This window comes from Providencia sp. AGC89, assembly GCF_053543535.1.
In genome coordinates, this window is sequence record NZ_JBIXLP010000006.1 from 1 (window position 1) to 57,671 (window position 57,671).

Annotated in this window: 49 protein-coding genes, 1 rRNA gene, 1 pseudogene and 1 riboswitch (1 of these 52 running past the window's edge); of the genes and pseudogenes, 20 read left to right on the forward strand and 31 right to left on the reverse strand. The window is 42.3% G+C overall.

Features of this window, described 5'->3' with window-relative positions; translation table 11 throughout:
• Nucleotides 1-43: 43 nt before the first annotated feature.
• A 16S ribosomal RNA gene (locus tag ACIPUA_RS01855) occupies nt 44-1,583 on the reverse strand.
• A gap of 828 nt (nt 1,584-2,411) precedes the next feature.
• Here ACIPUA_RS01855 and purH point away from each other — a divergent pair.
• Together purH and purD are read left to right on the forward strand one after the other, a co-directional pair.
• A complete protein-coding gene (gene purH / locus ACIPUA_RS01860) occupies nt 2,412-4,001 on the forward strand; it encodes a bifunctional phosphoribosylaminoimidazolecarboxamide formyltransferase/IMP cyclohydrolase (RefSeq protein WP_449059227.1) in 1,590 nt (529 codons plus the stop codon).
• A 17-nt stretch (nt 4,002-4,018) separates the two neighbouring features.
• On the forward strand, nt 4,019-5,302 hold the full coding sequence (gene purD, locus ACIPUA_RS01865; protein ID WP_042849014.1) for a phosphoribosylamine--glycine ligase: 1,284 nt from the start codon (nt 4,019-4,021) through the stop codon (nt 5,300-5,302).
• A gap of 260 nt (nt 5,303-5,562) precedes the next feature.
• Here the strand turns inward: purD and ACIPUA_RS01870 are convergent, their stop codons facing one another.
• From ACIPUA_RS01870 to nudC, 6 genes are all read right to left on the reverse strand, one after another.
• A complete protein-coding gene (locus tag ACIPUA_RS01870) occupies nt 5,563-6,204 on the reverse strand; it encodes a DUF1481 domain-containing protein (protein ID WP_306804129.1) in 642 nt (213 codons plus the stop codon).
• Nucleotides 6,205-6,278: 74 nt separating this feature from the next.
• Nucleotides 6,279-6,551 (reverse strand): HU family DNA-binding protein, encoded by a 273-nt coding sequence (locus ACIPUA_RS01875; protein WP_004264522.1) that lies wholly within the window; start codon nt 6,549-6,551, stop codon nt 6,279-6,281.
• Between the two features lie 199 nt (nt 6,552-6,750).
• Nucleotides 6,751-7,338: a YjaG family protein gene (locus ACIPUA_RS01880; RefSeq protein ID WP_042849016.1), complete on the reverse strand. Its 588-nt coding sequence runs from the start codon at nt 7,336-7,338 to the stop codon at nt 6,751-6,753.
• 74 nt (nt 7,339-7,412) lie between these two features.
• The gene (nfi, locus tag ACIPUA_RS01885; RefSeq protein ID WP_048605386.1) at nt 7,413-8,084 is read right to left on the reverse strand and encodes a deoxyribonuclease V; all 672 of its coding nucleotides are present in this window, start codon (nt 8,082-8,084) and stop codon (nt 7,413-7,415) included.
• Nucleotides 8,085-8,193: 109 nt separating this feature from the next.
• Complete coding sequence (gene hemE, locus ACIPUA_RS01890) at nt 8,194-9,258, reverse strand: uroporphyrinogen decarboxylase (protein WP_042849018.1); 1,065 nt, start codon at nt 9,256-9,258, stop codon at nt 8,194-8,196.
• 92 nt (nt 9,259-9,350) lie between these two features.
• Nucleotides 9,351-10,142: an NAD(+) diphosphatase gene (gene nudC, locus ACIPUA_RS01895; RefSeq protein ID WP_042849020.1), complete on the reverse strand. Its 792-nt coding sequence runs from the start codon at nt 10,140-10,142 to the stop codon at nt 9,351-9,353.
• A 243-nt stretch (nt 10,143-10,385) separates the two neighbouring features.
• Between nudC and ACIPUA_RS01900 the strand changes: the two genes are divergently transcribed.
• The 14 genes from ACIPUA_RS01900 to thiH all read left to right on the forward strand — a co-directional run bounded on the left by ACIPUA_RS01900 (nt 10,386) and on the right by thiH (nt 25,197).
• Nucleotides 10,386-11,438, forward strand: a complete 1,053-nt coding sequence (locus ACIPUA_RS01900) for an ABC transporter substrate-binding protein (protein WP_042849021.1) — start codon at nt 10,386-10,388, stop codon at nt 11,436-11,438.
• 32 nt (nt 11,439-11,470) lie between these two features.
• Nucleotides 11,471-12,292 (forward strand): alkaline phosphatase family protein, encoded by an 822-nt coding sequence (locus ACIPUA_RS01905; protein ID WP_042849022.1) that lies wholly within the window; start codon nt 11,471-11,473, stop codon nt 12,290-12,292.
• Nucleotides 12,285-13,187, forward strand: coding sequence for an ABC transporter permease (locus tag ACIPUA_RS01910; RefSeq protein ID WP_042849023.1), 903 nt, complete (start codon nt 12,285-12,287; stop codon nt 13,185-13,187). Before ACIPUA_RS01905 ends, ACIPUA_RS01910 begins: the two co-directional genes overlap by 8 nt.
• Before the next feature lie 43 nt (nt 13,188-13,230).
• Nucleotides 13,231-14,004 carry an ABC transporter permease gene (locus ACIPUA_RS01915; RefSeq protein WP_094301225.1) on the forward strand — a complete coding sequence of 258 codons (774 nt, stop codon included), beginning with the start codon at nt 13,231-13,233 and terminating at the stop codon, nt 14,002-14,004.
• Nucleotides 14,004-15,020, forward strand: a complete 1,017-nt coding sequence (locus ACIPUA_RS01920; protein WP_042849026.1) for an ABC transporter ATP-binding protein — start codon at nt 14,004-14,006, stop codon at nt 15,018-15,020. The genes ACIPUA_RS01915 and ACIPUA_RS01920 overlap by 1 nt, the downstream gene beginning before the upstream one ends.
• 18 nt (nt 15,021-15,038) lie before the next feature.
• Complete coding sequence (locus tag ACIPUA_RS01925) at nt 15,039-15,701, forward strand: HAD family hydrolase (protein ID WP_042849027.1); 663 nt, start codon at nt 15,039-15,041, stop codon at nt 15,699-15,701.
• Between the two features lie 209 nt (nt 15,702-15,910).
• Nucleotides 15,911-17,950, forward strand: coding sequence for a hypothetical protein (locus ACIPUA_RS01930; RefSeq protein ID WP_129467286.1), 2,040 nt, complete (start codon nt 15,911-15,913; stop codon nt 17,948-17,950).
• 53 nt (nt 17,951-18,003) lie between these two features.
• Nucleotides 18,004-19,230 carry a hypothetical protein gene (locus ACIPUA_RS01935; protein WP_181469022.1) on the forward strand — a complete coding sequence of 409 codons (1,227 nt, stop codon included), beginning with the start codon at nt 18,004-18,006 and terminating at the stop codon, nt 19,228-19,230.
• A gap of 182 nt (nt 19,231-19,412) precedes the next feature.
• A riboswitch (TPP riboswitch) is annotated at nt 19,413-19,525 on the forward strand.
• Between the two features lie 141 nt (nt 19,526-19,666).
• Entirely contained in the window at nt 19,667-21,640 is a 1,974-nt protein-coding gene (gene thiC / locus ACIPUA_RS01940; protein ID WP_048605394.1) for a phosphomethylpyrimidine synthase ThiC, read from the forward strand.
• Nucleotides 21,624-22,289, forward strand: coding sequence for a thiamine phosphate synthase (thiE, locus tag ACIPUA_RS01945; protein ID WP_042849031.1), 666 nt, complete (start codon nt 21,624-21,626; stop codon nt 22,287-22,289). The genes thiC and thiE overlap by 17 nt, the downstream gene beginning before the upstream one ends.
• A gap of 70 nt (nt 22,290-22,359) precedes the next feature.
• Complete coding sequence (locus tag ACIPUA_RS01950; protein WP_042849032.1) at nt 22,360-23,118, forward strand: HesA/MoeB/ThiF family protein; 759 nt, start codon at nt 22,360-22,362, stop codon at nt 23,116-23,118.
• Nucleotides 23,106-23,306, forward strand: coding sequence for a sulfur carrier protein ThiS (thiS, locus tag ACIPUA_RS01955; protein WP_048605395.1), 201 nt, complete (start codon nt 23,106-23,108; stop codon nt 23,304-23,306). Before ACIPUA_RS01950 ends, thiS begins: the two co-directional genes overlap by 13 nt.
• A 2-nt stretch (nt 23,307-23,308) precedes the next feature.
• Entirely contained in the window at nt 23,309-24,079 is a 771-nt protein-coding gene (locus ACIPUA_RS01960; RefSeq protein WP_042849034.1) for a thiazole synthase, read from the forward strand.
• Nucleotides 24,076-25,197 (forward strand): 2-iminoacetate synthase ThiH, encoded by a 1,122-nt coding sequence (gene thiH / locus ACIPUA_RS01965; protein WP_048605397.1) that lies wholly within the window; start codon nt 24,076-24,078, stop codon nt 25,195-25,197. Before ACIPUA_RS01960 ends, thiH begins: the two co-directional genes overlap by 4 nt.
• 58 nt (nt 25,198-25,255) lie before the next feature.
• Here the strand turns inward: thiH and ACIPUA_RS01970 are convergent, their stop codons facing one another.
• Complete coding sequence (locus tag ACIPUA_RS01970) at nt 25,256-26,557, reverse strand: uracil/xanthine transporter (protein ID WP_449059228.1); 1,302 nt, start codon at nt 26,555-26,557, stop codon at nt 25,256-25,258.
• Nucleotides 26,558-27,424: 867 nt separating this feature from the next.
• Between ACIPUA_RS01970 and pepT the strand changes: the two genes are divergently transcribed.
• Both pepT and dcuC read left to right on the forward strand, forming a co-directional pair.
• A complete protein-coding gene (gene pepT, locus ACIPUA_RS01975; protein ID WP_042849037.1) occupies nt 27,425-28,678 on the forward strand; it encodes a peptidase T in 1,254 nt (417 codons plus the stop codon).
• Complete coding sequence (gene dcuC, locus ACIPUA_RS01980) at nt 28,675-30,048, forward strand: C4-dicarboxylate transporter DcuC (RefSeq protein WP_042849038.1); 1,374 nt, start codon at nt 28,675-28,677, stop codon at nt 30,046-30,048. The genes pepT and dcuC overlap by 4 nt, the downstream gene beginning before the upstream one ends.
• 70 nt (nt 30,049-30,118) lie before the next feature.
• On the opposite strand, the gene ACIPUA_RS01985 is transcribed toward dcuC, so the two are convergent.
• The 19 genes from ACIPUA_RS01985 to fkpA all read right to left on the reverse strand — a co-directional run bounded on the left by ACIPUA_RS01985 (nt 30,119) and on the right by fkpA (nt 52,422).
• The gene (locus ACIPUA_RS01985) at nt 30,119-30,991 is read right to left on the reverse strand and encodes a VWA domain-containing protein (RefSeq protein ID WP_449059242.1); all 873 of its coding nucleotides are present in this window, start codon (nt 30,989-30,991) and stop codon (nt 30,119-30,121) included.
• Between the two features lie 423 nt (nt 30,992-31,414).
• Entirely contained in the window at nt 31,415-35,635 is a 4,221-nt protein-coding gene (gene rpoC, locus ACIPUA_RS01990) for a DNA-directed RNA polymerase subunit beta' (protein ID WP_042849041.1), read from the reverse strand.
• A 109-nt stretch (nt 35,636-35,744) separates the two neighbouring features.
• A complete protein-coding gene (rpoB, locus tag ACIPUA_RS01995; RefSeq protein WP_042849042.1) occupies nt 35,745-39,773 on the reverse strand; it encodes a DNA-directed RNA polymerase subunit beta in 4,029 nt (1,342 codons plus the stop codon).
• Between the two features lie 358 nt (nt 39,774-40,131).
• Complete coding sequence (rplL, locus tag ACIPUA_RS02000; RefSeq protein ID WP_042849043.1) at nt 40,132-40,500, reverse strand: 50S ribosomal protein L7/L12; 369 nt, start codon at nt 40,498-40,500, stop codon at nt 40,132-40,134.
• A gap of 60 nt (nt 40,501-40,560) precedes the next feature.
• Complete coding sequence (gene rplJ, locus ACIPUA_RS02005; RefSeq protein ID WP_042849044.1) at nt 40,561-41,058, reverse strand: 50S ribosomal protein L10; 498 nt, start codon at nt 41,056-41,058, stop codon at nt 40,561-40,563.
• A 329-nt stretch (nt 41,059-41,387) separates the two neighbouring features.
• Entirely contained in the window at nt 41,388-42,089 is a 702-nt protein-coding gene (rplA, locus tag ACIPUA_RS02010) for a 50S ribosomal protein L1 (protein WP_042849045.1), read from the reverse strand.
• A 4-nt stretch (nt 42,090-42,093) separates the two neighbouring features.
• The gene (rplK, locus tag ACIPUA_RS02015) at nt 42,094-42,522 is read right to left on the reverse strand and encodes a 50S ribosomal protein L11 (protein WP_042849046.1); all 429 of its coding nucleotides are present in this window, start codon (nt 42,520-42,522) and stop codon (nt 42,094-42,096) included.
• A 177-nt stretch (nt 42,523-42,699) separates the two neighbouring features.
• Complete coding sequence (gene nusG, locus ACIPUA_RS02020; protein WP_004264378.1) at nt 42,700-43,245, reverse strand: transcription termination/antitermination protein NusG; 546 nt, start codon at nt 43,243-43,245, stop codon at nt 42,700-42,702.
• Entirely contained in the window at nt 43,246-43,632 is a 387-nt protein-coding gene (gene secE, locus ACIPUA_RS02025) for a preprotein translocase subunit SecE (RefSeq protein ID WP_042849047.1), read from the reverse strand. It lies immediately after the preceding gene.
• A gap of 247 nt (nt 43,633-43,879) precedes the next feature.
• Entirely contained in the window at nt 43,880-44,065 is a 186-nt protein-coding gene (locus tag ACIPUA_RS02030) for a hypothetical protein (protein WP_129467292.1), read from the reverse strand.
• 167 nt (nt 44,066-44,232) lie between these two features.
• A complete protein-coding gene (tuf, locus tag ACIPUA_RS02035; RefSeq protein ID WP_042847578.1) occupies nt 44,233-45,417 on the reverse strand; it encodes an elongation factor Tu in 1,185 nt (394 codons plus the stop codon).
• A gap of 78 nt (nt 45,418-45,495) precedes the next feature.
• Nucleotides 45,496-47,622: an elongation factor G gene (fusA, locus tag ACIPUA_RS02040; protein ID WP_042847580.1), complete on the reverse strand. Its 2,127-nt coding sequence runs from the start codon at nt 47,620-47,622 to the stop codon at nt 45,496-45,498.
• Nucleotides 47,623-47,707: 85 nt separating this feature from the next.
• The gene (rpsG, locus tag ACIPUA_RS02045; RefSeq protein ID WP_004262486.1) at nt 47,708-48,178 is read right to left on the reverse strand and encodes a 30S ribosomal protein S7; all 471 of its coding nucleotides are present in this window, start codon (nt 48,176-48,178) and stop codon (nt 47,708-47,710) included.
• Between the two features lie 98 nt (nt 48,179-48,276).
• Nucleotides 48,277-48,651 (reverse strand): 30S ribosomal protein S12, encoded by a 375-nt coding sequence (rpsL, locus tag ACIPUA_RS02050; protein ID WP_004923923.1) that lies wholly within the window; start codon nt 48,649-48,651, stop codon nt 48,277-48,279.
• Nucleotides 48,652-48,787: 136 nt separating this feature from the next.
• Entirely contained in the window at nt 48,788-49,075 is a 288-nt protein-coding gene (gene tusB / locus ACIPUA_RS02055) for a sulfurtransferase complex subunit TusB (RefSeq protein WP_042847582.1), read from the reverse strand.
• 39 nt (nt 49,076-49,114) lie between these two features.
• On the reverse strand, nt 49,115-49,444 hold the full coding sequence (tusC, locus tag ACIPUA_RS02060) for a sulfurtransferase complex subunit TusC (protein WP_449059243.1): 330 nt from the start codon (nt 49,442-49,444) through the stop codon (nt 49,115-49,117).
• Nucleotides 49,445-49,499: 55 nt separating this feature from the next.
• Nucleotides 49,500-49,904, reverse strand: coding sequence for a sulfurtransferase complex subunit TusD (gene tusD, locus ACIPUA_RS02065; protein ID WP_042847585.1), 405 nt, complete (start codon nt 49,902-49,904; stop codon nt 49,500-49,502).
• Nucleotides 49,901-50,605, reverse strand: a complete 705-nt coding sequence (locus ACIPUA_RS02070) for a helix-turn-helix transcriptional regulator (protein WP_042847586.1) — start codon at nt 50,603-50,605, stop codon at nt 49,901-49,903. The genes tusD and ACIPUA_RS02070 overlap by 4 nt, the downstream gene beginning before the upstream one ends.
• A gap of 1,073 nt (nt 50,606-51,678) precedes the next feature.
• Complete coding sequence (fkpA, locus tag ACIPUA_RS02075; RefSeq protein WP_042847796.1) at nt 51,679-52,422, reverse strand: FKBP-type peptidyl-prolyl cis-trans isomerase; 744 nt, start codon at nt 52,420-52,422, stop codon at nt 51,679-51,681.
• A gap of 252 nt (nt 52,423-52,674) precedes the next feature.
• Between fkpA and ACIPUA_RS02080 the strand changes: the two genes are divergently transcribed.
• The gene (locus ACIPUA_RS02080; protein ID WP_042847589.1) at nt 52,675-52,896 is read left to right on the forward strand and encodes a SlyX family protein; all 222 of its coding nucleotides are present in this window, start codon (nt 52,675-52,677) and stop codon (nt 52,894-52,896) included.
• 57 nt (nt 52,897-52,953) lie between these two features.
• Here ACIPUA_RS02080 and slyD read toward each other — a convergent pair whose 3' ends face one another.
• The 4 genes and pseudogenes from slyD to kefG all read right to left on the reverse strand — a co-directional run bounded on the left by slyD (nt 52,954) and on the right by kefG (nt 56,215).
• A complete protein-coding gene (gene slyD / locus ACIPUA_RS02085; RefSeq protein ID WP_042847590.1) occupies nt 52,954-53,553 on the reverse strand; it encodes a peptidylprolyl isomerase in 600 nt (199 codons plus the stop codon).
• Between the two features lie 88 nt (nt 53,554-53,641).
• The gene (locus ACIPUA_RS02090) at nt 53,642-53,845 is read right to left on the reverse strand and encodes a YheV family putative zinc ribbon protein (RefSeq protein ID WP_042847592.1); all 204 of its coding nucleotides are present in this window, start codon (nt 53,843-53,845) and stop codon (nt 53,642-53,644) included.
• A gap of 11 nt (nt 53,846-53,856) precedes the next feature.
• Nucleotides 53,857-55,661: pseudogene (gene kefB, locus ACIPUA_RS02095) on the reverse strand (glutathione-regulated potassium-efflux system protein KefB).
• The gene (kefG, locus tag ACIPUA_RS02100; RefSeq protein ID WP_449059229.1) at nt 55,661-56,215 is read right to left on the reverse strand and encodes a glutathione-regulated potassium-efflux system ancillary protein KefG; all 555 of its coding nucleotides are present in this window, start codon (nt 56,213-56,215) and stop codon (nt 55,661-55,663) included. The pseudogene kefB and the gene kefG overlap by 1 nt, the downstream one beginning before the upstream one ends.
• 222 nt (nt 56,216-56,437) lie before the next feature.
• Here kefG and ACIPUA_RS02105 point away from each other — a divergent pair, with 222 nt between their 5' ends.
• Nucleotides 56,438-57,671, forward strand: the 5' portion of a protein-coding gene (locus ACIPUA_RS02105) for an ABC transporter ATP-binding protein (RefSeq protein WP_042847598.1). 701 nt of this gene lie beyond the right edge of the window; only the first 1,234 of its 1,935 coding nucleotides appear in the window; the start codon lies at nt 56,438-56,440; its stop codon lies off the right edge, out of view.

Sequence of the window (57,671 nt, forward strand, 5' to 3'; positions counted from 1 at the left end):
ATCAGACAATCTGTGTGAGCACTTCACAAAAACACTTCAATGGTAAGGAGGTGATCCAACCGCAGGTTCCCCTACGGTTACCTTGTTACGACTTCACCCCAGTCATGAATCACAAAGTGGTAAGCGCCCTCCCGAAGGTTAAGCTACCTACTTCTTTTGCAACCCACTCCCATGGTGTGACGGGCGGTGTGTACAAGGCCCGGGAACGTATTCACCGTAGCATTCTGATCTACGATTACTAGCGATTCCGACTTCATGGAGTCGAGTTGCAGACTCCAATCCGGACTACGACGTACTTTATGAGTTCCGCTTGCTCTCGCGAGGTCGCTTCTCTTTGTATACGCCATTGTAGCACGTGTGTAGCCCTACTCGTAAGGGCCATGATGACTTGACGTCATCCCCACCTTCCTCCGGTTTATCACCGGCAGTCTCCTTTGAGTTCCCGACCGAATCGCTGGCAACAAAGGATAAGGGTTGCGCTCGTTGCGGGACTTAACCCAACATTTCACAACACGAGCTGACGACAGCCATGCAGCACCTGTCTCAGAGTTCCCGAAGGCACTAAAGCATCTCTGCTAAATTCTCTGGATGTCAAGAGTAGGTAAGGTTCTTCGCGTTGCATCGAATTAAACCACATGCTCCACCGCTTGTGCGGGCCCCCGTCAATTCATTTGAGTTTTAACCTTGCGGCCGTACTCCCCAGGCGGTCGATTTAACGCGTTAGCTCCGAAAGCCACTCCTCAAGGGAACAACCTTCAAATCGACATCGTTTACAGCGTGGACTACCAGGGTATCTAATCCTGTTTGCTCCCCACGCTTTCGCACCTGAGCGTCAGTCTTTGTCCAGGGGGCCGCCTTCGCCACCGGTATTCCTCCACATCTCTACGCATTTCACCGCTACACATGGAATTCTACCCCCCTCTACAAGACTCTAGCTGACCAGTCTTAGATGCCATTCCCAGGTTAAGCCCGGGGATTTCACATCTAACTTAATCAACCGCCTGCGTGCGCTTTACGCCCAGTAATTCCGATTAACGCTTGCACCCTCCGTATTACCGCGGCTGCTGGCACGGAGTTAGCCGGTGCTTCTTCTGTCGGTAACGTCAATCGTTGATGATATTAGCATCAACGCCTTCCTCCCGACTGAAAGTACTTTACAACCCTAGGGCCTTCTTCATACACGCGGCATGGCTGCATCAGGCTTGCGCCCATTGTGCAATATTCCCCACTGCTGCCTCCCGTAGGAGTCTGGGCCGTGTCTCAGTCCCAGTGTGGCTGATCATCCTCTCAGACCAGCTAGGGATCGTCGCCTAGGTGAGCCATTACCCCACCTACTAGCTAATCCCATATGGGTTCATCCGATAGCGCAAGGACCGAAGTTCCCCTGCTTTGCTCCTAAGAGATTATGCGGTATTAGCCACCGTTTCCAGTGGTTATCCCCCTCTATCGGGCAGATCCCCATACATTACTCACCCGTCCGCCGCTCGTCAGCGAGAAGCAAGCTTCCCCTGTTACCGCTCGACTTGCATGTGTTAGGCCTGCCGCCAGCGTTCAATCTGAGCCATGATCAAACTCTTCAATTAAAAGTAGCTTGATGCTCAAAGAATGTCTTACTGACCGTAACGTTCTTTTGTTCGGCTAACGTTGTCGGCTTCACATCGCTTCCCCTCGCCGTACCTAAGTACTGTCTCGGGTTATCTCTGCTTGCCTTCGCGTTATCCTTCCAAAATAAGCGTTACTACCTTATTTCATATATATGAATTAACGTGTTAGTCACTCTTCAAGACTTAAAATCAAATATTTTTTTGATAGTGTCCTGTGAGTGCCCACACAGATTGTCTGATAAATTGTTAAAGAGCGTTGCGACATTTCTTTTGGAAATTCGACTCAGTTTTTATTAACTTAGGTCGTTATCGCGAGGTGGCGTATATTACGCTTTCCTCTGTGAGAGTCAAGCAATTTTTTGCTTTTTCTTTTCAGAATCTCTCGCTGCCGTTTCAGTGTTCATCGCGCTTTGCGTTGTCTTGTTCCCGGTCAGTGGATGCGCATTATAGGGGGTCTCAGAAATCTCGCAACCTTTTTTTTAAGATTTTTTGGCATTTTTAGTTCAACTGCTGCATTCCACAGCAAAACCCCCACTTATACTGAGTTATCCACGAAATTATCCACAGGCTAAAAATAATTTAAAATTTATCGCGCATTACGCAAACGTTTGCGTTACAATTGGCGCGAAATTTCAGCATTGATTTTATTTTTATGTTCTGAAATTGTTAGTGACTTATATATTGCTATTGAAGAAGCTTGCAAATTCCGCACTGCTTTTATAAATAGGTATATAAGAAGAGCACTCTGGCTTTCGCTAATTAGATATTGTTATTGCCTTATTTATTCAAATCCAAGGGATCTATCTCATGCAACTGCTTCGTCCTATTCGTCGTGCCCTGCTTAGTGTGTCTGATAAAACAGGGGTTGTTGAATTCGCTAAGGCGCTATCTCAACGTGGTGTTGAGCTTCTATCTACTGGTGGTACTGCAAAGTTACTAGCTGAATCAGGACTTAAAGTAACTGAAGTGTCAGATTACACAGGGTTCCCTGAAATGATGGATGGTCGGGTAAAAACATTGCACCCAAAAGTGCACGGAGGGATCTTAGGTCGCCGTGGTACTGATGATGCCATCATGCAATCCCATGATATTGCACCTATCGACATGGTAGTTGTGAATTTATATCCTTTTGCTCAAACAGTAGCAAAACCAAACTGCACACTTGAAGATGCTGTTGAGAACATCGATATCGGTGGTCCAACAATGGTACGCTCCGCAGCAAAAAACCATAAAGACGTTGCAATTGTGGTAAATAGTAATGATTACCAAACCATTATTGATGAAATGGATGGTCACGAAAACTCCCTTAATTGGTCAACACGCTTTGACCTTGCTATCAAAGCATTTGAGCATACAGCTGCTTATGACAGTATGATTGCTAATTACTTCGGTGAATTAGTTGCCCCTTATTATGGTGATACCACACAACCTTCTGGCCGTTTCCCTCGCACATTGAATCTAAATTTCATCAAAAAACAAGATATGCGTTATGGGGAAAATAGTCATCAAGATGCGGCGTTCTATATAGAAGAAAGCCCAAAAGAAGCGTCTATCGCGACTGCACAACAAATTCAAGGTAAAGCACTCTCTTATAATAATATTGCTGATACTGATGCAGCCCTTGAGTGCGTTAAGTCATTTGATGAGCCTGCGTGTGTGATCGTTAAGCATGCTAATCCTTGTGGTGTCGCAATTGGCAATAATATTCACACCGCTTATGACAAAGCGTTTAAAACTGACCCAACTTCTGCTTTTGGCGGTATCATCGCTTTTAACCGCCCATTAGATAAAGAAACTGCACAGGCAATTATTGAGCGCCAATTTGTTGAGGTGATTATCGCGCCTTCGATTGCTAAGGATGCACTGCCAATTCTTGAAACCAAACAAAATGTACGCGTACTTGAATGTGGCGAATGGAGTAAACCTGTTGCTGGCTTAAATTTTAAACGTGTCAACGGTGGTTTATTAGTCCAAGACCGCGATTTAGGTAGGGTTGAAGCCGAAGAGTTACGCATAGTCACAAAGCGCCAACCAACTGAGCGTGAATTAAAAGATGCCTTATTCTGCTGGAAAGTCGCTAAGTTTGTGAAATCAAACGCCATCGTTTATGCCAAAAATGACATGACAGTGGGAATCGGTGCTGGTCAAATGAGCCGAGTATACTCAGCAAAAATTGCTGGGATCAAAGCTGCCGATGAAGGCTTAGAAGTTGCAGGTTGTGCAATGGCATCTGACGCATTCTTCCCATTCCGTGATGGTATTGATGCCGCTGCCGCTGTTGGAGTGACTTGTGTGATCCAACCTGGCGGGTCGATTCGCGATAATGAAGTCATTGATGCTGCAAATGAACATGGCATCGCAATGATTTTCACAAATATGCGTCATTTCCGTCACTAGTTATTAGGAGTTTAATCATGAATATATTAATTATTGGTGGCGGTGGTCGTGAACATGCTTTAGCGTGGAAAGCGGCTCAGTCTCCTCTAGCCGATAAAGTCTATGTGGCACCGGGTAATGCAGGTACCGCATTAGAACCAGCTATTGAGAACGTTAATATTTCTGCTACTGATATTGATGGATTACTACAATTTGCGAAAGATAATCAAATCGATTTAACCATTGTAGGTCCTGAGGCTCCTTTAGTTATTGGTGTTGTTGATACATTTACACAAGCTGGGCTAACTATTTTTGGTCCAACTCAAGGTGCTGCCCAACTTGAAGGCTCTAAGGCGTTTACTAAAGACTTTTTAGCTCGTCATCATATTCCAACCGCAGCATATGAGAACTTTACTGAAATAGAACCCGCTTTGGCTTACTTAGATAAAGTTGGTGCGCCAATCGTGATTAAAGCGGATGGGCTTGCGGCAGGCAAAGGCGTTATTGTTGCGATGACTCTGCAAGAAGCTAAAGATGCAGTACATGATATGTTGGCGGGCAATGCGTTTGGTGATGCAGGGCATCGGATCGTAATTGAAGAGTTTCTTGATGGTGAAGAAGCTAGTTTTATCGTGATGGTCGATGGTGAAAATGTCATCCCAATGGCAACAAGCCAAGACCACAAGCGTGTAGGTGACGGCGATACTGGCCCAAATACAGGCGGAATGGGCGCTTATTCCCCGGCTCCTGTTGTTACTGACCAAGTACATCAGCGCGTTATGGAACAAGTTATTTACCCAACAGTTAAAGGTATGGATAAAGAAGGAAACCGCTATCAAGGTTTTCTATACGCAGGTTTAATGATTGATAAAGCAGGAAACCCCAAAGTGATTGAATTTAACTGCCGCTTTGGTGACCCTGAAACTCAACCTATTATGATGCGTTTACAGTCAGACTTAGTCGCTCTATGCTTAGCGGGTGCAAAAGGTGAACTGGCAGGCAAAGATTCATTATGGGATGAGCGCCCGGCTTTAGGTGTTGTGATTGCTGCCGGCGGTTACCCAGGTGATTACCGCAATGGCGATATAATTTCTGGATTGCCAACCAGTGAAGCAGCTGATAGCAAGGTATTCCATGCAGGTACTCGCATGAAAGAAGGCGAAGTGGTTACTGCCGGTGGCCGTGTATTATGTGTTACCGCACTGGGTGATGATATTGAAAAAGCCCAAACAAAAGCATACGAGACAGCTAAAAACATTCACTGGAATGATAGCTTCTATCGTAGCGATATTGGCTACCGCGCTATCGCCCGTATTAAGTAATAGAACAAATAATAGAAATAAAAGACCATAAGCTGATAAGAGGAAACTTTTATCAGCTTTTTTATTGCTTATCTTTCTTTTTATCTTTTTATTTTTTGAACTTGTTTTTGCCTTTTACCTTCACACCGCCAATGGCTCTAAGTATTTCGAATCACAGCAAAGCTGCAAGAGAGAGAATCTCTAGGAGCATACATAAGTATGTGACTAGGGTGAACGAACGTAGCAATGCAGCAGTGGTTCGAAAAACGACGAGCGGTTATTTATAAACTATCTCTAGAAGGTTGCCAGCGGCAAAAATCAGTATCCGCTACCATCAAAAGTTGTGTCCCCTCTGGAGACTCTAACCACGCTAAATTTAATTGTGAGTGCCAAATTTTTGCACGACTTTCTATCCAATTTTGTGCATAGGGTTCGAAAGTTACATCCCGAACCTCCCCTTCACAAGTTGTCACCTTCCCTTGCTGCCAATGCCCTTGATAAAGTTTTACATCGCCAACAATCAAAGCGGTATTAGTTTCAAGAATACGTTCAGCCTCAAAACGCCAACGCGCAATCTCATCTGTTGAAAGTGGGGTTTTACTATTTTGCTGGACACGCTGCATAAAAATAACTTCATCATTTTTATTAAAGCGTAATTGTTCCATGATATCGCCACTTTGTTGGTTTAGAACTTGGCTGCGGATCTGCCAGAGAGCACCTGAGCGATATTCAAAGAAATTAACGGAAGTCCCCGTACCTTTATAAGGACTATAAACGACCATTAAGACAAGAGGTTGGCTTTTTGCATCGTTGAGCCGCCACATACGAATGACGCCATCATCAGCAATAAAACCACTTGCGCTAAATTCAGGGAGTTTTGGCGCATTAGAAGAGCAGGCGCTTAGTATTGAGATGACTCCCAATACCAGCAACCCTTTTTGAATAAGCAAAAGGGGTAGTTGTTTACCCCTTCTGGCAATTCGTCTGTACAATGTACTTATTTTACTGCTTCTTTCAATGCTTTACCGGCAGAGAAAGCAGGTACAGTTGTTGCAGGAATTTGGATTTCTGCTTTAGTTTGTGGGTTGCGACCAGTACGAGCTGCACGATGGCTAACTTTAAAAGTACCGAAACCGACCAGTTGGACTTGCTCGCCTTTTTTCAGCGTTTCTGAAATAGCATTTAAAGTAGATTCTAATGCTGCTTTTGCCTGAACTTTGGTCAGGTCCGCTGATTCTGCGATAGCATCAACTAATTCAGTCTTATTCATAAATTATCCTTACACAGTGTGTTTATCGTTTGCAAAGCATCGAGTGCGTCGGATATGCCAAATTGACAGCCCCTGATACACGCCCCCGATAGCCACTTCTTCTTGCCCCTAAATGTAGACCAGAGTCGGGGCAAATGTGAAGCCTTAGTACTCAGCATTACTGCGCTAAGTCACGTTTTCGATAATGAAAACATGAATATTAGCTTAAAGTAATACCTATATTGCTCACCCCCGCTTCACGGAGGTCAGATTTTAATCCTTTAATTAACTCTAAGTCGCGCTCTTCACAAGCTGCCAGTAAACGGAAAATGTCCCACTGGATATCCCACTCTTCTTCTATAGCAGGTATGTCTTTGAGTTCTTCTTCTGTCATTTCCCGCCCTGCTTGAGTCATTTCGAGCATGGCAACTGTACGAATGGATGCTTCGCTAACCAATATTGCATGTTCGAGTGTTTCACCACTCAATTTTGAGTGAATGATTTCCCCTAATGCAATACAGGCATCAATAGCTGGATATACACCATACATATCGAAATCATCGGCTGTAGGGATAATTTCTTCTAATTTTTCTAACTGATTGTCGAAATTAACTTTGCTATCTTTGATAACCAATGTTTCCCATACTATATCGAGAATAGAGCGGTACACTTTGGCATCTGCAAATTCAGTTTGCTGACAAAACATTTGAAAGTTGGGATACATTCTTTCGCATAAGCTTGCCATAAATGTGACATGCTGCCAGCTTTCTAATTTTTCCAACCTCAAATGAATGGGATTTCTTAACATAATTTCTGACTCATCAATCTTAATACTTCGCAGTTTACCTGAAAATCTGTCAATGCCACATATTTTGCTGATAATTAGCTGATTTTCTCATTCATTCGCTTAAAAAACGTTCGATTTGATGCAATTCCATCAGCAAAACGGGTTGGTTCCGGCAATTTATATCCTCTTAGACACTGCTTAACCCATGTTAATGATGATGAAAAACCTATCTTATGACCTGGCGAAACATACAAGGGTTTGCAGCGTTTCTTGCTACGTAATACCCAACCTAATTGATTTTCACCCATCATTAATGGGCAACAACTTTCAGGCTCTTCACCTAATACAACATCATCACCACATAAACGGCTTTTGGCGACACCAATTGTTGCCACATTTGCTTGTAAGCCAAAGTGACAAGCAACACCAAAACGCCGAGGATGCGCAATCCCTTGGCCGTCAACTAAGACTAATTCAGGTTTGTGCTGTATTTTTCCCCAAGCCGCCATTAAGCCAGGTACTTCCCGAAATGAAAGTAACCCCGGGATATAAGGCAATTGGGTAGGGACTCGCGCTATTTGATACTCAACCAATTCTAATTGTGGCCACGATAAAACAACAATGACGGCTCTCGTGACTGTGCCTTGTTGCTCAAAACCTACATCTGCCCCACCAACCCATTTTGGATGCAACATTTCATCATGCAAAATAATTTGTGAAGCTTGGTCAGTTTGTTGTTGTCGTAATGATTGAGTATCTAGAACCATAATGCGTCCAATGCTTATCGAACTTAATTATTCTTAATCATAGATGATAATGGTGTACTTACAAGGTTCAATAAATACACCACAAATCAAGAACATCAATAAATGATAATTACTGATGGTATTGGCGAGAAAAACGGTGAACTGCGTCCACAAAAGCACCAGCGTGCTCAGGTGGAACATCTTGATGGATGCCATGACCTAAGTTGAATACATGACCCTCACCTTGGCCAAAGCCTGCAAGTATATTTTTCACCTCTTCTTCTATACGAGCAGGGGGAGCATAGAGCATTGATGGGTCCATATTTCCTTGCAGAGCGACCTTATCACCGACACGGCGACGAGCATCGGCAATTTCAGTTGTCCAATCAAGTCCTAAAGCATCGCAGCCTGTTGCCGCCATTTCTTCTAACCATTGACCGCCACCTTTGGTAAATAAAGTAACAGGCACACGGCGACCATCGTTTTCCCTGATCAACCCATCAATAATTTTTTGCATATAGTTTAGGGAGAACTGCAAATAATCACGCTTAGTGAGCACCCCACCCCAAGTATCAAAAATCATGATAGATTGCGCACCAGCTCGAATTTGCGCATTAAGGTATAAAATGACGCTGTCCGCCAGTTTATCCAATAATAAATGTAACGTATTTGGATCTTCATACATCATTTTTTTGATTTTGGTAAAGGCTTTGCTGCTACCACCTTCCACCATATAGGTCGCCAATGTCCAAGGGCTTCCTGAAAAACCAATTAGAGGTACATTACCTTCGAGGGCTTTACGGATGGCACGTACTGCGTCCATCACATAACCTAGTTCCATCTCAGGGTCAGGAATAGGAATATTTTTCACATCTGCCGCACAAGTAATGGGCTTGTGAAAACGAGGGCCTTCGCCAGTTTCAAAATAAAGGCCAAGCCCCATAGCATCGGGGATTGTTAAAATATCAGAAAATAAAATAGCCGCGTCTAATGGAAAACGACGTAATGGTTGTAACGTAACTTCACAAGCCAACTCTGTGTTCTTACACAAAGCAATAAAATCACCAGCTTCAGCACGTGTTGCTTTATATTCAGGCAGGTAACGCCCCGCTTGACGCATCATCCATACAGGGGTTACATCTACAGGCTGACGTAGCAAAGCACGTAGATAGCGGTCATTTTTTAACTCAGTCATTATTTACTCCATTATTATAAGTGGCCGCCGCAAATGGCTAAAAGCGAATATACCTATTGTAACATGTAAAAAGTAACATTATCAGCGCAGTACTATTTACTTATTTCATATTCCTGTTGGCGGCATAGCGCTACTGTGTCTTCAATCAAGCGCCTTGCAATTGTATCCCCCGGAGGGATAAGCGGTAATTCATTGTAATGATACCAATTTGCACTCACTAATTCTTTTGGATCAACTTGGATTTCACCACTTTCATAATCTGCTAAAAACCCCATCATTAATGAATGAGGAAAAGGCCATGGCTGCGAAGATACATAACGAATGTTTTTTATCTTTATATTACTTTCTTCCATGACTTCGCGGGCTACAGCTTCTTCTAATGTTTCTCCCACCTCAACAAAACCAGCAAGTACAGTAAATAATGGGTTTTGTGAGTGTCGTCGGTGCTGGGCTAAGAGAATATGATCATCACGGCGGATCCCGACAATAATGCAAGGCGCAATTTGTGGGTAATATCGCTCATGGCAATGGTCGCATAAGCACGCCCATTCGGTGCTACTATGGCGCATCGCAGTACCACAATATCCACAATAACGATGTGAGCGATAAAATTCAGCGAGTTGCACCCCGCGTCCGGCTAAACGAAATAACCCCTCATCTTGGGAAGCGACTAAGCGTGGAGAGGCCATATCCGATGGCATTTTTTCCGCAATTAACCAAACAATTTCACCTTGCCACTCACCAATTGGTGTCGCTATTTTTCCAATTAATGAATAGTCCTTAGCCGTTCCTCTAGGAATATCCCCACGAGGTAGCCATAAGCGACCAGCGAAACAGACGAACCACCAGCCACTTTCTGTTCCTACTAATGTTAATTTATCCATTTTTAGTATCTTTCGTTAATTTGTATATTGATAAAAACGAGACAATTATTCACACAATACACTTCTTTTAAAGAATGTCATTCAAACGTTTGTTTCATCTTTTTTCATCACTAATTTTGACACTTTTTAGACGAACCATTCCATAAAATGTCTAAAAAGTGTCACAAAAAGGTCAACTGTCTGTCACCTGTTAAAATTAGGATGCTAGGTAACCAATACGGCTCCTCAAGAGTGAGAACAAAGATGAAAGCAATTGTACCGGCAATTTTCCTATCACTAACAACCTCCAGCGTGGCATTTGCCTCAGATGCTAACCTAACAGAATTAATCAATGCCGCGAAAAAAGAAGGCCAAGTTTATAGTGTAGGCATGCCTGATACTTGGGCAAATTGGAAAGGCACTTGGCAGGATTTAGCTTCTCAATATGGTTTAAAACACCAAGATACCGATATGAGCTCGGCGCAAGAAATAGCGAAATTTGCTGCTGAGAAAAATAATGCCACTGCCGATATCGGTGATGTGGGCGCAACTTTTGGGCCAGTTGCGGTGTTAAAAGGGGTCACCCAACCCTATAAACCAACTACTTGGTCACAGATCCCCGATTGGGCAAAAGATAAAGATGGTCATTGGGCGTTGGCCTATACCGGCTCCATCGCTTTTATGATTAACAATGAGTTAGTCAAAGATGCACCAAAGAGCTGGGATGATTTGCTAAAAGGTAAATATAAAGTCACCGTTGGTGATGTCGGGATTGCTGCACAAGCAAATAATGCCGTTCTAGCTGCTGCATTTGCTCGTGGTGGTAACGAAAATAACCTAAAACCTGCCATTGAATTTTTTGCCGAACTGGCAAAACAAAAACGTCTATCCGTTAATGACCCAACCGTAGCTAATATTGAAAAAGGTGAAGTCGAAGTTGGGATCTTGTGGGACTTTAATGCCTTGAATTATCGTGATCAGATCAACCGCGATCGCTTTACTGTCGTGATCCCATCTGATGGTTCTGTGATTTCCGGCTACACCACTATTATTAATAAATACGCGAAAAACCCAAATGCAGCAAAACTAGCCCGTGAGTTTATTTTCAGTGATAAAGGGCAAATTAACCTTGCCGAAGGCTACGCTCGCCCAATTCGCGCACAATATCTAACTTTACCAGCAGATATTCAAGCTAAGTTACTACCAGAAGAACAATACAAAAATGTTCAGCCAATCAAAGATGCTGATGGTTGGGAAAAATCCTCTCGCAATTTACCGAAAATGTGGCAACAGCAAGTGCTAATCCACCAGCAGTAATCTAATCATTTGATTTTAGGAATAAAAGTCTGATGTCTGATAAAGTCATACTTGTTGTCCTAGACGGTTTAAATTATTCAGTAGCCCATCATTGCATGGGCTATCTCAATGGTCTTATCAAAGCCGACAGCGCAACACTATACAAGTTGGAATGCGAACTCCCTTCAATGTCCCGCCCACTGTACGAATGTATTTTAACGGGAGTTCCCCCCGTTAAAAGCGGTATTGTGAATAATGATATCGTACGGTTATCAAATTTCGATAGTATTTTCTCCCTCGCTCGTCTTGCTGGTAAAACTACGGCAGCAGCTGCTTATTACTGGGTTAGTGAACTATATAACCGAGCACCATTCGTTGCTGTTCGTGACCGCTTTACTCAAAATGAATTGCTACCTATTCAATATGGCTGTTTTTACCAAGCAGACCATTACCCTGATGACCATTTATTTATGGATGCCGAGTATCTTCGCAACCAATTTTCCCCTGATTTTTTATTAATTCATCCAATGAATATTGATGATACTGGGCATAAATTTGGTTTTGATTCTTCTCAATATCGCAATGCAGCACGTCATGCGGATATCATCCTGTCAAATTATATTCCCGAGTGGATCAAGCACGGTTATCAAATCCTCATTACTAGCGATCATGGTATGAATAACGACCGCAGCCATGGTGGCACGTTACCAGAAGAATGCTCAGTACCACTGTTTGTTATTGGTTCAAAATTTTCACACCAACCTTGTGATATAGAACAAACTGCCATCTGTGGCACTGTTTGCCGTTTACTTGGCGTGGACCCTATCGATAAATCAGTTTGTGAATCCCTATTACAAGGAGAAAATCATGGCTGATATTATCGCCCCCTGTGAGCAGGCTAACCAACAACAGGGAAAAATAGCCATGTTAAAAAAACGATTATCTCGTTTTCATTGGCATGCCTCACTATTGCTACTGCCATTTATCATACTATTTTGCTTATTCCAGATAGCCCCTATGGTTTGGGTACTAGTGAATAGTTTTATTTATGAAGAAACTTGGTCACTAGGTAACTATCTCGAAGCTTTTAGTAATGACTTTTATCTGCAAGCTTTCGAAAATACCTTATGGCTTTCTGTCATTTGTAGCGTGATAGGCTTATTTATCGCCAGTATAACCGCCTTTTCCATCTATAAAATGCAGGGAAAAGTACGCCGGATTATGATTTCTTTCACCACTATGGCAAGTAACTTTAGTGGTGTCCCACTTGCCTTCGCCTTTATTATTATTCTGGGATTTAATGGCGCTATCACTCTACAACTTAAAGCATGGGGGATTATTGAAGACTTCAATATTTACAGTGCGAGTGGCTTGATGCTGCTGTATATCTATTTCCAAATCCCATTAGGTATTTTATTACTTTATCCTGCATTTGATGCTTTAAAACCTGAATGGGAAGATGCCGCAAAAACGATGGGCGCCAGTAAGCTAACATACTGGCTAAAAGTTGCGATTCCGGTGCTTTCTCCCGCTTTACTTGGCACATTTATTATTTTGATTGCGAACGCGATGGGGGCATATGCCAGTACTTATGCACTGACAAGTGGTAATTACAACCTTGTGACTATTCGTATCGCCAGTTTAGTCTCTGGCGATTTGTTCTTAGAACCCAATATGGCCGCTGCATTATCTATGTTGCTTATTACTATTTTGGGGTTCATTACTGCAATCCATCACTGGTTAATAAAACGGAGCTACCATGCAAAGTAACTCTGCTATTGGCTCTGCTAACATACATAATCCCCATTCCAAAATGTGGGTTCATAAACTGATATTAATTAGTGTTGCTAGTCTACTAGCCCTACCTATATTAGCGACTTTTCTTTACTCAATTGCCAGTTCATGGGGCGCAACGGTGCTACCCGATGCTCTATCCATAAAATGGTATCTGCAATTGTGGCAAGACCCGCGCTTTTTAATGGCGTTTGGTCGCTCACTCATTATTTGTTTTGGCACATTGCTAGTAAGTACGCTAGTCATTTTACCGATGACTTTCGCGGTATTTTATCGTTTTCCAAAACTCAAAGGTTTAATGGATTTATTGGTCATTTTACCTTTTGCTATTCCTCCCGTGGTGTCCTCTGTCGGTTTACTGCAAATTTTTGCAGATGAGCCATTTATGATAGTCGGCACACCGTGGGTCCTCATTGGTACCTATTTCACTATCACTTTACCTTTTATGTATCGGGCACTCGCCAATAGCTTCCAAGGTATTCATTTACATGACTTAATGGATGCGGCTCATTTACTTGGTGCCAGTAGTTTTAAAGCGTTCATGATGATAGTGCTACCTAATATTCGTAAAGGTATGTTGGTTTCATTATTAATTTCATTTTCTTTTTTAATGGGTGAGTTTGTGTTTGCCAATATTTTGGTGGGAACACGCTATGAAACCTTGCAAATCTACCTTTTCAATATGCGCCAAACGAGTGGGCATTTCACTTCTGCACTCGTGATGTCTTATTTTCTGTTTACATTATTGCTGACATGGTTAGCAATGCGGTTAAATCGTTCAGGAGATGAATGATGAGTTATGTTATTGCTGATAATTTAACGAAGTCCTTTGGTTCAAACAATGTATTTTCTGATATCCAATTTACGATTGAAAAAGGCGAGTTTATTACTTTATTAGGGCCTAGTGGCTGCGGGAAGTCGACACTGTTACGTTGCATTGCAGGGCTTGAACAGCTCAACCATGGTGAACTCTACATTAATCGTAAAAATGTTACACAACAAGCTGCACAACAGCGTGGTGTCGGAATGGTATTTCAAAGTTATGCTTTATTCCCCAATATGACTGTGGCTGAAAATATTTCGTTTGGTTTAAAAATGCGTAAGGTCGATAGTAACGATAGAGTCAAAGCCGTTGCTGAGGTAATTGAAATGGTGGAATTACAAGGCAAAGAACAGCAATATCCACATCAATTATCTGGAGGTCAGCGCCAACGCGTTGCCTTAGCGAGAGCCTTGGTCATGAAGCCACAAATTTTGTTACTTGATGAGCCATTATCTGCACTTGATGCACGTATTCGTAAGCGTTTACGCCAACAAATTCGCCATATTCAGCGTGAATTAGGTTTAACCACCATTTTTGTTACCCACGATCAAGATGAAGCCATGATCATGTCAGACCGAATTTTTCTGATGAATAAAGGGCAAATAGTACAAAGTGATAGCGCAGAAAATATTTATACTCAGCCAGCTAACGAGTTTGTTGCGCGCTTTATGGGTCATTACAACCTTGTTGATTCGGAAAAAGCAAATGCAATACTAGGCCTTAACTTGCAAGGGTTACTCGCGATTCGACCTGAGTCGATTTATGTCAAGGAATCGGGTCGTCAATACGGTGAACATATATCGCACCCTGTTGATGCTATTATTGTAGATCACCAATTACTGGGGAATATTATTCGTTATAATGTAAATACGCCTGTCGGGGTCATGACTGTCGATTTACTCAATCGCTCATCAGAGCGTTTATTCGAGCCAGGTACTCACCTTGAATTAATGTTTAATAAAAACGAAATTCGCGCACTTAGCTAATAATTAGATAGGAATATAATGCAAAACCAATTAGCCATTTTCGACTTGGATGATACCTTAATTCAAGGAGATAGCAGCGTACTGTGGACACAATATCTGTGGGATAAGCAAATTATCCGCGACCCACAATTTGTAGAAGCAGATAAAGCTATGATGGCGCAATATAATGCAGGCACATTAGATATGCCAACTTACTTACGCTTTAACCTACAAACTCTCGCCAATGTAAAAGTTGAGCAAGTAGATATCTGGTTGGACGATTTTGTACAAACCGTGATTTTACCGCGGATCTACCCTGAAGCGATTAGAACGATCGCAAATTATCGAGCGAAAGGTTTGCCAATTATTGTGATCTCCGCAACGGTGGCCTTTATCGTGAAAAAAATTGCAGATCAATTAAATGCAGATGTCGCAATGGGGATCGATATCAAACAAAAAGATGGCTGCTACACCAGAGAGATCGACGGCGTTCCAACCTTTAAAGAGGGCAAAGTCAAACGCCTGTTAGCTTGGGTTCGCCACCAGCCAATTACTGATGCCTACATTTATTTCTATACTGACTCAGCTAATGACCTGCCAATGTGCCAATTTGCTGACGAAACCTTTATCGTCAACGGTGACTCTCGTTTGCAACAAGCTGCTACGGAATATAACTGGCCACAATATACTTGGCACTTATGACTTATAAAAATAACCCCTTGGGAATAGTGTTAGAGACTCTAAAATATAACGAGTATGATATGCAGACTGTACAACTTTTATTTTACTCACACTATTTCCTGTATCAGATCAGAATCTGATTACAGAAAATTTGTTCTGCCTTTTCGAAAGAAATAGCTTTTCCGCTAATAGACAATGTCCTCCTATTCACAATACCCATTGAGGACAAAATGCCAAATATTAACAACACTCACTTACTACATGCCAATACTGACTATATTATTACATTAGCGCAGGCAGATACTGATGATGGTATTAAGAATTTTTTTATTGATAACCATACAAATACGGCTTATCAATTAGTTTCATTGAAAAACCGTGAAATCCAGTTTCATCAAACAGCCCCATCAATATTAGATATCTTAAAAAAAAATGGTTCTCTTCTAGCAAACAGGATGGTTCACGTTAACCTTTCAGAATTAATTCAAGGTATTAATTTAACGGGTAATTCAAGCTTAACTACCAACCCAAATTTCACGAAATTAATTCTTAGCCAATATAATACTGTTATTACACAGCCCAATAGATTCAAAGCTATCTCTGAATTAAGTCAAGTTGAAAAAAACCAATACCAACAACTCACAAGATCAACTGATACCGCACAACTCCGAGCCGCTTTACTCTCGCTCATTGATGATGAGGTAAAAGGTGAGCTGAATATAATGGCCAAAGAATGGGGGATGTATGGCATGTCTGCTTGTGAAGTTGATAAGAAAAGCTATGCCCTATTCAAGGAATTCTATGACGAAAAAATGAAGGAACATGCCGTCTGTAAGGATGACTACAAAAAACTCGACTTTGCTACCCAAAACATCAAAACCGCCATTACAGACCCCCGCTGCCTTAATGCTAAATTAACCCCACTTCAAATATTCAAAGCAGCCTATCAGTTAGGTGATATTCCTGCCGTTTCTAACTTTCGTTTTATGTTCAACCCTGCAAGTAAAGACGATGGCAAATACCGCGAGTGGATGTATCACTTTGATAATAGTAATTATGCTGCTGAATTTAAGCTGATCACCACGCGCACTGCAAATAGCCTTGAAGCAAATACCGAACAATGCTTAGCCGCATTTCCATATGATACAGAAAGTACAATCCGCTTTACGAAAAACGAAGCCGCCACCAAATTCCCAACAATGGACAACCTACAGCATGAGTTTAGCCATGTTCCAGGTGCGCACTATACTGTTATTCGCAACCCCAATAATACAACACCGATTGAAACTGGCATTCGCACTGAAATGATTGTCCACCACCGTTCTGCTAGCGGTCAAAATGAAACCCAATCACGAGATGCTGAATTGATGACATTTCATGGTACAGAACGCTGCCAACCTTTTCTTTCAATACAAGAGCTTGCGAGTGCACCACACCTGACATCACTACAACGCTTTGTATTAGGTGGATTCATTGATACTGACCCCAACGAATTTATTGACAAGTTAAGGGAGGAGAAAGAGACCTTAAACGCACAAGTCAAACAAAGCATTCAACATCAGCATTTCGTCCCTTTAGATAACATTACTGTTGCTAAATTCAGTGAACAAGGCATACAAGTCACTAATCAATCATTATTTAATAAACAAGTGTCAACCTATGATAATTTACCCGAAGTATTAGATAAAATTCCCAAACTGAAACTTGACCACCCATTAACTGAGCAACAAAAAACGGTTCTCGCGATAGTCCCTTTGCTAATGAATTACGACCAAAATGCAGAACTGAAACCTGACTGTTCTGAAAATAAAGCGTTTCCCGCAAGAACACAGCTAAGAGAGCGCACTAAAGAAGCTTTTACAAAACCGCTCCTACGTGACCTACCTAATATAACGTTTCACGATCCCGCCGATCACTTAATCGCGAATCAACATATTATTCAGTTGGCCAAAGATATTCAGCAGTTTTACCAAGATGTGGTTCAATCCCTGACGATATCCAATACCGAGCCAAAACAAATTGCCTTATATGAAAGCCGAGCGGCACTAGCGGAAGAATATATCAGCCAGTTTGATAAACGAGCGACATACCCTGAGACTCATCAGGTATTAGCATTATTTACTTATTATATGATTGAAGATTTAAAATCAGACTCTGAGCTTCAACGTAACAACCAAGCGCTATTCCATAAAATTGAAGCCCAACAGCGCCCTTTATTACAACATTTTGCCAGTCACCGCTTACTCAACGACATGCTCTCGGATGGCTAATGCAAGTCAAGCCCTCAGCCGACCCAATGATGTAATATAGGAAATACATTAATATGATGAACCATGATTACCGTACGATGATTGCCCAGTTTACAAGTCTTCCCCCAGATAATACCCAGCCATACACGGCTAGACTCTCCATTGAGAGACCTTCTAGTGAATATATTCAATTAGATGCTGTACCCGGAAGCAGTTCGAGTAGTATAGAAAAAATGACACATCCATTAGCGGGGAGCCATAAATCGACAGAGATGTCCCCCTATATGATATCGTTACTCGGCGACCAAGCAAGCTTACGCTTTGCTGAAAAAGTGTTTCAATCGCCAAAACAGCGCCTGTTCGACCAATGGGGAATAGATAATACATGTCAAAGCTATACTGATAAATGTACTCAGCTAGATACCATTGTTCGTTTTTACTTTCGTGATCAACAGTCACAATTAAAAAAGATTGAGCTAAATGGCCAACCATTTATTGAACAACAGCCAACCAAACCTTATTTTCTTGGTCAGAAAGTTATAACCCCTGATTTTACAATCCATAGAGCACAAGAACAGCAGCAGAAAAACACGTTATTACAGAGTAAAACGCGTGATGATTGTGCCTTATACTTTAATAAACAGCCTATCCTTGACCTGCAAACCTATAATGATCAGGTATACAAGCAAGAATCCCAAATACGTCAGGGTAATAATTTTTTAAATGAAGCTAAGTATTTTATTCCTATGGTGGAATACCTGACTCATTTTGGTCAAATAAAAGATCTCTTAGTACAAAATTCGCTAGAGTGTAGTAGTGACGAAAATACCCCTCATTTTCAATTTATTCCGCATGATGTGAAGTTACCGCTGTTACAGCAAAAAACATTGCCCTCTGACAATGAAAAATATAAATGGGTGGATTGGTTTTTACCAACGCTATGCATTGAAATGGATAGCGCAAAAGTTGACTGGCAGGAACAAACCTTATTAATCCAAGACTTTTGCCAAAAATTATCAGTCGAAAAACATATTAGTACGACATCAGTGTTCCAACATTTGGGGGATAGGCAAGTCAATATGTATTTAATATTCAAAAACGATGAATTTCGACTCACGCCAGAGCAACTTAAGCAATCACCGGGCTGGCTTGAATCCTGTGGGGTATTTATTACGGATACGCCAAAAGCAACATTATTTACTCATCAAGGCGCAGAACAATACTACGCACCTTATGGTGAGCTAGAAATAGATAAGCAACAAATATTGGCTGCCCTTGAACAACATATTAATTATAACTGACCACTTACTTTAGACTTGGTTCCTCTAAACTAATCACTATCCACTTCCTCTAAATTATTCAAGTAAGAAGCAGGCGGCAAGCGAGGGTATTCCAAGGAGCATACATCAGCATGTGACTTGGATAGCCGAGTGCAGCCAACGCACTTATCGCTTGAAGAATGACGAGGAAGGCTTATACTGATTAATTCTTGTCGGAGTGCCTAGTATGTGAAAACATCAGGCTGAGACCGTTAATTCGGGATCCGCGGAACCTGATCGGGTTAATACCCGCGAAGGGAACAAGAGTAATCATTTAGCGCAATTATCACTGCCTTGTAAGGTGATAAATTAGCCGCAATATCTTTTTATTACTCCTCCGAACTCCTGACAAGCAACTTTCTTTCGATAAACCCGCTACACAAAACTGTGATAGCCGAGACAATGTCAGGAAATTGCTATGTCCAATAATACGCAACAAAACGTCATCCCTACTGCAGACTTATCGCCACAAGCGGCACCGGCACGTACACGTAAAGCTCAAAGAGATGCAGCAGAAAACTTTATTAATACAGTTTCTGGCGTATCATTCCCTAACTCTAAACGCATTTATTTACAAGGTTCTAGAGAAGATATCCAAGTCCCTATGAGAGAAATTCAACTCTCTCAAACTTTAATTGGGGGTGATAAAGACAACCCACAATTTGAAGATAACGAACCTGTTCCTATCTATGACACTTCTGGCCCATACGGCGACCCAACTTCTGAGTTAAATGTCCACATAGGCTTAAAAAAAATTCGAGCCCCTTGGATAAACGAGCGAGCAGATACCATTACCGTAGAAAGCTTAAGCTCAGACTTCACACAACAACGCTTAGCAGATGCAGGCCTTGACCATCTCCGCTTTAACAACCGCCCTAAACCATTAAAAGCGCAAAATAATAAATGTGTAACCCAATTACATTATGCGCGCAAAGGGATAATTACCCCAGAAATGGAGTTTATTGCTATTCGTGAAAATATGGGCCGCGAACGTATTCGCGGCGAAGTGTTATTACAACAACACCCTGGACAGGCTTTTGGGGCAAATTTGCCCGAAAATATTACCCCTGAGTTTGTCCGCCAAGAAGTGGCGGCTGGTCGAGCAATTATTCCTGCGAATATTAACCACCCAGAATCTGAACCCATGATAATCGGTCGCAACTTCTTAGTTAAAGTGAATGCGAATATCGGTAACTCATCCGTGACTTCATCTATCGAAGAAGAGGTGGAAAAACTGATTTGGTCAACCCGCTGGGGGGCTGATACCGTTATGGACCTATCAACTGGGCGTTATATTCACGAAACTCGCGAATGGATTTTACGCAATAGCCCTGTGCCTATCGGGACGGTTCCTATTTATCAAGCGCTCGAAAAAGTAAATGGTGTAGCTGAAAACCTAACTTGGGAAATGTTCCGCGATACCCTGCTAGAGCAAGCCGAACAAGGTGTTGACTACTTTACCATCCATGCGGGAGTGCTACTACGTTATGTACCAATGACGGCTAAACGCCTTACGGGAATTGTCTCTCGCGGTGGCTCTATCATGGCAAAATGGTGCTTATCTCATCACCAAGAAAACTTCCTATACGAAAACTTCCGCGAAATCTGTGAAATTTGTGCCGCTTATGACGTTTCCTTGTCATTAGGCGATGGCTTACGTCCAGGATCAATCCAAGATGCGAACGACGAAGCACAATTTGCTGAACTTCATACCCTTGGCGAGCTGACCAAAATTGCATGGGAATATGACGTCCAAGTAATGATCGAAGGCCCAGGTCACGTCCCGATGCAAATGATCCGCCGCAACATGACGGAAGAATTGGAACATTGTCACGAAGCCCCATTCTATACCTTAGGGCCACTCACGACAGATATAGCTCCGGGTTACGACCACTTTACCTCGGGTATTGGTGCAGCAATGATCGGCTGGTTTGGCTGTGCGATGCTTTGTTATGTAACACCTAAAGAACACTTAGGGTTGCCTAATAAAGACGATGTAAAACAAGGGCTAATCACCTATAAAATTGCCGCCCATGCCGCTGACCTTGCCAAAGGCCATCCCGGAGCACAAATTCGAGATAACGCCATGTCTAAAGCGCGTTTCGAATTCCGTTGGGAAGACCAATTCAATTTAGCACTTGACCCTGAAACCGCACGCAAATACCACGATGAAACCTTGCCACAAGCATCTGGAAAAATTGCGCATTTCTGTTCAATGTGTGGGCCGAAATTCTGCTCAATGAAGATTTCCCAAGAGGTCCGCGACTATGCCGCTAAAAAAGAAGCTGGCATGGAACAAATGTCCGAAGCATTTCGCGCACATGGCAGTGAGCTTTACCATGGTGCTGAAATCGTCAATGCAGAGGTGACTAATAATGAAAAAATCGCCTAGCGCTGTCACTATTCCTAGTACACCTTTTCCAGCTACCGAAAAATACCTCGGGCTTTATCCTGTTGTCGATTCGGTTGAATGGATTGAACGCCTGCTCAATGCAGGTGTTTCCACCATCCAATTGCGCATCAAAGATAAAACTGATGAAGAAGTACGCGATGATATTCAACAAGCAATTGCCTTAGGGAAAAAGCATAACGCCCGGTTATTTATCAATGATTACTGGCAATTAGCCGTTGAATTAGGAGCCTACGGCGTACACTTAGGCCAAGAAGACTTAGAAACCACGGACTTATTGGCAATTCATCAAGCAGGCCTTCGATTAGGCATTTCAACCCATGATGAACATGAACTCACCATCGCAAAATCAGTGCGCCCTTCCTATATTGCGATGGGACATATATTTCCAACACAGACCAAAGAGATGCCATCTTCCCCTCAAGGATTGGAAACATTAAGGCAAATGGTTGCTGCAACACCTGACTACCCAACCGTCGCAATCGGGGGAATTTCTATCGACAGAGTTCCTGCAGTGCTTGCGACCGGCGTCGGTAGTGTTGCCCTCGTGAGCGCAATTACGCTGGCTGACGATTGGTTAGCCGCAACACAGACACTGTTAGATTTAGTTGAAAACAAGCGTTTATATTAATACTTGATAATCATGGAGTTATTGCGATTTCTCGTAATTTCTCCATGATGATAACTCGAAAGGATCTATCATGTTGAGTGACCAAGAATTTATGCGTTACAGCCGCCAGCTCTTACTCGAAGATATCAGCCCTGAAGGTCAGCAAAAGCTCAAAAATAGCAAAGTTCTGATTGTTGGATTAGGGGGATTAGGTTCACCTGCCTCTCTCTATTTAACTGGGGCTGGTGTAGGGGAACTATGGCTAGCCGACCATGATGACTTACATGTATCTAATTTACAAAGGCAGGTTTTATACGATAGTGACGATATTTCGCTATCAAAAGCTCAGTTAGCAGCCAATAGACTCAACCAGCTCAATCCGCTGGTAAAAACACATGTCATAGCCCAACAACTTGATGTTAAAAGCTTAATTCCATTAGCTGAGCAAGTCGATCTTGTCCTTGATTGTTGTGACAATATGGCGACCCGCCATGCAGTCAATGCCGCCTGTGTTATGACAAGTACTCCTCTCGTTAGTGGTAGTGCTGTTGGGTTTGGTGGGCAACTGATGGTGCTCGAACCGCCATTTCGTTCAGGCTGTTATGCATGCCTCTACCCTGAACAAAGCGAACCGGAACGTAACTGCCGCACCGCCGGTGTCCTAGGCCCTGTCGTCGGTGTTATTGGCACATTACAAGCATTAGAAGCCATAAAACTCCTTGTCGGCCTTCCTTCCTCTTTGAGCGGTAAGTTGCGGTTATTCGATGGCAAGCAGCAGCTCTGGAACACATTGCAACTTTCTCCATCCTCGCAATGCCCAATCTGTAGGGAGGAAATATGCATATCATAATTAACGACCAACCCATGGATTTTGATGCACCGCTTACTGTCAATCAATTGTTTGCCGCTCTTCAACGACAAACAGCAGGAACCGCACTTGCCATTAACCAAGTGATTATTCCTAAAAGTCAGTGGGATTCTCATGTCATCAATGACCAAGACAATATCTTGTTATTTCAAGCTATCGCTGGGGGCTAATGATGTTAAAAATTGCAGATTTTACTTTTCAATCACGTCTGTTTACTGGAACAGGCAAATTTGCCAGCGCGAGCCTGATGCAAGATGCTATTCAAGCCTCAGGGAGCCAATTAGTGACTATGGCAATGAAACGTATTGATTTACGTGGAAAAAATGATGGTATCTTACAGCCACTTCAAGAACTTGGCGTAAAACTATTACCCAATACCTCTGGAGCAAAAAACGCACAGGAAGCCATTTTTGCCGCACAACTCGCCCGTGAAGCATTAGGCACTAACTGGGTTAAACTCGAAATTCACCCTGATATGCGTTATTTGCTACCAGACCCAATTGAGACCTTATTGGCCGCAGAACAATTAGTTAAAGAAGGCTTCGTCGTTCTACCTTATTGCAGTGCAGATCCCGTACTTTGCCGACGCCTTGAAGAAGTCGGTTGTGCTGCAGTTATGCCGCTAGGTGCACCTATTGGCACCAATAAAGGCTTAGCTACGAAAGAAATGTTACGCATTATTATCGAACAAGCTACTGTGCCTGTTGTAGTAGATGCAGGGATTGGTGCTCCCAGCCATGCGGCAGAAGCTATCGAAATGGGGGCCGACGCGGTCTTAGTCAATACGGCAATTGCTGTCGCTAAACAGCCGGTCTTAATGGCAAAAGCCTTCAAGCTCGCCGTCGAAGCCGCTGAACTTGCTTACCAAAGCGGGTTAGCTGCGCCTCAACAACAGGCTCAAGCATCTAGCCCATTAACCAGTTTCTTGGGAGCATTATCATGATCCCGAGTTTCAAAGAACGCTTAGAAACACTGAATTGGGATGATATTACACTGCGTATTAACAGCAAAACGTCTCATGATGTGGAACGGGCTTTAGCCAATGATATGCTCACACTCGACGACTTTATGGCATTGCTATCGCCTGCTGCGCAGCCTTTCATTGAAACGATGGCGCAAAGAGCACAAATGCTGACTCGTCAACGCTTCGGCCATGCAGTTGGGTTTTACGTCCCACTTTATTTATCGAATTTATGTGCAAATGACTGTACTTATTGTGGTTTTTCAATGAGTAATAAAATAAAGCGTAAAACCTTAAATGATAATGAGATAATTAATGAATGCGAAACCATCCGTAAAATTGGCTTTGATAGCTTATTATTAGTCACAGGTGAGCACCAAAATAAAGTCGGAATGGATTATTTTCGTCATACACTTCCAATTATTCGCCAATACTTTAGCTCGTTAATGATGGAAGTACAGCCATTGCACACTGACGAATATAAGGAATTAAAATCATTGGGGCTTGACGGGGTAATGGTCTACCAAGAAACCTACCATGAACCGACCTACCAATTACATCACCTAAAAGGTAAAAAACAGGATTTTCACTGGCGTTTAGCAACACCTGAGCGCTTAGGGGAAGCGGGTATCGATAAAATTGGCTTGGGCGCTTTGATTGGTTTATCAAATAGTTGGCGTACTGACTGTTATATGGTGGCTGAGCATCTACTGTATTTACAACAATATTACTGGCAGAGCCGCTATTCTATCTCATTTCCACGCTTACGCCCTTGTGCGGGGGGAGTAGTCCCAGCATCGATTATGAATGAAGCGGAACTCGTCCAGCTTATCTGCGCCTTTCGCATCCTTGCACCCAATGTAGAGCTATCACTTTCTACACGTGAATCCCCCTACTTCCGTGACCATGTTGTGCCTCTCGCAATTAATAACATAAGTGCTGGCTCGAAAACCCAGCCGGGTGGATATGCGGATACCAAAGAAGAATTGGAACAATTTTCGCCAAATGATAATCGCAGTGCAGCACAAGTCGCGGACGTACTTGTTAAAGCAGGGTTACAACCTGTTTGGAAAGATTGGGATGGTTATTTAGGACGCTAAGTATCATCAGTATTAATGGAAAGCATCCCATTAATACTGATTAATTTTGTTTTTATTCCTAAGCAATTTTATCCCAGTTAATCGTATTTTCTAAAACCAATGCCAATATGATCCCCATTAATAAACCATTTCCTAACAGAGAGCTGAACATAATGGGTAAGGAATCCAGTACAGCTGCGGGCGCTGACATTAAAAATATGCCAATAAAAATAGGTAAGGCAAGACGATAGATGTTGCGTGCGTTCAGTTTTATATCTGCGAGAAATGAAAACGACGAAAAAAGTAAAGGTAGATAAGTCGCTAACATGACCGCACTTCCGATAGCAAGCGGTAATGAACGAAAAAACTGCGTTAATATGGCAACCCCACCAACACAAAATAAGATCAGACTACCGATACAAAAAGAGAGCCGTGAACTGTCTTTGGTTTGCGTAATTAATCCAATGGAGGAAACAAAAGGAGAATAAGGCACTACCCCTATCGGGGCCGACAACATAGTGACCAAACCTGACATAATAAAACTTCGGCGATATAAGGACTTAGTCGGTAATGAATGAGGATAAAACACATCCGTCCCCCGCATAGCCCCAAACGTGTTTGACGTATTTAATATCCCAGCCAAAATAGCTGTGAGTACAATACTGATACTGATTTGATCAGATTTTCCTAATGGAAATAACATCCATTGGGCAGAAGAAACTGATGACACTGTATTACCAAATAGCCCGCTATATGTAACCCAACCAATAATGGTCCCCATTAATAGTGCATACTTACTGATATTCGGAGGCAAATAAATAATCACCCCAATAACAAGAATAAGTACTGCTAATGCCAGAAAGAAAACTGGGTAGTTAACTGTAACACCGTCCCCTGCTACACCAAAAGGTAAACCTAGCATCCCTTTTAAGAAAATAGTGACTAACTGGGCCCCAAGTAAAAACATAAATACTACAAGTACCCCAGGTTTAAATAATTTAGCTAGCCAACCACCTACCCCACTTAGACCAATTAAAACAGTCAGTAAGCCAGACAAAAAAATACCAATAGCTAAGCTCCACCCCACCGTCTCAAGCGCTGTTCCTTGCATAGATTCTGATAATGTCACCGTTAAAATAGTTGCCCACCATAACCCTGTAGGACCTTCCATTACAGCGCGTTTATGACCTAAAAAAGTTTGAAGTAAACAGGCTAATGCCGTTAAGAGAAAAGCATATTGCGTGATCACAAATGTGGTCTGTGACGATAAATGGAAAGCGGATTGTAATGTAGGGGGAATAACGACCGTGTTACAAAAAATAAAAAAGAACCATTGAAAACCAGAAATAATATTATTTTTTTTAATGAGGGAATATTGCATATTGGTTCCTTGCTTTATCTTACTTAGCGTACTACAGCGTAGTAATATTTAATTTTTGTTCTATCTACTTAAGTATTTTCAATGTTATCTATTTGCATCATGACAAAAAAATAGCGCAAGTACCATTAAAATACATTTTTATCTATATATTGAATTTTATGGTCTCTTTATATTAATTAATCAATTTTATTTATTCATTATTAGGTTATCGATAAATTTACCATAGTATAAATCAAACCACCTTCACGTATTTTTATAATCACATATAAAAACAAGATACTCCTTTTTAGATTACACCTTCTATAATCTTCGTTTTTTTTCGAAAACGAAAATAAGTAATAATACTTAAATACATGATTATTATAAAAATAATCTCAATATAAAAAGACGTTCACGATGTAAGGAATTAGCTTTTTGTACTTAATTATTGTTGTAAATCAGAATTAACATCTACTTAAAGTTGTATTTATATATTGTAAAATTAACATATAAAATTAACTATATTATTTAAAATATTTTTATTCATTAAGAAGGATGTCTTTATTAATATATTTAAGATAAGTGAATAGGAAATAGTTTGTTAAATATAACATACAATAGAAGGATAGTTATTACGCTTTAATATCAATACATTAACAATAAAACATGAGGGTGAAATAAAGTATCTCATTTTAATTCATTACGCAAATAAAGCCACTATTAATTATCAAATTTATATTGTAACTAGCATTTCTTAAAAAAAATGAACAGGTCTGATATTCAAAACCTCTTTCTTCGTGATAAAAGAATGATGTTGTGAAATCAAATTACAACCGCAGAAAAAACTAATGTAAAACACATTCGATAAAATATCGGAGAATTAAAAGAATGAATATTGTTGATCGGTTTATTTCTTATACAAAAATTAACACCACCACTGACAGGGAAAAGGGCGCAGCTGGGATCATGCCATCTTCAGAAGGACAGCGCGTTCTAGCGAAACAACTTGTTCAAGAGTTAGAGGCTCTTGGCGTTGAAGATATTAAATTGCGAGATACGGCTATTGTTACCGCCACTTTACCTTCCAACCTTGATTATGATGTCCCAACAGTCGCTTTCTTCGGCCACTTAGACACCAGTGCAGAACAAACCAATGACACTAAAGCACAGATTTTGCCATACACTGGCGAAGACCTATGCATGAATAAAGAACTCAATATTTATCTACGTAAGAGTGAGTTCCCTGAACTGGTGAATTACATTGGTGATGACATCATCGTCACCGATGGAACCAGCCTATTAGGCGCTGATGATAAAGCGGCAATAGCCTCTATCATGGATATGCTGCAATATTTCAAACAAAACCCAGAAATCAAACATGGCACCATCAAAATTGGCTTTGTTCCAGATGAAGAACAGGGGCTCCGCGGCGCTAAAGCTTTTGATGTGCAAGAATTTGGGGCGGATTTTGCTTATACATTAGACTGCTGCGGGATAGGTGAATTAGTGTATGAAAATTGGAACGCTGGCGATGCCGAAATTATCTTTACCGGTAAATCAGCACACCCAATGTCTGCAAAAGGTAAATTAATCAATTCACTATTAATGGCGCAGAAGTTTATTGCTATGTTACCAGGCGGTGAAGCACCTGAATATACCGATGGCCGTGAAGGTTATTATTGGGTAAAACAAATGTCAGGTAACAGCGCACGTACTGTCCTAAAAATGGATGTGCGTGATTTTACAGAAGAAGGTTACCGCACCCGTATGGCTTTCTTAAAAAAATTAGCAGAAAGCTGTGAAGGTTTATGGGGTAAAGAGAGCGTTGTTTGTAAATTATCAGACCGTTATTCTAACGTTTATAACAGCTTGCAAGGTGAAAACCGCTATCCGATCGATATCGCCGTTGAGGCGTACCAAGCTTGTGGTATCACACCTAAAGTGATCCCAATGCGTGGTGGGTATGATGGCGCAGCATTGTCACAAAATGGCTTGCCTTGCCCAAATATTTTCACTGGTGCACATAATTTCCACTCCATCTATGAATATTTGCCAGTAAAATCACTGTATGCTGCAAGTGACGTATTAAAACAAGTCGTACAAATTACTGCTGAGCGCTTCAAACCAGGAGCTAAAGCATGATCCCAATCCTAACGGTTCTGATTATCGTTGTTTTGGTTGCGCGGTTTATTTTGAAGGGATACAAAGCTGAACCAGTATTATTAATTGCTGGTTTAGTATTGATGATATTCACCCTAGCCCTTGGCTGGGGGCCTATCCTCCCTAAAAATGTCGCCACCACAGGGATAACTTGGCTCGACCCATTTGAGGTCATGCGTGATTTATTCAGTAGTCGCGCTGCTGATCTCGGTTTAATGATCATGGCATTGATGGGCTTTGCGCACTATATGGACCATATCGGTGCCAATGAAGCGGTAGTGCGTGTTGCAACCAAGCCACTGAAAAATATGCGTTCACCTTATGTACTACTATTTTTCTCTTTCTTGTTGGCGAGTATCTTGCAATTAGCCATTCCATCAGCAACAGGCTTGGCCGTATTGTTAATGGGTACCATGTTCCCAATCATGATTGGCTTGGGGTTATCACCGGCATCTGCGGCTGGGGTTATCGCGACATCCCTTGGTGTTGCCTATACACCAACGGCGATTGATGCTATCCGTGGCGCAAAAGCTGTTGATATGTCTGTCGTTGAATATGTACTTTATTACCAAGGCCCTGCCGCATTAGCAACCGTCCTTGTTGTAGGAATTACACATATATTTTGGCAGCGCCATTGTGACCGTAAACAAGGCTTTGTACCAGAGATTGGAAAAGCGGTACAGTCTCACGAAAAAGAAGAAAACAAAAAATCCGTACCCGGATACTATGCATTTCTTCCTATGTTACCTATCGTGATGGCTGTTGGTACTTCAAACTTATTCTTTAATGGTATTCACTTGGATGTCGTCACAATCGTATTGATTGCTATGGCAATCTGTATGGTGATTGAAACTGCACGAGTCCGTAATTTCAAAATAGTTTGTAATGGCTTCCAAACCTTTTTAAATGGAATGGGCCATGCGTTTAGTAATGTCGTCGGGTTATTAGTTGCGGCTGGTGTTTTTGCTCATGGTATTAAAGTCAGTGGTGCTATAGACCAACTTATCCTTGGTGCAGAATCAGTCGGCTTACCGCCATTTGCAATGGCAATTGTGTTTGCCTTAGTCACTCTTGCTGCAGCAATTATTATGGGTTCAGGTAATGCACCATTCTTAGCATTCGTGGAGTTAATCCCACAAATTGCTCACAGTATGGGCGTTAACCCAATCGCTATGATCCTGCCGATGCAACAGGCTTCTCATATGGGGCGTGGTATGTCCCCTGTTGCAGGGGTTATCATTGCGGTTTCCAGTGGAGCTAAACTACAACCTTTCGATGTAGTCAAACGTACTGCTGTACCATTGATGGTCGGGTTTGTTGCCCACTGTGCAATTATAGGTATTTTTTATTAATCACGAAACTTATCAATAATAATGACAAAGCGGGAAAATATTCCCGCTTTTATTTTTTAATAACATAACATTAATGCTGACACTGGCATGGCTCATCATGTTTCGTATCTGAGTCTATTGGGCAACAAGAGTTGATTGTTTTATTGATGATATTGGATAATGTGTTTACCGTATTAATGATTAATGGCAAGTTGTCACACACCGCATCACAATTTAATAAACCTTTATCTGGTTTTACTGGTGGGGTTAAGCTATCGCACAGTATTTCCTGTAAAACCAACGAGAAATTCGCAATTCCTGTGGTGTAAATGTACGCACGTCCGTCGGTTTCTTTGGCGAGTCGTTCATACTCTCTCGTCACGTTATCTCTATCAGCAAGAGTTGGAAAACGATCTAGATTGGTGGGGCTATCGTCTGGTGTACCTTGGTAGGTATATACTTTAATTCCTCTTTCTTGAGCCACAGATATAGCTTCATTATTTTTGGCGATAGCAGCACGAGTGAGAATTCCGCCGCCCCCTTCCATTCCTTCATCACCCAATACAAAGATAGCCCTACGGGCATCATCGCGCCAATCAAAATGTTTACTAATATCAATAACCGCGCGACATAAATCCTCTTTATTTCCAGCGTGATCTCGCCCGTCAGATTCTTTAAACGGCAATCTAGCTTGTAGATCCCTTTCGTTTGCACCTATCTTGATTAAATATTCGCTGGCAGATTGATCAAACTTTGTGTTTGCCCAATTCCCTTCTATGCCTAAAAATGTCGCTCTAAGATGGGATGGACACTTTGCTGATGCCGCTTCAATCGTCGCATCAATCTGTTGACTTAAATCCCCTGCTTCATCAGCCATTGAACCGCTGGTATCAATAATAACGACTAAATCTAAAGCAATAGGGCCGTTACCTGTCACTATTTGTGCTGTATTTTTATTATGCATAATAGATGCTTGGGATGTCTGGATATTCGGAGGGAAAATACTATCTTTACTATTATCTATATTTTTATTCAAAATGATTATCCTATCGTTTATTAATTAATATTTTTATAATTAAAACTTATTAATAATAAATTAAAAGTGAAATTATAAGTTTATCGTCACACATCGGAGATAAACATTATTAATTTATTTTCCTCAATAATCACTTAATTTATAAAATCAGCTTATAGTTAAATTTAACATTCAATATTAAATTTAATTAACGCTATTATTTATAAATAAAAATCAAAATAATAATACAGCAAGTCATATAGCTACCAATTGAATAATTAAAAATACTATCGGTTGATATTTAATTTATATATAAAAAAACCGATGCACATAAGGCATCGGTTTTTTCTAGAAAACTAAGACTAATAGGTCTTAATTTTTGTCGCTAGTAAAGCCAGCGTTTAACAGTTCAGCTAAGTTCGCTGTTGCTTCATCTGCACTCACTTGTGGAGCTTCCACAACATCATTCAGATGACGGCGACGGATACGGTCTTGGTGATACGCAAAACCAGTACCTGCAGGGATCAGACGTCCAACAATAACGTTTTCTTTCAGACCACGCAGTTCGTCACGTTTACCAGCAACCGCTGCTTCAGTCAGTACGCGTGTTGTTTCTTGGAACGATGCTGCCGAGATAAAGGATTCTGTTGCCAGAGATGCTTTAGTAATACCCAACAGGTCACGAGCATAGTTAGCTGGAATTTTACCTTCAACTTCCAGTTTACGGTTAGAAACTTTAACACGTGAGTACTCAACTTGTTCACCTTCGAGGAATTCTGAACTTCCAGCATCCGCGATGGTAACTTTACGCAGCATCTGACGCACGATAACCTCAATGTGTTTATCGTTTATCTTAACGCCTTGTAAGCGGTAAACTTCCTGAACCTCGTTAGTGATATAACGTGTCACTGCATGAACACCACGCAGACGCAGAATATCATGTGGAGATTCTGGACCATCAGAAACAACATCACCGCGTTCGACGATCTCACCTTCAAACACGTTGAGCTGACGCCATTTAGGGATCATCTCTTCGTATGGATCACTACCATCTAATGGTGTGATAACCAAACGACGCTTACCTTTGGTTTCTTTACCAAACGAGATAATACCGCTAATTTCAGCCAAGATAGCTGGTTCTTTCGGACGACGAGCTTCAAACAAGTCAGCTACGCGTGGCAGACCACCCGTGATATCTTTTGTACCCACAGATTCTTGTGGAATACGTGCTAAAGTATCACCCGCGCTGATAGCAACACCATCATCTAACTGAACAATCGCTTTACCCGGTAAGAAATACTGAGTTGGCATATCAGTGTTAGGAATAAGAACATCGTTACCTTTTGCGTCAATAACACGCAAAGCAGGACGTAAATCTTTACCACCACTAGTACGTTCAGCGCTATCCAGTACAACGATTGAAGACAGACCAGTTAATTCATCAGTCTGACGCGTCATCGTTTGACCATCAAGCATGTCAGAGAAGCTGATAAAGCCTGAAACTTCACTGACGACTGGCATCGTATGTGGATCCCAGTTAGCAACAGTTTCGCCACCTGTTACCGCAGCGCCATCGCCTTTCGTCAAGTGCGCACCGTAAGGGACTTTATAGCTTTCTTTCGTACGACCGAACTCATCGATCAGGCGAAGTTCTGTATTACGTGAAGTAATAACCAACTTACCTTCTGAGTTAGTAACATATTTCGCGTTAACTAATTTCAGCGTACCTGTGTTACGAACTTGAATGCTAGATTCAGCTGCCGCACGAGATGCCGCACCACCGATGTGGAACGTACGCATCGTCAACTGTGTACCCGGCTCACCGATTGATTGTGCCGCGATAACACCGATAGCTTCACCTTTGTTAATGATATGACCACGAGCAAGGTCACGACCATAACAGTGAGCACACACACCGAAGTCAGTTTCACAACTTACTACTGAACGAACTTTAACGCTGTCGACTGAGTTAGCTTCTAACAAGTCACACAGTTTTTCGTGCAGTAATGTGTTACGTGGAACTAAAATATCCGCAGTACCTGGAACCAGAATGTCTTCTGCAGTCACACGACCCAGTACACGCTCACGCAGTGGTTCTTTCACGTCACCACCCTCGATAACCGGAGTCATCAGGATACCTTCATGAGTACCACAGTCGTCTTCAGTAACAACCAAGTCCTGTGCAACGTCAACTAAACGACGAGTCAAGTAACCGGAGTTCGCTGTTTTCAATGCAGTATCGGCAAGACCTTTACGCGCACCGTGCGTCGAAATAAAGTACTGGAGAACGTTCAGACCTTCACGGAAGTTTGCCGTGATTGGTGTTTCGATGATTGAGCCATCTGGCTTAGCCATCAGACCACGCATACCCGCTAGCTGACGGATCTGAGCAGCAGAACCACGAGCACCGGAGTCGGCCATCATAAAGATACTGTTGAAAGAAACTTGTTGTTCTTCTTCACCATCACGGTTAATAACCGTTTCAGTTGACAAGTTTTCCATCATTGCTTTTGCAACGCGTTCGTTTGCAGCAGCCCAGATATCGATAACTTTGTTATAACGTTCGCCTGCTGTTACCAAACCAGATTGGAACTGTTCTTGAATTTCAGCAACTTCTGCTTCTGCTTCTGCGATGATCCCAGCTTTTTTCTCTGGAATAACCATATCGTCGATACCAACCGATGCACCAGAACGTGCCGCATAGGCAAAACCGGTGTACATGATTTGGTCAGCAAAAATAACGGTTGGCTTCAGACCCAATACGCGGTAGCAGGTGTTCAGCATTTTGGAAATCGCTTTCTTACCGAGTGCTTGGTTAACCAATGCATAAGGCAGACCTTTCGGTACGATCATCCATAAAATTGCACGACCAATCGTGGTATCAACTAAACCAGTATTAATCGTAATGTTACCTTCCGAATCTTTAACTTCTTCAGTGATACGGACTTTAACACGGGCATGCAGTGATGCATGACCTGAACGGTAAACACGCTCAGCTTCTTTAGGGCCGGCTAACACCATGCCTTCGCCTTTCGCGTTTACACAGTCACGAGTCATGTAGTAAAGACCTAATACAACGTCCTGAGAAGGAACGATGATAGGCTCACCACTTGCAGGTGACAGAATGTTGTTTGTTGACATCATCAACGCACGTGCTTCTAACTGAGCTTCCAGAGTTAGAGGAACGTGTACCGCCATTTGGTCACCATCGAAGTCGGCGTTATATGCCGCACAAACGAGTGGGTGCAATTGGATAGCTTTACCTTCGATCAAGATAGGTTCGAAAGCTTGGATACCCAGACGGTGAAGTGTTGGTGCACGGTTCAGCATAACTGGATGTTCGCGGATAACTTCATCCAAGATATCCCAAACAACAGCTTCTTCGCGCTCAACCATTTTCTTCGCAGCTTTAATGGTTGTTGCCAGACCACGTAATTCTAATTTGCCATAGATAAATGGTTTGAATAACTCAAGTGCCATTTTCTTAGGCAGACCGCACTGATGCAGACGTAGGTATGGACCTACGGTGATAACAGAACGACCTGAGTAGTCAACACGCTTACCAAGTAAGTTCTGACGGAAACGACCTTGTTTACCTTTGATCATATCAGCCAAAGATTTCAGAGGACGTTTGTTAGAACCAGTGATAGCACGACCACGACGACCGTTATCTAACAGAGCATCAACCGCTTCTTGCAACATACGTTTTTCGTTACGTACGATGATGTCTGGCGCAGCCAGATCCAGAAGACGTTTCAGACGGTTATTACGGTTGATTACGCGACGATACAGATCGTTGAGATCGGACGTTGCGAAACGGCCACCATCCAATGGAACTAATGGACGCAGATCAGGTGGTAATACTGGCAGCACATTTAGGATCATCCACTCTGGTTTGTTGCCAGATTGAATAAATGCTTCCAGTAGTTTGATACGCTTAGTCAGCTTTTTACGCTTAGTTTCAGAGTTAGTTTCGTTTAACTCTTCACGCAGCGTTTCACACTCGTTCTCAAGATCGAGGTTTTTCAGCAGGCCTTGGATAGCTTCCGCACCCATTTTCGCATCAAATTCGTCACCGAACTCTTCTAGCGCATCTAAATATTGCTCTTCTGTCAGAATCTGTGCACGCTCAAGGCTAGTCATACCACCTTCAACGACGACATATGATTCAAAGTACAGAACGCGTTCGATATCACGCAGTGGCATATCGAGCAACAAACCGATACGTGATGGCAGTGATTTTAAGAACCAGATATGTGCAGTCGGAGAAGCAAGTTCAATATGACCCATGCGCTCACGACGGACTTTGGTCTGTGTAACTTCAACGCCACACTTCTCACAAATCACACCACGGTGTTTTAAACGTTTGTACTTACCGCACAGACATTCGTAATCTTTTACTGGCCCGAAAATACGTGCACAGAAAAGACCGTCACGCTCAGGTTTGAACGTACGGTAGTTAATGGTTTCTGGCTTTTTCACTTCACCGAATGACCACGAACGGATCATATCAGGTGATGCCAGAGCAATTTTGATCGCATCAAACTCTTCGGTCTTGGTTTGCGCTTTCAGAAACTTTATTAAGTCTTTCACAAAATGGCTCCTGTCGGAGTTAGACCTGTCAGGTGAGTGTTCAAAGCCACTCTCCCCAAATCCCAGTGCTTACATAGGCCGGAAGGCGAGCCCTCCGGCACAAAACGAATTACTCGTCTTCCAGCTCGATGTTGATACCCAGTGAGCGGATTTCTTTCAGCAATACGTTGAAAGATTCCGGCATACCAGGTTCCATCTGATGGCTGCCATCGACGATGTTTTTATACATCTTCGTACGGCCGTTAACGTCATCCGATTTAACTGTAAGCATTTCTTGAAGAGTATAGGCTGCACCGTATGCTTCCAGTGCCCACACTTCCATCTCCCCGAAACGCTGACCACCGAACTGCGCTTTACCACCCAGCGGTTGCTGAGTAACCAAGCTATAAGAACCTGTTGAACGGGCGTGCATCTTATCGTCAACCAAGTGGTTCAGTTTCAGCATGTACATATAACCAACAGTAACTTGACGTTCAAAACGCTCGCCAGTACGACCATCGAATAATGTAATCTGACCTGAAGTTGGTAGACCACCCAATTTCAGTAGTTCTTTGATTTCTTTCTCTTTCGCACCATCAAATACTGGTGTTGCAATTGGCATACCTTTTTTCAGGTTCTCAGCCAAACGCATAACTTCTTCGTCAGAGAAAGTGTTCAAGTCAACTTTCTGGCGCGGGTCATCACCTAAATCGTATGCTTTTTGGATAAACTCACGCAGTTTGGCAACTTCTTCTTGCTGTTTAAGCATAGCATTGATTTTCTCACCAATACCTTTCGCAGCCATCCCTAAGTGGGTTTCCAAAATCTGACCGATGTTCATACGTGATGGTACGCCCAGCGGGTTCAGAACGATATCAACTGGGTTACCGTTTTCATCGTAAGGCATGTCTTCAACTGGGTTGATTTTTGAGATAACACCTTTGTTACCATGGCGACCCGCCATTTTATCACCCGGTTGGATCTGACGTTTAACAGCCAGATAAACCTTAACAATTTTCAGTACACCCGGTGCTAAGTCATCACCTTGAGTAATTTTACGACGTTTCGCATCGAGTTTTTTCTCAAACTCAGATTTCAGTTCATCGTACTGTTCAGCTAACTGTTCTAACTGGTTTTGCTTCTCTTCGTCTGCTAAAGATAGCTCTAACCAACGATCACGAGGCAGTTTATCCAGTTTTTCAGCTTCAATTCCACCGTTAACCAGTACAGAACGGATACGAGCAAACAGACCTGCTTCAAAAATACGCAGTTCTTCTGTTAAGTCTTTCTTCGCATCACGTAACTGAGTTTCTTCGATCTCTAATGCACGTTTATCTTTCTCTACGCCATCACGAGTAAATACTTGTACGTCAATAACCGTACCAGAAACACCGTTAGGAACACGTAAAGAAGAGTCTTTAACGTCTGATGCTTTTTCACCGAAGATAGCACGTAACAGTTTCTCTTCTGGCGTTAATTGTGTTTCACCTTTAGGTGTCACTTTACCGACCAGAATGTCGCCGCCTTTCACTTCTGCACCGATATAAACGATACCGGATTCGTCAAGTTTAGAAAGTGCAGCTTCACCGACGTTTGGAATATCCGCAGTGATTTCTTCAGGCCCTAATTTAGTGTCACGAGACACACAAGAAAGTTCCTGAATGTGAATAGTTGTGAAACGGTCTTCTTGAACAACACGCTCAGAGACTAAGATGGAGTCTTCGAAGTTATAACCATTCCATGGCATGAATGCCACACGCATGTTTTGACCAAGCGCTAATTCACCGAGGTCTGTTGAAGGACCATCAGCTAACACGTCACCACGTTCAACTGGTTCACCTAAAGATACACAAGGCATCTGGCTAATACAGGTATTTTGGTTCGAACGTGTATATTTGGTCAGGTTATAAATATCGATCCCAGCTTCACCCGGATACATCTCATCTTCGTTAACTTTAATCACGATACGAGAAGCATCAACGTACTGAACTGAACCACCACGTCTTGCAACAGCAGTAACCCCTGAGTCAACCGCTACTGCGCGTTCCATACCTGTACCTACCAACGGTTTGTCAGCACGTAAAGTAGGAACCGCTTGACGTTGCATGTTCGCACCCATCAATGCACGGTTAGCATCATCGTGTTCAAGGAATGGGATCAGTGACGCCCCTACAGAAACAACCTGTTGGGTCGAAACGTCCATATATTCAACTTGTTCACGGCTGAATAAGCTTGATTCACCTTTGTTACGACAAGTGATCAGTTCTTCAACAAAGCTACCATCATCACCTAAAACGGTGTTCGCCTGAGCAATGATAAAGTTGCCTTCTTCGATTGCAGACAGATAGTGAATTTCGTCAGTAACTAAGCCATCACGAACTAAACGGTATGGGGTTTCCAAGAAACCGTACTCATTGGTCTGTGCATAAACAGATAATGAGTTAATCAGACCGATGTTCGGGCCTTCAGGCGTTTCGATTGGACATACACGACCGTAGTGAGTTGGGTGAACGTCACGTACTTCGAAGCCCGCACGCTCACGAGTCAGACCACCTGGACCTAACGCAGAGATACGACGTTTGTGCGTAATTTCAGATAGCGGGTTGTTCTGGTCCATAAATTGGGACAGCTGGCTGGAACCAAAGAACTCTTTAACTGCCGCTGAAATTGGTTTCGCGTTGATCATGTCTTGTGGCATTAATGCATCAAGGTCGCCCAGAGAAAGACGCTCTTTCACTGCACGCTCAACACGGACCAGACCTACACGGAACTGGTTTTCTGCCATCTCACCAACAGAACGAATACGACGGTTACCTAAGTGGTCGATATCATCAACTTCGCCTTTACCGTTACGGATATCGATGAGTTTACGCATAACATCAATGATGTCTTCTTCACTCAAGATACCAGAACCTTCGATTTCTTCGCGGTTCAGTGAACGGTTGAACTTCATGCGGCCTACTGCAGACAAGTCGTAACGGTCTTCAGAGAAGAATAAGTTTTCGAACAAGTTCTCAGCAGCTTCACGTGTTGGTGGCTCACCAGGGCGCATCATACGGTAGATTTCTACCAGTGCACTTAAACGATCGTTAGTTGGGTCGACACGAACGGTTTCAGAAATGTAAGCACCGTGGTCTAAGTCATTCGTAAACAATGTTTCGATTGTTTTATGACCTGACTGGCTTAAACGCGCTAACATATCTAAAGAAAGTTCCATGTTCGCTGCACAAATCAGCTCACCAGTACTTTCATCAATGTAGTCTCTTGCAACAACTTTACCTGCAATATATTCAACAGGTACTTCGATGTTACTAACTTCTTCTTTTTCTAACTGACGAATGTGACGTGCTGTGATACGGCGGCCTTTTTCTACATAGACTTTACCGTTCGCTTCGATATCAAAAGAAGCTGTTTCACCACGTAAACGCTCAGGAACTAGCGTCATCATCAGTTTGTTATCGCGGATTTGGAAGACAGTTTTTTCGAAGAACAGATTTAAGATATCTTCAGTACTGTAATCCATTGCACGTAGAATAATGGTCGCTGGTAATTTACGGCGACGGTCAATACGTACAAATAGGTTATCTTTCGGGTCAAATTCGAAATCAAGCCATGAACCACGGTAAGGGATAATACGTGCGTTATATAGCACTTTACCTGAAGAGTGTGTTTTACCTTTATCGCTGTCAAAGAATACACCAGGGCTACGGTGTAACTGAGAAACGATAACACGCTCAGTACCGTTGATAACGAAAGTTCCGTTTTCAGTCATGAGTGGAATTTCACCCATGTAGACTTCTTGTTCTTTGATGTCTTTAACTGTACCTTCTGGCGCTTCACGCTCATAAACGATGAGACGTAATTTCACTCGTAAAGGTGCAGAGTAAGTTACACCGCGAATTTGACATTCTTTAACATCAAAAACAGGCTCGCCTAAACGATAGCTGACATATTGTAGTTCAGCATTACCGCTATAGCTCTGAATTGGAAACACAGAACGGAAAGCTGCTTCTAGCCCATTCTGGCCATCTGGATCTTGCTCGATAAACTTCTGGAACGAGTCAAGTTGGATAGAAAGGAGATATGGTATGTCCAAAACTTGTGGACGTTTACCAAAGTCCTTACGAATACGTTTTTTCTCGGTATAGGAGTAAACCATAGGTTTCCTCAGCTCGTTGATCAGTGACCCAAGTGGTTAGCTCTTTTAGTAAGAGTCTGAACCGCAACGCGTTTTTTATTAGAAACGGAAAATGAATACTTTCCTTAATACTCATTGCTATTACTCTTAAATCATTTCATTGCGTTACATTTGCTACCGAGCTACCCGAGCGGGTCGTAGCTAAGAACACAGTATATTAAGTCGTCAATAGAAAGAAGTATTGGAGGGTTGTTGTTAACATTAAAACTGCGTGAAAAGCTGTTAACACCCATCACGCTTTACAGCGCAAAAAGGCTGGTGATTAAAAAATCACCAGCCGTCAGCCTAAATAAACTAGGCTGCGTTCTTGAAGTTAAACTTATTTAAGTTCAACAGAAGCGCCTGCTTCTTCAAGAGCTTTCTTCAGAGTTTCAGCTTCGTCTTTGCTTGCGCCTTCTTTGATAGTCGCTGGAGCTGATTCTACCATGTCTTTAGCTTCTTTCAGGCCAAGACCAGTTGCGCCACGAACTGCTTTGATGACTGCAACTTTGTTGCCGCCAATACCAGTCAGAACAACATCAAACTCAGTTTTTTCTTCAGCAGCTTCAGCAGCAGCACCTGGTGCAGCAGCAACAGCAGCAGCAGCAGAAACGCCGAATTTTTCTTCCATCATAGTAATCAGTTCAACAACGTCCATTACAGACATTTCTGCAACTGCATCAAGGATTTGGTCTTTAGTGATAGACATAACAAGTGTTCCTAAAATTCAGAAATAGTTTATACGTTAAAAAGCAACGAAGGAAAGGGCTTATGCAGCTTCTTTCTGATCGCGCAGAGCAGCCAGAGTACGAACCAGTTTGCCGGCAGCGGCTTCTTTCATGGTTGCCATCAGGCGTGCGATTGCTTCTTCGTAAGTTGGGAGAGTTGCCAGACGATCGATATCTTTCGCTTGGATTAACTCACCTTCAAAGGCCGCAGCTTTAATCTCAAATGCTGGATTCGCTTTCGCGAACTCTTTGAACAGACGAGCAGCAGCGCCCGGATGTTCGTTAGAGAAAGCAATTAAGGTTGGACCAACAAACGCGTCTTTCAGTACATCATAAGAAGTACCTTCAACAGCACGGCGGATCAGTGTATTACGAACAACACGGATATAAACGCCAGCTTCGCGACCTGCTTTACGCAGTTCAGTCATTTTTGCTACAGTTACGCCGCGTGAATCAGCAACAACTGCAGAAAGCGCGCCTTTGGCTACTTCGCTGACTTCAGCAACAATCGCTTGTTTGTCTTGAAGATTTAGTGCCATTAGCTTCTTGCTCCTGGATTAACCGGGAAACCCCCGGGACTCACATCACTCAGACACAACATGTGTTTGAGCGCTAAAACACGGTGAGCAGAATCCAGAATAAAATTCTAGGTATCTCTGTCACCGTCTACGCAGGCAAATTAAGTAGCTATTAATAACTAATAAACTACACCTGCGGTCTTGGACGGGGTCTGGAAAGGCCAGACTCCATACCGAAATTCGTGGTTTGTTGAGCATATTTCTATACCCAACAAACTCAAGGCGTCAAATTCTATACAAAATTGACGCAAAGGTAAAGCCTAATTACCAATTAGCCAAAGCTATGGAAATTAAACTGTCGCTGATAAACCAGCTTGGTCAACAGCAACACCTGCACCCATCGTCGTAGACAGGCTAACTTTCTTGATGAAAACACCTTTAGCTGAAGCTGGTTTTGCTTTTTTCAGAGCAACCAACAGAGCTTCTAAGTTTTCTTTCAGTTTGTCAGCATCGAAATCAACTTTACCGATAGTGGTGTGGATGATTCCGTTTTTGTCATTACGGTAACGAACCTGACCTGCTTTAGCATTGTTAACTGCTTCAGCAACGTTTGGTGTTACAGTACCAACTTTCGGGTTTGGCATCAGACCACGTGGGCCTAAAACTTGACCTAATTGGCCAACAACGCGCATTGCATCTGGAGATGCGATAACAACGTCGAAGTCCATTTCACCAGCTTTGATTTTATCAGCCAGATCTTCCATACCAACCAGTTCAGCACCTGCAGCTTTAGCAGCTTCAGCGTTTGCGCCCTGTGCAAATACAGCAACGCGAACTGAACGGCCAGTACCGTGTGGCAGTACAGTAGCACCGCGAACGTTTTGGTCAGATTTACGAGCATCGATGCCCAAGTTGATAGCTACGTCAACGCTTTCTACGAATTTAGCAGTTGCTAATTCTTTCAGCAGTGCAACGGCTTCGTTGATGTCGTACTGTTTAGTTGCATCAACTTTCTCACGGATATTGCGCATGCGCTTAGTCAGTTTAGCCATTGTCTTAGTCCTCCACTACCAGGCCCATGGAACGAGCAGTACCTTCGATTGAACGCATCATTGCGTCAATATCAGCACCAGTCATGTCCGCAGCTTTAGTTTCAGCGATTTCGCGAATCTGAGCAGAGGTCACTTTACCAACTTTGTCTTTGTTAGGCTTGCCTGAACCAGACTTAACGCCAGCTGCTTTTTTCAGCAGAACTGCTGCAGGTGGAGTTTTGGTAACGAAAGTGAAAGAACGGTCTGCATAAACAGTAATAACAACAGGAATTGGTAAACCTTTTTCTAGGCTGTCTGTTTTTGCGTTGAACGCTTTACAGAATTCCATGATGTTAACACCTTGTTGACCCAGAGCTGGACCAACTGGTGGACTTGGGTTCGCCATACCAGCTGCAACTTGCAGCTTAACGTAGGCTTGAACTTTCTTAGCCATGATATTTCCTCTAGATGGGTGATAGCGCCTTACGATTTGTAAGGCTCCCCGTTACATTAAACATGCCCCGCCCTATATTAAGCCAGTTAAGAGGCTAAATTGGCAAAGCATAAAAACAAAAGGCGCGAAATTGTAGTCAAATTTCACGCCTTTTGCAAGTCAGTTTTGTCGTTTAGATTAGGCTTTTTCGACTTGGCCAAAATCCAATTCGACTGGAGTTGCACGACCAAAGATAGAAACAGAGACTTTTAAGCGGCTCTTTTCATAATCGATTTCTTCAACAACACCGTTAAAGTCAGCAAATGGACCTTCACTAACGCGAACCATTTCACCAGGTTCAAACAGTGTTTTCGGACGTGGCTTATCACCAACTTGTTGTAAGCGGTTCATGATCGCATCAACTTCTTTATCGCTAATAGGTGCAGGTCGATCTGACGTTCCACCAATGAACCCCATTACACGTGGTACACTACGTACTAAGTGCCAAGAGTCATCGTTCATGACCATTTGGACTAAGACATAGCCTGGGAAGAATTTACGTTCACTCTTACGGCGCTGACCGCTACGGATTTCAACAACCTCTTCTGTTGGAACCATAACTTCGCCAAAAGAATCTTCCATAGCATGTAATTTGATATGTTCACGTAAAGACTGTGCTACGCGACCTTCAAAACCAGAGAATGCCTGAATGACATACCAGCGCTTTTTAGGTGAATCGGACATTTAGAATAACCTCAGGCTTGTAATAAATGAAACTAAACGCACCAGGATACCATCTAATCCCCACAGTATTAATGACATAACCGCCGTTACTGCGGCAACAATCAATGTAGTTTGTAATGTTTCCTGGCGAGTAGGCCAAATGACTTTTCTCATCTCAATGCGAGCTTCGCGCGCAAACGCCAGTGTTGCTTTACCTTTTGCAGTCCATAAAGCGACAGCACCCGCAATAGCGACAACAGCCACGACCGCAAAAGCACGCAGGGCGAGATTATATTGACGGAAGTAATAGTTGCCGACAATAGCAATTATTAATAGGGCACAGACAATTACCCATTTGAAGATGTCTGCACTGCGTCCACTTCCTTGAGCTTCGCTATTCGCACTCATAATTCAACCTGTTACCATGAAGTATGTACAAAGCCAGCTTGTTTACAAAGGTAAAACAAGCAAGCCAAACCAATAGAATATGCCAACATATCCCCCAAATACTACCAACTCAACCTGTAGCACCTGATAAGGATATCAATAACATCACCTGCGAGTTAAAGGCGATTAGCCTTGTTTAATGGAGTTAAATTAGCGCTATTGGTTCTGCAAATACGACTAAATGCAGTCACATTCTATTTCGCAAGTACTATTTGTTGGCCAGTACTATCCATTTCACAAGTGCTATCCATTCCGCAGGAATTTCAGCATGCTCAGCAAATTTTTCAACCACACCAATAGGAAAATAACCTTCTTTTTTGTGGCAGCGGTAAAATATACCATATCTTCTGAGCAAAACCTTAATAAATCTCATATAACTGCGTAAAGTAAACAACGCAGTTACCAATTTATTGTTTCAAATCGTTGTTTCAGAGCCTATCTCACCAATAATTATATAAACGATTGATGAGATAGGTTCTTAATTTTGCAACGTATAAAAAGGACGTCTAATAGACGCCCTTTTTTACTAAAGTAGTTCTTTCTTATTCAGAAAGAGCGGTATTATGCAATGATTTTTGCAACAACACCCGCACCTACAGTACGGCCACCTTCACGGATTGCGAAACGTAAACCGTCGTCCATCGCGATTGGGTGGATCAGGGTAACGATCATGTTGATGTTATCACCTGGCATTACCATTTCTACGCCTTCTGGCAGTTCGATAGTACCTGTTACGTCAGTTGTACGGAAGTAGAACTGTGGACGGTAACCTTTGAAGAATGGAGTGTGACGACCACCTTCATCTTTGCTCAGAATATAAACTTCTGATTCGAACTGAGTATGTGGCTTGATTGAACCTGGTTTAGCCAATACTTGACCACGTTGAATTTCTTCACGTTTTGTACCACGTAACAGAACACCAACGTTCTCACCTGCACGACCTTCGTCAAGCAGTTTACGGAACATTTCAACACCAGTACAGGTAGTTTTTACAGTGTCTTGGATACCAACGATTTCAACTTCTTCACCAACTTTGATTATACCACGCTCAACACGGCCTGTTACTACTGTACCACGACCTGAGATTGAGAATACGTCTTCGATTGGCAGCAGGAATGGCTTGTCAATTGCACGCTCTGGCTCTGGGATGTAAGAATCCAAGTGCTCTGCTAATTCAACAATTTTCGCTTCCCACTCTGGGTTGCCTTCCAGCGCTTTCAGAGCTGAACCACGAACAACTGGAGTATCGTCGCCTGGGAAATCGTATTGAGACAGAAGTTCACGAACTTCCATTTCAACTAATTCTAACAGCTCTTCGTCGTCTACCATGTCACATTTGTTCAGGAAAACGATGATGTATGGAACACCAACCTGACGACCTAACAGGATGTGCTCACGAGTTTGTGGCATTGGGCCATCTGTCGCAGCAACAACCAGGATTGCACCGTCCATCTGAGCAGCACCAGTGATCATGTTTTTAACATAGTCGGCGTGTCCTGGGCAGTCTACGTGTGCGTAGTGGCGAGTTGGAGTATCGTACTCTACGTGAGAAGTAGAGATGGTGATACCACGCGCTTTTTCTTCTGGTGCGTTATCGATTTGATCGAATGCACGCGCTGCGCCGCCGTAAGTTTTAGCCAGAACAGTAGTGATAGCTGCTGTCAGAGTAGTTTTACCATGGTCAACGTGGCCGATAGTACCAACGTTAACGTGCGGTTTTGAACGTTCAAATTTTTCTTTAGACACGACTCTATTCCTTATGGAGTTCCCTCTTCACTATAAAGAAGGAACTTAAATTAAAGTAGTTAATCGATAAAAAACCGATTATTTAGCGTTACGAGCTTCGATAACAGCTTGTGCAACGTTGTTTGGTGCTTCATTGTACTTCAGGAACTCCATAGAGTATGAAGCACGACCTTGTGTCTGAGAACGCAGGTCAGTAGCATAACCGAACATTTCCGACAATGGTACTTGTGCACGAACGACTTTACCAGTAGGTAGGTCATCCATACCTTCAATCATACCACGACGACGGTTCAGGTCACCAATAACATCACCCATGTAGTCTTCTGGTGTTTCCACTTCGACTTTCATGATTGGCTCAAGCAGAACTGGTTTAGCTTTTTTGAAGCCATCTTTAAACGCGATTGATGCCGCAAGTTTAAACGCCAATTCAGAGGAGTCAACATCATGGTAAGAACCGAAATGTAGACGAACACCCATGTTAACCACAGGATAACCCGCTAATGGGCCAGATTTCAGCTGCTCTTGAATACCTTTGTCAACCGCAGGGATGTATTCAGTAGGAATTACACCACCTTTGATTTCGTTGACAAATTCGTAGTCCATTGGAGCACCGTCTTTATCGTTTTTGTCCAGTGGGAACATATCGATAACGACATGACCATACTGACCACGACCACCAGACTGTTTAGCGTGTTTACCTTCGATATCAGTCACTTTAGCAGTGATTGCTTCGCGGTAAGCTACTTGAGGTTTACCAACGTTCGCTTCAACTTTAAATTCGCGACGCATACGGTCAACCAGAACGTCCAAGTGCAATTCACCCATACCAGCGATGATAGTCTGATTCGTCTCTTCATCACTTGATACGCGGAAAGATGGATCTTCTTGCGCCAAACGGCCCAATGCGATACCCATTTTTTCTTGGTCAGCTTTAGTTTTTGGTTCGATTGCAACAGAGATTACTGGCTCTGGGAATTCCATACGCTCTAGGATGATTGGTGCATCAATCGCACATAAAGTATCACCTGTAGTAACGTCTTTCAGACCGATAGCTGCCGCGATGTCACCAGCGCGAACTTCTTTAATCTCTTCACGTTTATTAGCGTGCATCTGTACGATACGGCCAAAACGCTCTTTTTTCGCTTTAACTGCGTTCAGTACTGTGTCACCTGAGTTAACAACACCAGAGTAAACACGGAAGAACGTCAAGTTACCCACGAATGGGTCAGTTGCAATTTTAAATGCTAATGATGAGAATGGCTCATCATCACTTGCGTGACGCTCAGCTGGAGTGTCTTTACCGTCGTCCAGAATACCATTGATCGCAGGTACATCTGTTGGCGCAGGTAAGTAATCGATAACTGCATCCAGCATCGCCTGAACACCTTTGTTCTTAAATGCAGAACCACAGGTAACCAGGATAATTTCACTTGCAAGAACACGTTGACGTAATGCAGCTTTAATTTCTGCTTCAGTCAGTTCTTCACCGCCCAGATATTTCTCCATCAGTTCTTCTGATGCTTCTGCTGCGGTTTCGATTAGGTTGTTGTGCCACTCTTCAGCTGCTTCTTGCATGTTCGCAGGGATATCTTCGTATTCGAAGGTAACGCCTTGGTCTTCATCGCTCCACTTGATTGCTTTCATTTTCAGCAAGTCAATAACACCAGTGAACGACTCTTCTGCGCCGACTGGTAATTGCAGTGGAACTGCGTTAGCTGCTAAACGTGTTTTTAATTGCTCAACAACACGTAAGAAGTTCGCACCCATACGGTCCATTTTGTTAACGAACGCAATACGTGGAACTTTATATTTGTTAGCCTGACGCCATACAGTTTCAGACTGTGGCTGAACACCACCAACCGCACAGTAAACCATTACTGCGCCATCAAGAACACGCATAGAACGTTCTACTTCGATGGTGAAGTCAACGTGTCCTGGGGTGTCGATGATGTTAACACGGTGTGGCTCATACTGTTTTGCCATACCAGACCAGAATGCAGTAGTCGCAGCAGATGTGATAGTAATACCACGCTCTTGCTCCTGCTCCATCCAGTCCATTGTTGCAGAACCTTCGTGAGTCTCACCAATTTTATGGTTTACACCAGTATAGAACAGAATACGTTCAGAAGTTGTGGTTTTACCGGCGTCGATGTGTGCACTGATACCGATATTACGATAACGTGCTATGGGCGTTTGACGGGCCATTTTTTCCTCTCTCGTGGGCGTTCATTTCTTCATATAAAGGGTAGCAAAGGCTACCCTGAGATACAGCACTAAGGTCGATAAAAAATTACCAACGGTAGTGTGCGAACGCCTTGTTAGCTTCTGCCATACGGTGAACGTCTTCACGTTTCTTAACAGCGGAACCTTTGTTCTCAGCAGCATCTGATAATTCGTTTGCCAGGCGCAGAGCCATAGATTTATCACCGCGTTTACGAGCAGCATCAACGATCCAACGCATTGCCAGGGCATTACGACGAACCGGGCGAACTTCAACTGGAACTTGGTAAGTTGAACCACCAACACGGCGGGATTTAACTTCCACAGTCGGACGCACGTTATCCAGTGCTAATTCGAATGCATCAAGTTCAGTTTTACCAGAACGCTGAGCAAGGGTCTCAAGTGCGTTATATACGATTGCTTCAGCAGTAGATTTTTTCCCGTCTACCATCAGGATATTTACAAATTTGGCCAGTAATTCTGATCCGAACTTAGGATCTGGAAGAATTTTACGTTGACCTATTACGCGACGACGTGGCATGGATATGACTCCGTTGTTAATTCAGGTTTGTCCAAAACTCTACGAGTTTATTTTGACATTAAGATTAAAAATGTTTGGCCTTACTTAACGGATATCCATTAAGCCTTAGGCTTTTTAGCGCCGTACTTAGAACGTGCTTGTTTGCGGTCTTTAACACCAGAACAGTCCAGTGCTCCGCGAACGGTGTGATAACGCACACCTGGCAAGTCTTTAACACGACCACCACGGATAAGAATTACGGAGTGTTCCTGCAAGTTGTGGCCTTCACCACCAATGTAGGAAGAAACTTCATAACCATTAGTTAAACGAACACGGCATACTTTACGTAATGCTGAGTTTGGTTTTTTAGGAGTAGTAGTATATACACGTGTACATACACCACGTTTTTGCGGGCAAGCTTCCAGCGCTGGAACGTTGCTTTTCACAACTTTCGAGCTACGGGATTTGCGTACCAGCTGATTAATAGTTGCCATTATTAAAAAAGCTCCTGGTTTTTTTGCTTCGTAAACACGGATTTCGACCTCGTTCGCCAACATGACGATACACGAGGACGCGAAATTTTATTGCTGACTGGCTCAGGTGTCAAGAAATATACAACTTTTAGTGCCTTTATATGGCAAAATGTTGTTTTTGGACTTCTGTTAGCTTCACAAAACCTTGATAAGTGATTACAGAAACTGCGTTTGAGAGGGAATTTTGTAACCCCCGCGCGTTGATGTCTACATCCAATGCATACAACTGAGCCCCTGTTTTTTGCAATGCATCAAGGTAAGGCGACTGCTGTACCGCGACAACCACGCCATCTTGCATCAGTAAAACTACGTCTTTATCAGTAATTAAACGTAACACTGCCGAAAAATCACAACTAAACGGAGATGTTGCTAATGTATACAGCATAGAAAAGATCCTATCATAGATCAAAAACCACACAAAAGATTAAAATCTAAGCACCACATCGCATTCCGCAATTTTCTTGCGAATCTCTTCAACGCCAAGGATCTTAGGCGGGACTACCCATTCATGATGTTCATCCAACCCTCTTTCTTGCATAGAAGCGCGGCAAAGATAAATATTTTCAATATCATACAGCGGTAAAATTTTAAACGTAGCGATGTAATCTCGGGTCAGAACTTTGCTAGGTTGTTGTTTTGCAAGAAGCTGAAAAATACCATCAGAAATAAAAAATACATTAATGTCTTCTGTCAGCGCTGAAGTCGCCAATAAGGCATCTAACCCTTCTCGGCCACTTGCATTTCCATGAGGCATAGTTGTAAAGACAAAGGCAATTTTTTTCACACAATACCTTAGTGTTGGGCTGTTCTTAGAATTGGACTGTTCTGTCTGTGGTCATCATAGCCTCAGCTAAGCTCCCTAAGCCGCTCATGATGAAGCCATTTGCAAGATTAGCGACGGGCAGCGTTAAATTTTGCGCTTGTTCTTGGTCAACGATACCCCGTCGTAATGCGGCAGAAACACAAATGTGCATTTCACACCCTGATTGCTCTGCCAGTTCCTGCCATGCTGCAACTAAATTAAATTCATCCGTTGCAGGCGAGGTCAACAAATTAGCATTGGTCACCCCTTCCCGATAAAAAAATAGGGTTTTCAATTGGTGCCCTTCTGCAAGAAGGGCTTTCGCAAATTGGAACGCACTTGTGGCTTGTTGCGTTCCATAAGCCGGACCAGTAACTAATAAACAGTAACTTAATGAATTTACGTGACTCATTCACCGCTCTTGAATTGACGAATATATAAATAAACTGTGTGTTTAGAAATATTCAGGCGATCAGCAACTTGGTTTATCGCGTCTTTGATATCGAAAATCCCTTTTTCATAAAGGTTAAGTACTACCTGCTTGTTTTTCGCATTATTCGAAACATTACGGTCATTACCGACTTCTTCGATAGTATATTCCAGTGTTTGTGCAACAAGATCGTCAACAGAAGATGCAAAGTTAACATCTGAAGTGACTTCTTGTTTTGTTTCTGGAACAAACGATTGAATAATTTCAGAGAATGGCACATCCAAGTTCATATTAATACATAGCAAGCCAATAACACGCTGCTTACGATTACGGATAGCAATCGTCACTGATTTCATTAAATCGCCACTTTTGGCTTTCGTAAAATAAGCCTTGGAAGCGTTGGATTCTTCATCTGCCATATCATGCAACATGCGCAGTGCGAGATCCGTTATCGGCGAGCCAATTTTACGACCAGTGTGTTGCCCATTCGCTATTCTCACTGCTGAACAGTTTAGGTCTTCCAAAGAATGAAGAACAATTTCGCAGTGCCCACCAATTAACATTGCTAAGCCATCAACCGCCGCTTCATATGATTTTAAGATTTCGTGGTCGGTCTCAGTAAACGGCTGGTTATCCAGTATATTGATATCGCTGAGGTCGTGTGACTGTAAAGAATCTGACATTTTCAACATCATCCTTCTAAATGTAAAAATTCATCCCGTTGACTAATAAGGCATTCATTATTCGACTAATTTACCTTAATTATACGACTTGTAATCAACAATTATGATGATAAAAAATAAAATAGAGTCTTGTGAAGTTAAAACTCCAAGACGTTGCCGTCAAGCGAATGAATGCAAGACAGTCTGTTTTATCACAAGTTTTAAACAATTTGAGAATTTTTTTACAGAAAATTCATCAAGGTTAGTCTCTTTCGTCACCACCATGGTGTGACGTATCGACAACTTACTCATTAACCGGGAGTACCTCGACTTAGCAAGATCTATAACAGAGTAAATTTAGTTTTTTCGTTATTCATATAAATGGGACTATTCGCGATAGTGATTTATTATTAATAATATATGTAAAACCAACTCATAATTATTAATTAAATAATAAAGGTATAATTATTTACAATTTTACTTAGCTGAAATAACATCAAAAACTCACCATTATAATTAAAAAGCAATTTCACTAAAAAATTTTATTAATTCGTAAGGTTTCTTATGCCAAAATACAAATCTATAGTTCTAACTATTTACTTTCTAATAGTTTCATTCAATGAAATATATGACTTATTACTGTTAATCACCGGCATTGTAACAGTGTACATCGATGAACTGACTATCTATTCAATAGCCTTTACTTTACTAATTATGGTAATGCGCTCACTGTTACTTACCTCTGTTCTAAATTATTCATTACATATCAAATCCATAATTAAACGTATTTTTATGTTAGCTATTTCATTAGTATTAATCGTTGATGCGATTAACCTTTTTGTTTTTTATTTATCAGATATTGACATTTCATATTTTACGCCTTTCCATATCATTAGAAACTCACCTAAAACATTTATATTTTTAACCGTATTATCTACTGTATTTTCTTTATTTTTAAATAAGGAGCTTTCATGGCAGGAAACAAAGATATCTTATAGATGCTAATGAGTCGCCATAGAGATAATTAAAATGCTTTATACAAAAAAAACCCAAGACCTGACGCCTTGGGCTCTTGAAACAAACTTTATTTGCGCTTATTTAGCCGCTGGTTTGATATCTAATAATTCAACATCAAAGACTAAAGTTGAGTTTGCAGGGATACCCGGAACGCCGTTTTCGCCATACGCTAAATCAGCAGGGATCACTAACTGCATTTTACCGCCTTTTTTCAGGTTAACTAGACCTTCAGTCCAGCCTTTAATGACTGAGTTTAAAGGAATAGTCAGTGGCTCATTACGTGTGTATGAGCTGTCAAATTCAGTACCATCAATCAGAGAACCTTTGTAGTGAACAACAACGGTTTCGTCTGCTTTAGGTTTTGCACCTGTACCTTCTTTTTCAATTTTGTACAGTAAGCCAGACTTAGTTTTTACTACGCCTTTTTCTTTCGCATATTTTTCGCGGTACTCAGCACCTTTTTTCTCATTGCTTGCTGATTCTTCTTTCATTTTTTTGTCGGCAGCTTCTTTGACTTGCCCTTCAAATTGACGCAGTGTTTCTTCAACCTCTGCATCCGTCATTTTGCTTTTGCCATTGAAAGCATCTTGAACACCCGCCAGTAATTGAGCGTTATCCAAGTTAATACCAATGGTTTTTTGTTCTTCTAAAGAATTCTGCATGTAGCGGCCTAATGAAGCACCTAATGCATACGCATTACGCTCTTCTGCGTTTTTGAATGCGCTGCTTTGTGCTTTGGCTTCCGCTGCCATCACCTGTGGAGCAGCGAAAGTAAATGCTAGCGTGGTTGCTAAAAGGCTTGCCTTAAACAGTGATTTCATCCTAATCTCCGATAACTTTTATTCGAGTATGTTCGAATAGCGAACTATTCGTTTTTATGTTTATTGATAATCAACTTTTAACTTTAGAAACTGATTACCAATTAGTATAGAAAAAAATAAGAATTTCTTAGACTACATTAACAAAAAGAGGTTTCATCGCCTACATCTTTAACTAAAACTTATCTATGGATTTGTAATGTTCGGTTATTATGATGGTTTAATTATGACAAATACATCTAAGGAGAGTCGAAGATGGGCTCATCTGATACATTAGAACAACGTTTAGAACTTTTAGAAAGCAAAGTCGCCTTTCAAGAATTGGCGATTGAACAACTCAACCAGGTTATCACCGACCAACAAATGCAACTTAACCGTATGCAAGAGCATTTACGCATTGTGACGGAAAGGCTGAAATCTTCGCAAGATAGCCATTTAGCAAGGCCAGAAGAAGAAACACCCCCTCCTCATTATTAATGAGGCCACAAAAAAGGAAGCTTTCGCTTCCTTCTAATACTTAGCTATTGCTAGTTATTAATGGCAACCGCAGCCGCCTTGTTTGTGACCATGGCCTTCGCCGCCGCCACAACAACCGCCTTCTGAGCCGTGGCTATGACCGCCACCGCCACAGCAACCACCTTCGTGGTCGTGGTCATGGTCGTGACCGCCTGCACCATGAACGTGCCCATGTGCAATTTCTTCTTCTGTTGCTTCACGAATAGCCATGACTTCAACATTAAATTTCAAGTTTTGGCCTGCTAACATGTGGTTACCATCAACGATAACTTCATCACCTTCAATACCGGTGATTTCAACAGGAACTGGGCCCATGTCAGTGTCAGCTAAGAAACGCATACCCACTTCTAGCTCATCAACGCCCATGAATACATCTTTAGGAACGCGTTGAACTAAGTTGTCATCGTATTGACCATATGCATCGTCTGAAGCAACTTCAACATCAAAGTTTTCACCGACAGCACGGCCTTCTAATGCTTTTTCTAGACCTGAAATTAAAGACCCACGGCCATGCAAATAGTCCATTGGCGCGCTTGCTGGGGACTCATCAACTAAAACACCGTCTTCTGTTCTTACTTGATAAGCCAAGCTGACCACCAAGTCTTTTGCTACTTTCATGACATCTCCTACTACCCATATGGGGAAAATTTTTCTGCCAATTGTACCGAAAAACTATAGTGATGTATTGAGAATTGACAAAATTCTCTCATTCAGGTGTAAAAATCCCTATAACTTGCTCTTTTTCCCTAATATGCCCAGTTGTTTCATCCCCAGCTTGACGCTGCTGATCGCCACAATTGACACATTCAACTACATCAATTTTATCTTCACGCCACATCATTAACGTGTCTTGTGACTTACATTTAGGGCAAATTGCACCTGCAATAAACCGTTTACGTGTTGACGACATGTTGGTTTCCTTTATTCATCTTTATTCCAGCCATGTGGCTGGCGATGCTCTCTAAGCATTTCTTTTTCAAACAGCTCATTTAACTCGCGCCTTGCCTCTTTGACACGAGAAACTTGGCCGCTATCCCCTTCATTTTCAGGAATAATCTCTCTAAGCACACGCATATCTAGACGGCGGAAATGTTGTTTAGCTCGGTATGCTTTATGTGGATGCATACCGGTACTAATTAATGCCTTACTCCCCAATTCTAATGCGCTAGAGAAGGTTTCTCGACTAAAGTCAGTGACACCACTTTGCAATAATTCGTGTGCCTCTACACGGCCTTTCGCGCGTGCGATGATATGTAAATTAGGGAAATTCTCTTGGCATAAATGTACAATTTCCATAACTTCTTCGGGCACATCACTAGTGATCACAATTGCCTTCGCTTTTTCTGCTCCCGCTGAGCGCAATAATTGTAGCTCACGCGCATCCCCATAATAAACAGTATAGCCATAGCGCCGCATTGTACCTATCGCTGTAACATCCTGTTCAAGTACGGTAATTTTGACTTTATTGGCCATTAATAGGCGGCCTACCACTTGCCCCATACGACCAAAACCAACCAAAATAACATGAGGGTCGTTATCTTCGACAAATGGTTTTTCACTTGACGTTGGTTGCCGATTATAACGGTAGTTCAGATAAGCATCTATCAACTGCATCACAAGTGGTGTTGTCATCATAGAAAGGGTGACGACCACCAATAAGAGGTCCATTTGGCGCTCGTCAATCACACTTGCACCAGATGCGGTTGCGTAAATGACAAAAGCAAATTCCCCGCCTTGACTTAAAACACCAGAAAATTGTGCTCTAGCACCATTCCTAAGCCTTGCTGCATGGCTCAGGCCATAAAGGACAAGGGCTTTTACCGCGACAAGAATGACCACAGCAACCAAAACTTGTGGTAAATACGCCCAGAGTATTTGTAAATTTAGTGACATCCCAACTGAGATAAAAAATAACCCCAGCAATAGCCCTTTGAATGGCTCAATATTAATTTCGAGTTCATGGCGAAATTCTGTTTCTGCTAGCATCACACCTGCCATAAACGTCCCTAATGCCATAGAGAACCCAAGGCTTTCCATTATTAATGCAGACCCTAACACTACCAATAGTGCTGCAGCTGTAAAAATTTCATGTACGCCTGATTTCGCCGCTAATTTAAACATTGGGCGTAACAAGTAACGCCCCACCCCCATAAACCGGCAAATGCGATAACTTTTAAGCCAATCTTTTGCCAATCACTTGTGGCTGAATCCCCAGCTAATAAGGGGATCAATGCCATAATGGGGATCACCGCCATATCTTGGAATAACAACACAGAAAAACCAAGCTGCCCGCTTTCTTTGTTGGACATGCCTTTTTCATTCATGAGTTGCAAAGCCATAGCGGTTGAAGACATTGCCATCCCCAGCCCACCAACCACAGCAGCTTGCCAAGAAAACTTCGCTAAAAATAACAGTGATGCCATTATTGCCGCAGTAACAACCACCTGCACGGTTCCTACACCAAAAATAGAGCGCCTAAGTTCCCACAGTTTAGATGGTTTTAACTCTAAACCAATTAAGAACATTAGGAATACCACCCCCATTTCAGAGAAATGTAAAATGTCATCGACGTTATGAATAAAGCCCAAAACAAATGGCCCAATCATAATCCCCGCGAGTAAATACCCAAGCACCGCCCCTAAACGGATTTTTTGTGCAATAGGTACCATCACCACACCGGCACATAAAAAAATAATGACAGATTCAAATAGCCCCAATTCTGACATTAGGAGAGCCCTCCCGCGCTTAGCGGTTGTTGTATCCATTGACGGTAGTCATCAATCAGCTGTTGAAACCGCTCAGTGGGCTGCCGACGTGCTGCATAAATAATGATAGGTTCCAACCATTGCATATCACACATCAATGCAGTCAATTCAAATGGTCGAAGTATTTCGTTAAGTGGGTAATGATTATAGCCGTCATGTTGATATGCATGAATGGGTTCGCCTGTCGTGATCACAGAACGCCAGTATTTCCCTTTCAGTTTTTGATAGCCCATCTCCGTTGCAAAACGGCGCGTTAAAACACGGTCAAACCATTCTTTCAACAACGCAGGGCAACTATAATTATAGAGAGGGTGTTGAAAAACAATGATATCGTGCTGGCACAGTAATTCTTGTTCCGCAGTTACATCAATAAAATAATCAGGATAGGTTGCGTATAAATCATGGACTGTCACATGTTCAAAACCACACACCACACTAAGCAATGCCTTGTTAGCAATAGACTCATCAGGGTCTGGGTGAGCGTAGATCACCAGTACTTTAGGTGTATTTGACATCTTTCCCTCCTCAAAGGCGTGTCAGACGGAACATTTTCCGTTACCATGCAGCCTGCTATACTCGTCATACTTCACGTTGCTGTGTTGTTGACTACGCGCATTCGCACTAGTCACCTACTTAAATAGGCTCCTAGCGACTCATTTGCTTGTCGCCTAACAGCACCGTGAATTATTTAGAGTATATACGTTGATAATTTAACATATTTTTAATAGACGGTTGCTATGATTGTTTTCTCTTCACTCCAAATTCGCCGAGGTGTTCGTGTCCTACTGGATAACGCCACTGCGACGATTAACCCTGGCCAAAAAGTTGGTTTAGTGGGTAAAAACGGCTGCGGTAAATCGACCCTTCTAGCACTATTAAAAGGCGAATTACAAGCTGAAGCAGGTTCTGCAACCTTCCCAAGTAATTGGTCCATGGCGTGGGTCAACCAAGAAACCCCTGCCCTTGATGTCCCTGCCCTTGAGTATGTGATTGACGGTGACCGTGAGTTCCGTGCTCTAGAACAAAAGCTACAACAAGCCAATGAAAAAAATGATGGCCATGCCATTGCGGTTATCCATGGGCAACTCGATGCAATTGATGCATGGACAATCCGTTCTCGCGCATCCAGCTTGCTACACGGCTTAGGCTTTAGCCAAGCGCAATTAGACTCACCAGTGAAATCTTTTTCTGGTGGGTGGCGTATGCGTTTGAACCTCGCTCAGGCTCTACTTTGCCGTTCTGACCTATTACTACTCGATGAACCAACTAACCACCTTGATTTAGATGCGGTTATTTGGTTAGAAAAGTGGCTTAAAGGATACCAAGGTACATTAATTTTAATTTCCCATGATAGGGATTTCCTTGATCCAATTATTGATAAAGTCCTGCATATAGAACAAGAAAGCCTGTTCGAATACACGGGCAACTATTCTTCTTTTGAGCGCCAACGTGCAACTAAATTAGCACAACAACAAGCGTTGTATGAAAGCCAACAAGCAAAAGCCGCTCATTTACAAAGCTATATTGACCGTTTTAGAGTGCAAGCGACAAAGGCCAAGCAAGCGCAAAGCCGTATTAAGATGTTAGAAAAAATGGAAATGGTGGCGCCCGCTCATGTGGATAACCCGTTCCATTTTTCATTCCGCAAACCTGAAAGCTTACCTAACCCATTATTAAAGATGGAAAAAGTCAGTGCGGGTTATGGCGAAAAAGTCATTTTGCAATCGATAAAATTGAATTTAGTGCCCGGTTCACGTATTGGTTTATTAGGCCGTAATGGTGCTGGTAAATCCACCTTAATTAAAATGCTAGCTGGCGATTTACCACCATTACAAGGGGAGATCTCCCTCGCTAAAGGTATTAAGTTAGGTTACTTTGCTCAGCATCAATTAGAGTATCTGCATCCTGAAGAATCGCCCTTGCAGCATCTAGCTCGTTTGGCTCCTGAGCAAACTGAGCAGCAGTTACGCG

Bases quoted from the DNA above. Each gene is read 5' to 3' on its own strand.
- purH (WP_449059227.1), top strand. From the start codon at position 2,412: ATGCAACTGCTTCGTCCTATTCGTCGTGCCCTGCTTAGTGTGTCTGAT.
- purD (WP_042849014.1), top strand. From the start codon at position 4,019: ATGAATATATTAATTATTGGTGGCGGTGGTCGTGAACATGCTTTAGCG.
- ACIPUA_RS01875 (WP_004264522.1), bottom strand. From the start codon at position 6,551: ATGAATAAGACTGAATTAGTTGATGCTATCGCAGAATCAGCGGACCTG.
- ACIPUA_RS01880 (WP_042849016.1), bottom strand. From the start codon at position 7,338: ATGTTAAGAAATCCCATTCATTTGAGGTTGGAAAAATTAGAAAGCTGG.
- nfi (WP_048605386.1), bottom strand. From the start codon at position 8,084: ATGGTTCTAGATACTCAATCATTACGACAACAACAAACTGACCAAGCT.
- hemE (WP_042849018.1), bottom strand. From the start codon at position 9,258: ATGACTGAGTTAAAAAATGACCGCTATCTACGTGCTTTGCTACGTCAG.
- nudC (WP_042849020.1), bottom strand. From the start codon at position 10,142: ATGGATAAATTAACATTAGTAGGAACAGAAAGTGGCTGGTGGTTCGTC.
- ACIPUA_RS01900 (WP_042849021.1), top strand. From the start codon at position 10,386: ATGAAAGCAATTGTACCGGCAATTTTCCTATCACTAACAACCTCCAGC.
- ACIPUA_RS01905 (WP_042849022.1), top strand. From the start codon at position 11,471: ATGTCTGATAAAGTCATACTTGTTGTCCTAGACGGTTTAAATTATTCA.
- ACIPUA_RS01910 (WP_042849023.1), top strand. From the start codon at position 12,285: ATGGCTGATATTATCGCCCCCTGTGAGCAGGCTAACCAACAACAGGGA.
- ACIPUA_RS01915 (WP_094301225.1), top strand. From the start codon at position 13,231: ATGTGGGTTCATAAACTGATATTAATTAGTGTTGCTAGTCTACTAGCC.
- ACIPUA_RS01920 (WP_042849026.1), top strand. From the start codon at position 14,004: ATGAGTTATGTTATTGCTGATAATTTAACGAAGTCCTTTGGTTCAAAC.
- ACIPUA_RS01925 (WP_042849027.1), top strand. From the start codon at position 15,039: ATGCAAAACCAATTAGCCATTTTCGACTTGGATGATACCTTAATTCAA.
- ACIPUA_RS01930 (WP_129467286.1), top strand. From the start codon at position 15,911: ATGCCAAATATTAACAACACTCACTTACTACATGCCAATACTGACTAT.
- ACIPUA_RS01935 (WP_181469022.1), top strand. From the start codon at position 18,004: ATGATGAACCATGATTACCGTACGATGATTGCCCAGTTTACAAGTCTT.
- thiC (WP_048605394.1), top strand. From the start codon at position 19,667: ATGTCCAATAATACGCAACAAAACGTCATCCCTACTGCAGACTTATCG.
- thiE (WP_042849031.1), top strand. From the start codon at position 21,624: ATGAAAAAATCGCCTAGCGCTGTCACTATTCCTAGTACACCTTTTCCA.
- ACIPUA_RS01950 (WP_042849032.1), top strand. From the start codon at position 22,360: ATGTTGAGTGACCAAGAATTTATGCGTTACAGCCGCCAGCTCTTACTC.
- thiS (WP_048605395.1), top strand. From the start codon at position 23,106: ATGCATATCATAATTAACGACCAACCCATGGATTTTGATGCACCGCTT.
- ACIPUA_RS01960 (WP_042849034.1), top strand. From the start codon at position 23,309: ATGTTAAAAATTGCAGATTTTACTTTTCAATCACGTCTGTTTACTGGA.
- thiH (WP_048605397.1), top strand. From the start codon at position 24,076: ATGATCCCGAGTTTCAAAGAACGCTTAGAAACACTGAATTGGGATGAT.
- ACIPUA_RS01970 (WP_449059228.1), bottom strand. From the start codon at position 26,557: ATGCAATATTCCCTCATTAAAAAAAATAATATTATTTCTGGTTTTCAA.
- pepT (WP_042849037.1), top strand. From the start codon at position 27,425: ATGAATATTGTTGATCGGTTTATTTCTTATACAAAAATTAACACCACC.
- dcuC (WP_042849038.1), top strand. From the start codon at position 28,675: ATGATCCCAATCCTAACGGTTCTGATTATCGTTGTTTTGGTTGCGCGG.
- ACIPUA_RS01985 (WP_449059242.1), bottom strand. From the start codon at position 30,991: ATGCATAATAAAAATACAGCACAAATAGTGACAGGTAACGGCCCTATT.
- rpoB (WP_042849042.1), bottom strand. From the start codon at position 39,773: ATGGTTTACTCCTATACCGAGAAAAAACGTATTCGTAAGGACTTTGGT.
- rplL (WP_042849043.1), bottom strand. From the start codon at position 40,500: ATGTCTATCACTAAAGACCAAATCCTTGATGCAGTTGCAGAAATGTCT.
- rplJ (WP_042849044.1), bottom strand. From the start codon at position 41,058: ATGGCACTAAATCTTCAAGACAAACAAGCGATTGTTGCTGAAGTCAGC.
- rplA (WP_042849045.1), bottom strand. From the start codon at position 42,089: ATGGCTAAACTGACTAAGCGCATGCGCAATATCCGTGAGAAAGTTGAT.
- rplK (WP_042849046.1), bottom strand. From the start codon at position 42,522: ATGGCTAAGAAAGTTCAAGCCTACGTTAAGCTGCAAGTTGCAGCTGGT.
- nusG (WP_004264378.1), bottom strand. From the start codon at position 43,245: ATGTCCGATTCACCTAAAAAGCGCTGGTATGTCATTCAGGCATTCTCT.
- secE (WP_042849047.1), bottom strand. From the start codon at position 43,632: ATGAGTGCGAATAGCGAAGCTCAAGGAAGTGGACGCAGTGCAGACATC.
- fusA (WP_042847580.1), bottom strand. From the start codon at position 47,622: ATGGCCCGTCAAACGCCCATAGCACGTTATCGTAATATCGGTATCAGT.
- rpsG (WP_004262486.1), bottom strand. From the start codon at position 48,178: ATGCCACGTCGTCGCGTAATAGGTCAACGTAAAATTCTTCCAGATCCT.
- rpsL (WP_004923923.1), bottom strand. From the start codon at position 48,651: ATGGCAACTATTAATCAGCTGGTACGCAAATCCCGTAGCTCGAAAGTT.
- tusB (WP_042847582.1), bottom strand. From the start codon at position 49,075: ATGCTGTATACATTAGCAACATCTCCGTTTAGTTGTGATTTTTCGGCA.
- tusC (WP_449059243.1), bottom strand. From the start codon at position 49,444: ATGCCTCATGGAAATGCAAGTGGCCGAGAAGGGTTAGATGCCTTATTG.
- tusD (WP_042847585.1), bottom strand. From the start codon at position 49,904: ATGAGTCACGTAAATTCATTAAGTTACTGTTTATTAGTTACTGGTCCG.
- ACIPUA_RS02070 (WP_042847586.1), bottom strand. From the start codon at position 50,605: ATGTCAGATTCTTTACAGTCACACGACCTCAGCGATATCAATATACTG.
- fkpA (WP_042847796.1), bottom strand. From the start codon at position 52,422: ATGAAATCACTGTTTAAGGCAAGCCTTTTAGCAACCACGCTAGCATTT.
- ACIPUA_RS02080 (WP_042847589.1), top strand. From the start codon at position 52,675: ATGGGCTCATCTGATACATTAGAACAACGTTTAGAACTTTTAGAAAGC.
- slyD (WP_042847590.1), bottom strand. From the start codon at position 53,553: ATGAAAGTAGCAAAAGACTTGGTGGTCAGCTTGGCTTATCAAGTAAGA.
- ACIPUA_RS02090 (WP_042847592.1), bottom strand. From the start codon at position 53,845: ATGTCGTCAACACGTAAACGGTTTATTGCAGGTGCAATTTGCCCTAAA.
- kefG (WP_449059229.1), bottom strand. From the start codon at position 56,215: ATGTCAAATACACCTAAAGTACTGGTGATCTACGCTCACCCAGACCCT.